At 70.1% G+C, this 43,739-nt stretch carries 42 protein-coding genes, 1 tRNA gene, 1 other RNA gene and 1 pseudogene; 32 read left to right on the forward strand and 13 right to left on the reverse strand.

Annotation, left to right across the window (positions count from 1 at the left end; genetic code table 11):
* From VEA62_RS13615 to VEA62_RS13625, 3 genes are all read left to right on the forward strand, one after another.
* A partial coding sequence (locus VEA62_RS13615; protein WP_324822759.1) for a glycine C-acetyltransferase occupies positions 1-938 on the forward strand: 938 nt, incomplete at its 5' end.
* A gap of 8 nt (positions 939-946) precedes the next feature.
* Positions 947-1,987, forward strand: coding sequence for an L-threonine 3-dehydrogenase (gene tdh / locus VEA62_RS13620; protein ID WP_349255666.1), 1,041 nt, complete (start codon positions 947-949; stop codon positions 1,985-1,987).
* Between the two features lie 13 nt (positions 1,988-2,000).
* On the forward strand, positions 2,001-2,453 hold the full coding sequence (locus VEA62_RS13625; protein ID WP_324822763.1) for an opioid growth factor receptor-related protein: 453 nt from the start codon (positions 2,001-2,003) through the stop codon (positions 2,451-2,453).
* Here VEA62_RS13625 and VEA62_RS13630 read toward each other — a convergent pair whose 3' ends face one another.
* The 3 genes from VEA62_RS13630 to VEA62_RS13640 form a co-directional block, all read right to left on the reverse strand.
* Positions 2,454-2,843 (reverse strand): hypothetical protein, encoded by a 390-nt coding sequence (locus VEA62_RS13630; protein WP_324822765.1) that lies wholly within the window; start codon positions 2,841-2,843, stop codon positions 2,454-2,456. It abuts the gene before it with no gap.
* A 95-nt stretch (positions 2,844-2,938) separates the two neighbouring features.
* The gene (locus VEA62_RS13635) at positions 2,939-3,493 is read right to left on the reverse strand and encodes a thermonuclease family protein (RefSeq protein WP_324822767.1); all 555 of its coding nucleotides are present in this window, start codon (positions 3,491-3,493) and stop codon (positions 2,939-2,941) included.
* Positions 3,494-3,640: 147 nt separating this feature from the next.
* Positions 3,641-4,645: a DNA topoisomerase IB gene (locus tag VEA62_RS13640; RefSeq protein WP_324822768.1), complete on the reverse strand. Its 1,005-nt coding sequence runs from the start codon at positions 4,643-4,645 to the stop codon at positions 3,641-3,643.
* 160 nt (positions 4,646-4,805) lie between these two features.
* Between VEA62_RS13640 and rlmJ the strand changes: the two genes are divergently transcribed.
* The 3 genes from rlmJ (at position 4,806) to VEA62_RS13655 (ending at position 8,924) form a co-directional block, all read left to right on the forward strand.
* On the forward strand, positions 4,806-5,642 hold the full coding sequence (gene rlmJ, locus VEA62_RS13645; protein WP_324822770.1) for a 23S rRNA (adenine(2030)-N(6))-methyltransferase RlmJ: 837 nt from the start codon (positions 4,806-4,808) through the stop codon (positions 5,640-5,642).
* A complete protein-coding gene (locus tag VEA62_RS13650; RefSeq protein ID WP_324822772.1) occupies positions 5,639-6,340 on the forward strand; it encodes a glutamine amidotransferase-related protein in 702 nt (233 codons plus the stop codon). The genes rlmJ and VEA62_RS13650 overlap by 4 nt, the downstream gene beginning before the upstream one ends.
* A gap of 76 nt (positions 6,341-6,416) precedes the next feature.
* The gene (locus tag VEA62_RS13655; RefSeq protein ID WP_324822774.1) at positions 6,417-8,924 is read left to right on the forward strand and encodes an ATP-binding protein; all 2,508 of its coding nucleotides are present in this window, start codon (positions 6,417-6,419) and stop codon (positions 8,922-8,924) included.
* A 147-nt stretch (positions 8,925-9,071) separates the two neighbouring features.
* Here VEA62_RS13655 and hemF read toward each other — a convergent pair whose 3' ends face one another.
* Complete coding sequence (gene hemF, locus VEA62_RS13660; RefSeq protein ID WP_324822776.1) at positions 9,072-9,947, reverse strand: oxygen-dependent coproporphyrinogen oxidase; 876 nt, start codon at positions 9,945-9,947, stop codon at positions 9,072-9,074.
* A gap of 585 nt (positions 9,948-10,532) precedes the next feature.
* Between hemF and VEA62_RS13665 the strand changes: the two genes are divergently transcribed.
* Positions 10,533-11,786, forward strand: coding sequence for a dipeptidase (locus VEA62_RS13665; protein ID WP_324822777.1), 1,254 nt, complete (start codon positions 10,533-10,535; stop codon positions 11,784-11,786).
* Between the two features lie 4 nt (positions 11,787-11,790).
* Here the strand turns inward: VEA62_RS13665 and VEA62_RS13670 are convergent, their stop codons facing one another.
* The gene (locus VEA62_RS13670; RefSeq protein WP_324822837.1) at positions 11,791-12,240 is read right to left on the reverse strand and encodes a tRNA (cytidine(34)-2'-O)-methyltransferase; all 450 of its coding nucleotides are present in this window, start codon (positions 12,238-12,240) and stop codon (positions 11,791-11,793) included.
* A gap of 195 nt (positions 12,241-12,435) precedes the next feature.
* On the opposite strand from VEA62_RS13670, the gene petA reads away from it, so the two are divergent.
* From petA to VEA62_RS13715, 9 genes are all read left to right on the forward strand, one after another.
* On the forward strand, positions 12,436-12,972 hold the full coding sequence (gene petA, locus VEA62_RS13675; RefSeq protein ID WP_324822779.1) for a ubiquinol-cytochrome c reductase iron-sulfur subunit: 537 nt from the start codon (positions 12,436-12,438) through the stop codon (positions 12,970-12,972).
* A gap of 17 nt (positions 12,973-12,989) precedes the next feature.
* Positions 12,990-14,318, forward strand: coding sequence for a cytochrome b (locus tag VEA62_RS13680; protein ID WP_324822781.1), 1,329 nt, complete (start codon positions 12,990-12,992; stop codon positions 14,316-14,318).
* Between the two features lie 8 nt (positions 14,319-14,326).
* The gene (locus VEA62_RS13685; protein WP_324822784.1) at positions 14,327-15,202 is read left to right on the forward strand and encodes a cytochrome c1; all 876 of its coding nucleotides are present in this window, start codon (positions 14,327-14,329) and stop codon (positions 15,200-15,202) included.
* A gap of 123 nt (positions 15,203-15,325) precedes the next feature.
* Entirely contained in the window at positions 15,326-15,907 is a 582-nt protein-coding gene (locus tag VEA62_RS13690) for a DUF1579 domain-containing protein (protein ID WP_324822785.1), read from the forward strand.
* 70 nt (positions 15,908-15,977) lie between these two features.
* Positions 15,978-17,639 (forward strand): M28 family metallopeptidase, encoded by a 1,662-nt coding sequence (locus VEA62_RS13695; RefSeq protein ID WP_324822787.1) that lies wholly within the window; start codon positions 15,978-15,980, stop codon positions 17,637-17,639.
* A gap of 111 nt (positions 17,640-17,750) precedes the next feature.
* Positions 17,751-19,385 (forward strand): M28 family peptidase, encoded by a 1,635-nt coding sequence (locus tag VEA62_RS13700; protein WP_324822789.1) that lies wholly within the window; start codon positions 17,751-17,753, stop codon positions 19,383-19,385.
* Positions 19,382-19,771 carry a RidA family protein gene (locus tag VEA62_RS13705; RefSeq protein WP_324822792.1) on the forward strand — a complete coding sequence of 130 codons (390 nt, stop codon included), beginning with the start codon at positions 19,382-19,384 and terminating at the stop codon, positions 19,769-19,771. The genes VEA62_RS13700 and VEA62_RS13705 overlap by 4 nt, the downstream gene beginning before the upstream one ends.
* 42 nt (positions 19,772-19,813) lie before the next feature.
* Positions 19,814-20,242, forward strand: a complete 429-nt coding sequence (locus VEA62_RS13710; RefSeq protein ID WP_324822794.1) for a thiol-disulfide oxidoreductase DCC family protein — start codon at positions 19,814-19,816, stop codon at positions 20,240-20,242.
* A complete protein-coding gene (locus tag VEA62_RS13715; protein ID WP_324822796.1) occupies positions 20,239-21,915 on the forward strand; it encodes a DUF4166 domain-containing protein in 1,677 nt (558 codons plus the stop codon). Before VEA62_RS13710 ends, VEA62_RS13715 begins: the two co-directional genes overlap by 4 nt.
* Here the strand turns inward: VEA62_RS13715 and VEA62_RS13720 are convergent.
* From VEA62_RS13720 to VEA62_RS13740, 5 genes are all read right to left on the reverse strand, one after another.
* On the reverse strand, positions 21,876-23,018 hold the full coding sequence (locus VEA62_RS13720) for a beta-ketoacyl-ACP synthase III (protein WP_324822798.1): 1,143 nt from the start codon (positions 23,016-23,018) through the stop codon (positions 21,876-21,878). The two genes, VEA62_RS13715 and VEA62_RS13720, sit on opposite strands and share 40 nt — an antisense overlap.
* Positions 23,019-23,089: 71 nt before the next feature.
* Positions 23,090-23,947, reverse strand: a complete 858-nt coding sequence (locus VEA62_RS13725; protein WP_324822800.1) for a CoA ester lyase — start codon at positions 23,945-23,947, stop codon at positions 23,090-23,092.
* Positions 23,947-24,621 carry an SDR family NAD(P)-dependent oxidoreductase gene (locus tag VEA62_RS13730; RefSeq protein ID WP_324822802.1) on the reverse strand — a complete coding sequence of 225 codons (675 nt, stop codon included), beginning with the start codon at positions 24,619-24,621 and terminating at the stop codon, positions 23,947-23,949. The genes VEA62_RS13725 and VEA62_RS13730 overlap by 1 nt, the downstream gene beginning before the upstream one ends.
* Positions 24,618-25,544 (reverse strand): ROK family protein, encoded by a 927-nt coding sequence (locus tag VEA62_RS13735; protein WP_324822804.1) that lies wholly within the window; start codon positions 25,542-25,544, stop codon positions 24,618-24,620. Before VEA62_RS13735 ends, VEA62_RS13730 begins: the two co-directional genes overlap by 4 nt.
* Positions 25,545-25,565: 21 nt before the next feature.
* Positions 25,566-26,060 (reverse strand): GAF domain-containing protein, encoded by a 495-nt coding sequence (locus VEA62_RS13740; RefSeq protein WP_324822806.1) that lies wholly within the window; start codon positions 26,058-26,060, stop codon positions 25,566-25,568.
* 266 nt (positions 26,061-26,326) lie between these two features.
* On the opposite strand from VEA62_RS13740, the gene VEA62_RS13745 reads away from it, so the two are divergent.
* From VEA62_RS13745 to VEA62_RS13755, 3 genes are all read left to right on the forward strand, one after another.
* Complete coding sequence (locus VEA62_RS13745; protein WP_324822808.1) at positions 26,327-27,808, forward strand: tetratricopeptide repeat protein; 1,482 nt, start codon at positions 26,327-26,329, stop codon at positions 27,806-27,808.
* A gap of 15 nt (positions 27,809-27,823) precedes the next feature.
* Positions 27,824-29,317, forward strand: a complete 1,494-nt coding sequence (locus VEA62_RS13750; protein ID WP_324822810.1) for a hypothetical protein — start codon at positions 27,824-27,826, stop codon at positions 29,315-29,317.
* 143 nt (positions 29,318-29,460) lie between these two features.
* Complete coding sequence (locus tag VEA62_RS13755; protein WP_324822812.1) at positions 29,461-30,180, forward strand: outer membrane protein; 720 nt, start codon at positions 29,461-29,463, stop codon at positions 30,178-30,180.
* Between the two features lie 51 nt (positions 30,181-30,231).
* Here VEA62_RS13755 and VEA62_RS13760 read toward each other — a convergent pair.
* Positions 30,232-30,304 (reverse strand) — tRNA-Ile (locus tag VEA62_RS13760).
* Between the two features lie 212 nt (positions 30,305-30,516).
* Here VEA62_RS13760 and VEA62_RS13765 point away from each other — a divergent pair.
* Positions 30,517-31,323: an SIMPL domain-containing protein gene (locus VEA62_RS13765; protein WP_324822814.1), complete on the forward strand. Its 807-nt coding sequence runs from the start codon at positions 30,517-30,519 to the stop codon at positions 31,321-31,323.
* Positions 31,324-31,379: 56 nt separating this feature from the next.
* On the opposite strand, the gene VEA62_RS13770 is transcribed toward VEA62_RS13765, so the two are convergent.
* A complete protein-coding gene (locus VEA62_RS13770; RefSeq protein ID WP_324822816.1) occupies positions 31,380-31,649 on the reverse strand; it encodes a hypothetical protein in 270 nt (89 codons plus the stop codon).
* A 44-nt stretch (positions 31,650-31,693) separates the two neighbouring features.
* A complete protein-coding gene (gene panD / locus VEA62_RS13775; protein ID WP_324822839.1) occupies positions 31,694-32,050 on the reverse strand; it encodes an aspartate 1-decarboxylase in 357 nt (118 codons plus the stop codon).
* A gap of 219 nt (positions 32,051-32,269) precedes the next feature.
* Between panD and sppA the strand changes: the two genes are divergently transcribed.
* The 12 genes and pseudogenes from sppA to murD form a co-directional block, all read left to right on the forward strand.
* A complete protein-coding gene (gene sppA, locus VEA62_RS13780; RefSeq protein WP_324822818.1) occupies positions 32,270-34,048 on the forward strand; it encodes a signal peptide peptidase SppA in 1,779 nt (592 codons plus the stop codon).
* A gap of 109 nt (positions 34,049-34,157) precedes the next feature.
* On the forward strand, positions 34,158-34,481 hold the full coding sequence (locus VEA62_RS13785) for a hypothetical protein (RefSeq protein WP_324822820.1): 324 nt from the start codon (positions 34,158-34,160) through the stop codon (positions 34,479-34,481).
* Entirely contained in the window at positions 34,482-35,243 is a 762-nt protein-coding gene (locus tag VEA62_RS13790; RefSeq protein ID WP_324822822.1) for an N-acetylmuramoyl-L-alanine amidase, read from the forward strand. It abuts the gene before it with no gap.
* Between the two features lie 39 nt (positions 35,244-35,282).
* Positions 35,283-35,693, forward strand: an RNA gene (gene rnpB, locus VEA62_RS13795) — RNase P RNA component class A.
* A gap of 318 nt (positions 35,694-36,011) precedes the next feature.
* Positions 36,012-36,497 (forward strand): division/cell wall cluster transcriptional repressor MraZ, encoded by a 486-nt coding sequence (locus tag VEA62_RS13800; protein WP_324777316.1) that lies wholly within the window; start codon positions 36,012-36,014, stop codon positions 36,495-36,497.
* Positions 36,494-37,444, forward strand: a complete 951-nt coding sequence (gene rsmH / locus VEA62_RS13805; protein ID WP_324822824.1) for a 16S rRNA (cytosine(1402)-N(4))-methyltransferase RsmH — start codon at positions 36,494-36,496, stop codon at positions 37,442-37,444. The genes VEA62_RS13800 and rsmH overlap by 4 nt, the downstream gene beginning before the upstream one ends.
* A complete protein-coding gene (ftsL, locus tag VEA62_RS13810; RefSeq protein ID WP_324822826.1) occupies positions 37,441-37,857 on the forward strand; it encodes a cell division protein FtsL in 417 nt (138 codons plus the stop codon). Before rsmH ends, ftsL begins: the two co-directional genes overlap by 4 nt.
* Positions 37,854-39,596 carry a penicillin-binding protein 2 gene (locus tag VEA62_RS13815; RefSeq protein WP_324822828.1) on the forward strand — a complete coding sequence of 581 codons (1,743 nt, stop codon included), beginning with the start codon at positions 37,854-37,856 and terminating at the stop codon, positions 39,594-39,596. Before ftsL ends, VEA62_RS13815 begins: the two co-directional genes overlap by 4 nt.
* On the forward strand, positions 39,593-41,062 hold the full coding sequence (locus tag VEA62_RS13820; RefSeq protein WP_324822831.1) for a UDP-N-acetylmuramoyl-L-alanyl-D-glutamate--2,6-diaminopimelate ligase: 1,470 nt from the start codon (positions 39,593-39,595) through the stop codon (positions 41,060-41,062). Before VEA62_RS13815 ends, VEA62_RS13820 begins: the two co-directional genes overlap by 4 nt.
* Positions 41,055-42,449: a UDP-N-acetylmuramoyl-tripeptide--D-alanyl-D-alanine ligase gene (locus VEA62_RS13825; protein WP_324822833.1), complete on the forward strand. Its 1,395-nt coding sequence runs from the start codon at positions 41,055-41,057 to the stop codon at positions 42,447-42,449. Before VEA62_RS13820 ends, VEA62_RS13825 begins: the two co-directional genes overlap by 8 nt.
* Positions 42,449-43,558, forward strand: coding sequence for a phospho-N-acetylmuramoyl-pentapeptide-transferase (mraY, locus tag VEA62_RS13830; protein WP_324822835.1), 1,110 nt, complete (start codon positions 42,449-42,451; stop codon positions 43,556-43,558). Before VEA62_RS13825 ends, mraY begins: the two co-directional genes overlap by 1 nt.
* A gap of 4 nt (positions 43,559-43,562) precedes the next feature.
* Positions 43,563-43,739, forward strand: a pseudogene (murD, locus tag VEA62_RS13835) (UDP-N-acetylmuramoyl-L-alanine--D-glutamate ligase); the annotation flags it as partial.

Consider the following 43,739-nt stretch of genomic DNA (forward strand, 5'->3'; position numbering starts at 1 on the left):
ACATCCACAAGCAGCTGGAACGCGCCATCGCCGAGTACCTGGGCTTCGAGGACGCGATCCTGTTCGCCGCCGCCTTCGACGCCAACGGGGGCGTGTTCGAGCCCCTGTTCGGCGAGGACGACGCCATCGTCTCCGACAGCCTGAACCACGCCTCGATCATTGACGGCGTGCGCCTGTGCAAGGCCAAGCGCTACCGCTTCGCCAACAGCGACATGAACGAGCTGGAGGACCGGCTGAAGGAGGCCAGGGCCGCCGGAGCACGCAACATCATCATCGCCACCGACGGCGCCTTCTCCATGGACGGCTATATCGCCAGGCTGGACGAGATCCGCGCCCTGGCCGACCAGTACGAGGCCCTGATCATGGTGGACGACTGCCACGCCACCGGTTTCCTCGGTCCCAAGGGGCGGGGCTCCTTCGCCCACCACGGCGTCGAGGTCGACATCGTCACCGGCACCTTCGGCAAGGCGCTGGGCGGCGCCATGGGCGGCTTCATCTGCGCGAGGTCGGAAGTCGTCGCCCTGCTCAAGCAGCGCGCCCGGCCCTATCTGTTCTCCAACGCCCTCGCCCCGGCCGTCTGCGGCTCCAGCCTCGAAGCCATCCGCATCGCCGGCGGTTCGGAAGGCGACGCCCTGCGCAAACAGCTGTTCGCCAACGCCGCCCGCTACCGCGCCGCCATGAGCGAGGCCGGCTTCAACCTGCTGCCCGGCGAGCACCCCATCATCCCGGTCATGCTCGGCGATGCGAAACTCGCTCAGGACATGGCCGCCCGCATGCTGGAGCTCGGCGTCTACGTCATCGGCTTCAGCTTCCCCGTGGTGCCGCGCGGCCAGGCCCGCATCCGCACCCAGATGTCGGCGGCCCACACCTTCGAACAGATTGACCAAACGGTCGCGGCGTTCACGACGGCCGGCAAGGAATTGGGAGTAATCGCGTGACCGACACCATGAAGGCCCTGGCCAAGACGAAGCCCGAGGTGGGCCTCGAACTGATCGACGCGCCCATCCCGGTCGCCGGGCCCGAGGACGTGCTCATCAAGGTGCACCGCACCGCCGTCTGCGGCACCGACATCCATATCTGGAACTGGGACGAGTGGAGCCGGAAGAACGTCCCCGTGCCCATGATCACCGGCCATGAATTCGCCGGCGAGATCGTCGCCATCGGCAAGGACGTCGACCGCCGCCTCAAGGTCGGCCAGCGCGTCTCGGCCGAGGGGCACGTCATCGACCTGAATTCCGAAGCCGCCCGGGCCGGCCATTTCCACCTCGACCCGGACACCCGCGGCATCGGCGTCAACCGTCAGGGCGCCTTCGCCGAATACGTCGTGGCCCCGGCCTTCAACGTGATCGAGCTGCCCGACGACGTGCCCTACGAGATAGGCTCGATCCTCGACCCGTTCGGCAACGCCGTGCACACGGCGCAGCAGTTCGACCTGCTGGGCGAGGACGTGCTGGTCACCGGCGCGGGCCCCATCGGCATGATGGCCGCCGCCGTCGCCCGCCACGCCGGCGCCCGCACCGTCGTCCTGACCGACATCAACGACTTCCGCCTCGAGCTGGCGCAGAAGGTCGCGCCCGGCGTTCGGACCGTGAACACCACGAAGGAAGACCTGCACGACGTCATCCATGAACTGGGCATGAAGGTCGGCTTCGACGTGGCGCTTGAGATGTCGGGCTCGCCCATCGCCTTCAAACAGTGTGTCGACACCCTGATCATGGGCGGCGGCATGGCCCTGCTGGGCATTCCGTCGAAGCCGATGGAGACCGATTGGGGCGCCATCATCCTCAAGGCCCTGACCATCAAGGGCGTCTATGGCCGCGAGATGTTCACCACCTGGCGCAAGATGCTGGGCCTGCTCAAGGCCGGCCTCGATCTGACCCCGCTGATCACCCACCAGATGAGCTACCAGAACTATCGCGAAGGCTTCGAGGCCATGCGCTCGGGCCAGTCCGGCAAGGTGGTGCTTGACTGGGACAGGGCGGCGTAAGGGCGAACAGCCGATGACGGTCGGGCCCATCCTGGCCTTTCTGGAAGGCGAGGGGCCGGACGGGCGGGGCCGGACCCTGTTCGACGTGCTCGGCTTCGACGACGCGGCGCTGGAGCTGAACCACGACTTCATCCAGTGGCTGTTCCCGCTGCCGGAGCCGTCGGGGGCCATGCCCGACGCCCCCGTGCTGACCACGGACGACATGCAGGCGATCCACGATTCGATCCTCGCCCAGTGCGCCCTCGCGGCCGCGACCGACCGGATGGAGGCCTTCTATCGCGCCACGCACGGGTGGTTGCGGCCGCACGACCACAACCACCTGCGCATCACCCGCATCATCCGATCGCTGCGGCTGCTGCGCGGCGACGAGGAGGCGGACGCCTTCCGCTCGGCCATATTGTCGATGGTCGAGGCGACGCGGGCGCCGGTCAGCGCCCGCAGCCGCGGTTACTGGACGACCGCCTGATCAGGCGGCCGCCGGTTCCTTCCTCATCGTCGCCATGAAGACGATGATGACGAACAGCAGCATCGATCCGACCAGCATGAACTCCGAGGCGATCATCGCCGGCAGGAACAGCGGCTTCTGCAGCAGCATCAGCGCCAGCGACGGCATCAGGATCAGGAAGCCCAGCACCGACAGGGCGAAATGGACCATCGGCAGCCAGCCGCGTCCCGCCGCCGGGAAGGCCCGGTAGAACAGGCCGAACAGCATCATTGAGGCGAAGCCCAGCAGGTTGATGTGTGCATGCACCGGCCGCAGCACGAAGTCCTGGTTGGCGCCCATCCAGACACCCAGGGTCATGCCGACCAGGGCGGACAGCACGCCGAGGCGCAGAAAGTTGTTTGAAACCGACATTGAAATAGTCCCTCCGACGAACGGCGCCCGTAGAGCGCTGTTCTCCCAATTGAGCAAGTTACATCGGATTCAGACTGGGGGCGCAAGCGCGGCGGTCACCGGGCCGTCCGGGATCGGCTCCGCCACTGTTCGGGCCGGTCGAACGAGCCGTTCCAGGCTCCCAGGGCTGCGGACCGCGCGGCCGTCTCCTCGTCCACATAGTCCGGGCTGTAGCGCCGGTAGGCCAGGGCCAGGCCGCTCGCGACCAGGGCCTCCGCGACATCGACGCCGTCGCGCTCGCAGCGGCTGACCTTGCGGCCATAGCGGTCGGTGTCCAGCACCTCGCAGACCAGCGCGCGGCCTTCCGCCCGTGCCTTCAGTGCGCTCGTGGCGGCGGCTCCGCACGCCCACGGTCCGTGGGGCGCATCGCACATCTGGTTGCGCTCGAAGGCGTCGATGCCGTGCAGCCGGACCCGGATCCCGCCGACGTCCAGGGTGTCGCCGTCGATCACCCGGCCGACGCCTTCCAGCCGGTCGACCGCCCTCGCGGCCGCCGCCTCGGGCCTGTCCGGCTCGGCCTCGGCGTGGGCGGCGTCGCCACCCGGGCGCAGGATCAGCACGACCGCCAGCACCATGACGGAGAGCAGCAGCGCCTCGGTCAGGACGGCCACCCGGCTGCGCCCCCGGGCCGGGCCCCGGCGCCGGTTCTGAAGTCGCGGGCCGCGCACGGCGCGGGGGTATCGACGCAGGGCCACTGTGTCCGCCTGTCGGTGAGTTCCCCGGCAGGGTGGGCGCTCAACCTTTCCCGAAGGTTGCCGTCAGCCTCTCAGAACCTTGGCCAGGGCCCGCTCGAACGTCGCCGCCTCGGCTCCGGGCAGCATCGTGGCGAGGCGGCCCTGCTCGAACAGTTCGAACACCCGCGGATGGACGTAGGAGCTCCGGCACACCGTCGGCGTATTGCCCAGCAGCCCGGCCACAGCCTTGACGCAGACGGTGATCCGCCGCTTCGCCTCGGTCGGCGAGGCCGGCGGCTCCATCTCGCGCAGCGCCCGCGCCGCCGACACCGTCCCCGCCCAGGTGCGGAAGTCCTTGGCCGAAAACTGCTCGCCCATGGCCTCGCGGATGTAGGCGTTCACATCGTCCGAGGTCACCACGCACAGCTCGCCGCCCGCGTCGCGGTATTTGAACAGCTGCTGCCCGGGCAGTTCGCGCAGGCTGCGCACCACGGTGGCCAGCCGGCGGTCCCGCACCCTGACCTCGTGCTCCACCCCGCTCTTGCCCTTGAAGGCGAAGGTCAGGGCCGTCCCGTTCAGGTCCAGATGCCGCTTGTTCAGCGTCGTCAGCCCATAGGAGCGGTTCTGCTTCGCATACTGGGCGTTGCCGACCCGGATCAGCGTCAGCTCCAGCAGCCGCACCGCCGTCGCCAGCACCTTCCCGCGCGAAACCCCGCGCCGGTTCAGGTCGGCCTCCACGCGCCGCCTCAGTTTCGGCAGGGCCCTGGCGAAGTCGGGCAGCCGCTCGAACTTGGTCTCGGCGGCGTGGGCGCTCCAGTCCGGATGGTAGCGGTACTGCTTCCGCCCCTTCACGTCCCGCCCGATGGCCTGGATGTGCCCGGAGGCGCGCGGGCAGATCCAGACGTCGGTCCAGGCCGGCGGGATGGCCAGGGCCCGGATGCGCTCCAGCACCTTCTCGTCCGTGATCCGCCGGCCCCGGGGGTCGTGATAGTGGAAGCCGTCGCCGGCCGCGGTCCGCCGGATGCCCGGGCGCTCGTCGCTGCACCAGGTCAGGCCCTCGGGGATGGCGGCGGCGTCGGCGAGCGTCACGCCAGGGCCTCGGGCGGCGTGCGGTCCTCGTCGGACAGGGCGGGGTCGGTCATCGGCGGCTCTCGGGCGGACTGCGCAAACGACGGCGCGAGCCCGCCGGTTCCTGCGGCTCAGGTCGTGCAGCCTTGACCGCGCGTCCGCGACGGAGGAACAGCGGCCCATGAACTATCGCCACAGCTTCCACGCGGGAAATTTCGCCGACATCGTCAAGCACACCCTGGTGCTGTGGCTGCTGGAGCGTCGCCAGGCGGACGGCCCCGTCACCGTGATCGACACCCACGCCGGCGCGGGGGTCTACGACCTCGCCGGCGACGGGGCCCGCTCGAAGGAGGCCGAGGCCGGCATCGCCCGCCTGATGGCCGCCGCCGACCGCCCGCCGCTGATCGAGGCCCTCGCCCGCGAGGTGGGGCGGTTCAATCCGCACGGCGGCGCCAACCTCTATCCCGGTTCGCCCCTGCTGGTCGCGGGCCGGCTGCGTCGCTCCGACCGCTATCTCGGCTTCGAGCTCAATCCGCCGGTGCTCGAACTGCTGGAGCAGGCGCTGGCGCCCTTTCCGCAGGCCTCGGCCCGCGGCGGCGACGGCTACGACCAGGCCAGGGCCGAGGCGGCCCACGCCCACGGCGCCTTCGTGCTGATCGATCCGCCGTTCGAGCGTCCCGACGACTATCTGCGCGCCGCCGATACCGGGGCGGCCATCGCCCGCGCCGATCCCCGCGCCACGGTCGCCATCTGGACCCCGCTGAAGGATCTGGAGACCTTCGACGGCTTCCTGCGCCGGCTCGACCAGGCGGGGGTCAAGCGGGCCCTGGTCGCCGAGGCCCGGCTGCGCCCGCTGGCCAATCCGATGAAGATGAACGGCTGCGCGTTGGTGGTGCTCAATCCCCCCGCCGGGGCCGAGGCCGCCGCCTCGGAGGTCTGCGGCTGGGTCGCCGGCCGGCTCGGCGAGGCCGGCGCCAGGTCCGAGGTCTGGATGACCGGAGACGGGGCCTCGGCATGACCCGCATCGCCATCCTCGAGACCGGCGCCCCGCCGCCCGCCCTGGCCGCGCGGCACGGCGACTATCCCGCCATGTTCCGCGCCCTGCTCGGCGACGGCCCCGCATTCGAGACCTTCGACGTCCAGGCGGGCGACCTGCCCGACCCCGCCGCCTTCGACGCCGCCGTCATCACCGGCTCCTCGGCCGGCGTGTACGAGCCCCATCCGTGGATCGGCGACCTGCTCGACTGGATCCGCTCGGCCAGGGGCCGCACGGGCCTGATCGGCGTCTGCTTCGGTCATCAGGCCATGGCCCAGGCGCTGGGCGGGCGGGTCGAGAAGTCCGGGCGCGGCTGGGGCGTGGGGCTGCACCGCTATGAGGTCAGGTCGACGGAAGCGTGGATGACGCCGCCGGCGGAGACCATCGCCATTCCGGTCTCGCATCAGGACCAGGTGGTGGAAAGGCCCCCCGGCGCCCGGGTCCTCCTCGACAGCCCCTTCACGCCCTTCGCCGGCCTGGCGTGGGACGACGACGCCATCAGCCTCCAGGGCCACCCGGAATTCACCCCGGCCTACGCCGCCGACCTGACCGGCGGCCGCCGCGACCGCATCGGCGCCACCCTCGTCGACGAGGCTCTCGAAAGCCTCACCCGCCCGAACGACCGGGCGCAGGTCGGCGGCTGGCTGAAGCGGTTCATCGCCGCCCGCGCGGATCGGTAGCGTCGGCCGTACGGCGGTCCGCTAAACCTTGCGAAACAAATGTGTGCGAGGACCGGAGCGTCACGCCGGAAACCTCATGTCGCCTTTTCGCATCCTCGCGGCGAGTTTTATTCTGCTCGTCGCCCTCGCCGGCGCCCCCCGCGGGTTCGCCCAGCCGTCTTCGGCCCCGGGCGGCCAGGCGGATGCGCTGAGCCTCGCGCGGGTCGTCGAGCAGCGCGCGGCCTCCACCGATTTCGCCGCCCTCGAGGCGTTCGGCTCGGCCGCCGCGGAACGGACGGACCGGGAAGGCCTGAACCGGCTCTACCACGTCACCTGGACGATCCTGAACCAGGGCGAGTTCGAACGGGCCGCGGTCTGGAACCGCAGGCTGGCGCAGTCGGCCCGGCGCCAGAATGACGCGCGCTATCTCGACATCGCCCATCTGAACGAGCTCACCGCCCGCTACGACCAGGGCGAGATCGCCGTCGCCGGCGAGATGAAGCGGATGGCCCAGGGCGGGCGGGACTGGTTCGTTCGCGCCCACGCCGCCCGGCTTGCCGCCCTGGCTCTCGTCGACGAGGGCCGCATCGGCGAAGGGCTGGAACTGCTGGCCCAGGCGCAGGCCGACATCCCTGAGGGAGACCCCTTCGCGCCGACCGCCCAGGCCGGCATCTGGGAGGTCGCGGGCATGGCCCTCAAGGATCTCAACGACGTCGAGGGCGCCGCCGACGCCTTCCGCAAATTCGAGATCGACTATTCCAACCCGGCCTATCCGCGCCCGGACTTCGACAGCCTCTACAATCTGACCATGATGGCCGTGAAGATCGGGGACCAGACCCGGGCGGCGGAATACTATGCGGCGCACCACCGGCTGGCCTCGCGCTCCGACCTGCCCACCCTGGCGATCTACGACGCCAGCCTGTGCGCCACCGTCGCCAGCGCCCGCGACGCGCCGCGCGACGTCCTCGCCTGTCTTGAGCCGTATGGCGAGAACCTGGGCGCGGCCGCCTTCCTGGCGCGGGACGTCCTGCCCCTGCGCGCCATCGCCCGCGCCCGCACCGGGCAGACCGCGGCCGCGCGGCGCGACCTCGAGGCGCTGCGGCGGCTCGAGGCGGACGGCGTCGGGATCGAGTTCGACCACGTCGCGGCCGAGGTGCTGTTCGCCGAGGGCCGCAGCGCCGAGGCGTTCAGCCTGCTCCGCTCGCACATGCTGGAGGGCGAACGCGTTGCGGCCCGCAACTTCAGCGCCGGCATCCACCAGGTCACCGGCGACATGCAGCAGCAGCTCGCCGAGCGCCGCAGCCAGCTGGAGACCGCGCGCGCCAACACCAACCTGCAGCGGGCGGTCATCGCCATCGGCGTCGTCTTCCTGCTGTTCGCCGTGGCGACGGTGGTCTGGCTGTCCCGTCAGGCGGACCGGCTGCGCAAGGCGCAGCGGCGGGCGGAGGACGCCAACCGGGCCAAGAGCGAATTCCTCGCCAATATGAGCCACGAAATCCGCACCCCGCTGAATGGCGTGGTGTCCATGGCCGACGCCCTGACGCGGCGCCCGCTCGCGGCCCAGGAACGGGAGATGGTCGAGCTGATCCGCTCGTCGGGCGTGACCCTCGAGCGCCTGCTGTCAGACATCCTCGACAGCGCCAGGATCGAGTCCGGCCAGGTGGCGATCGAGCCGGCGCCCTTCGATCTGGAGCAGGCCGTCGGCGACATCGCGGCCCTGTGGCGGGTCAAAGCCGAGGAGAAGGGCGTGATGCTGGAGGTCGAGTTCGATCCCGCCCTGTCGGGCACGGTCGAGGGCGACGCCATCCGCCTGCGCCAGGTGCTGACCAATCTCGTCAACAACGCCCTCAAATTCACCAGCGAGGGCTCGGTCCGGCTGATCGTCGCGGCGGCCGCGGGCGACCGGGTCGTCTTCCGGGTCAGCGACACCGGCGTCGGCTTCGACAGGGAGCAGCGCAGCCGCATCTTCCGCCGCTTCCAGCAAGCCGACGGGTCGATCACCCGCCGCTATGGCGGCACCGGACTCGGCCTCGCCATCTCGACCGCCCTCGTCGACCTGATGGGCGGCGAACTGGATTGCGAGAGCACGCCGGGGCAGGGCTCCAGCTTCTGGTTCGAGATTCCGCTGCCGCGCATCCAGCGGACCAGGGAGGCCGCCCGGGCTCCGGCCGCGACCGCCGGCGACATGGCGGCGGCGCCGCTGCGCATCCTGCTGGCCGACGATCATCCCGCCAACCGCAAGGTGGTGGAGATCATGCTCGGCGCGACCGAGATGGAGCTGGTCGCCGTCGAGGAGGGCCTCCAGGCGGTCGAGGCCTTCAAGGCGGGCGGCTTCGACCTGGTGCTGATGGACATGCAGATGCCGGTCATGGACGGGCTCAGCGCCACCGCCGCCATCCGCCGGCACGAGGCCGATCACGGCCTGCCGCGCACCCCGATCATCATGCTGACCGCCAACGCCATGGCCGAACACGTCGAGGCGGGCCGCCTCGCCGGCGCCGACGCCCATCTGACCAAGCCGGTGACCATGACCAGCCTGTTCGCCGCCATCGGCGCGGCCCTGGAGCCCCCGACCGACGCCGGGGCCGAGCTGGAGTCGGCTTGACCTTCATCGTCACCCTCGGGCTTGACCCGAGGGCCAGACCATCCGGTGCTCAGTGCAAGAAGGCGCGGGCGCGCTCCAGGGGCCGTCCCTGTCGGACAGCTCGCCCCTGCATCTGGCCCTCGGGTCAAGCCCGAGGGTGACGCGCCCCTACGGCCACTTCACCACGGGCGGCATCGAGCTGAGGATCGACTCGACATTGCCGCCGGTCTTCAGCCCGAACATCGTCCCGCGGTCGTACAGCAGGTTGAACTCGACGTAGCGGCCGCGCCGGACCAGCTGCTCCTCCCGTTCCGTCGCCGTCCACGGCTCGGCCATGCGGCGCGCCACGATCTCCGGATAGACTTTCAGGAAGGCCTCGCCGACGTCGCGCGTGAAGGCGAAGTCGCGGGCCCGGTCGCCGCTGTCCAGATGGTCGTAGAAGATGCCGCCGGTGCCGCGCGGCTCGTTGCGGTGGGGCAGGAAGAAATACTCGTCGCACCACGCTTTGAACTTCGCATGCCAGTCCGGGTCGTGGGCGTCGCAGGCGGCCTTCATGGCGGCGTGGAAGGCGACGGTGTCGGGATGATCCTGGCGCCGGTCGGCGTCCAGCACCGGGGTCAGGTCGCCGCCGCCGCCGAACCAGCCTTTGGTGGTGGCGATGAAGCGGGTGTTCATGTGCACGGCCGGCACGCGCGGGCTGACCGGATGGGCGATCAGGCTGATGCCGGTGGCGAAGAAGCGGGGGTCTTCCGCCGCCCCCGGGACGCCCTTCGCATAGTCGGCCGGAAAGGTCCCGTGCACCGTCGAGACATGGACCCCGACCTTCTCGAACAGCCGTCCGTGCATCATCCCCATGACCCCGCCGCCGCCCTCGGCCCGTTCCCACGGCGTGCGTACGAAGCGGCCCGGCTCGCCGGGAAACAGATCGGCGGGCGCCGCGTCCTCCAGCGCCTCGAAGGCCGCGTGAATGCGGTCGCGAAGAGTCTCGAACCAGGCGCGGGCTTCGGTCTTCTGCTGGGCGAGGGGATCGGCGACGTCGGTCATGGGCGGCTTGTAGGGGGTCCGGCGGGGAGGGTGAAGTGCGGCGGTTTCCCCCGCGACCCTCTCCCGATGGGAGAGGGCTTGAGCGCACGGCGGCGCAGCCGTCGTCCTTGCGCGAAAGGGTGTGGGTCGACCGACTGCATTCGGCGCAAGCCGTGTCGCCGACTGGAGCGGCGGCTTACGCCGACTAAAACAACCGACCCACATCCGACCGGGCTCCGCCCGGCCACCTTCTCCCATCGGGAGAAGGACGACCATGACGCTGTGCTGGCAATCCGCGGAATTATAGTCGGATTGTGCGAAGAACATCCCGCCGCATCAAAGGCTTGAACGATTCTAAACACGATCTTCCATCCGGATAAGCCGGCGGGCGCATAATGCGTCGTTCGCCTGCCCGCCGGTCTTTGACAATCGAATCTCCGCCGCACCGCCCGAGGCGCGTTGATGTAGACTCTGCCGACTCTGCCACACCGAATTTCGGCGCCGACCCTGCCGACTCTGCCGACTCCGCCACACCGTTTTTTTCGAGTCGGTTGACGGTCCGCCGTCCTCTGCCACTGTCCCGCTTCGCTTTCCGAGGAGCCCGTCATGATCCGCGCCGTCCTTCTCTCCACCGCCGCCCTGCTCGTCGCGGCCGCGCCCGCCACGGCCCAGGACGAGGCCGCCGCCCGGCGCATCCTTGAGCGGACCCCGCTGATCGACGGGCACAACGACCTGCCCTGGGCCCTGCGCCAGCAACATGGCAACGACCCCCACGCCGTCGACCTGACCGTCAATCTCGACGCCTCCACCGCCCTGCACACCGACATCCCGCGTCTGCGCGCCGGCGGCGTCGGCGGCCAGTTCTGGTCGGTCTACGTCCCCGCCAGCCTGACCCCGGTCGAGGCGGCCAAGGCGACCTTCGAGCAGATCGACACGGTCAAGCGGATCGTCGCCGCCCATCCCGACGTGTTCGAGCTGGCGACCACCGCCGACGACATCCAGCGCATCCACCGGCGCGGCCGGATCGCCTCCCTGATCGGCATGGAGGGCGGCTACTCCATCGACGATTCGCTGGGCCTGCTGCGCGAATTCCACGACGCCGGCGCCCGCTACATGACCCTGACCCACTCGACCACCACGACCTGGGCCGACAGCGCCACCGACGCGCCGAAATGGGGCGGGCTCAGCCCGTTCGGTGAGGAGGTCGTCCGCGAGATGAATCGCCTCGGCATGATGGTCGACCTCAGCCACGTCTCCGAGGAGACCATGATGGACGCCATGCGGGTCAGCGAGGCGCCGGTGATCTTCTCCCACTCCTCGGCCCGGGCGGTGACCGGCCATCCGCGCAATGTGCCGGACAGCGTGCTGCGGATGATGGCCGAGGACGGCGGCGTGGTCATGGTCACCTTCGTGCCGGGCTTCATCAACGAACAGGTGCGGGCCTGGAGCGCCGCCCGCTCGGCCGAGGACGCCCGGCTCAAGTCCCTCAATCCGGGCGATCCGGCCGCCGTGACCAGCGGCCTCGAGGCCTGGATCGCGGCTCACCCCGCCCCGCGCGCCGGTCTCGCGGACGTCGTCGCCCACATCCAGCATGTCCGCGACGTCGCCGGCGTCGACCACGTCGGCCTCGGCGGCGACTTCGACGGCGTGTCGGCCCTCCCGGACGGCGTCGACGGCGTGGACGCCTACCCCCGCATCCTCGCCGCCCTGATGGCCAATGGCTGGAGCGAGGCCGACATCCGCAAGCTCGCCGGCGAGAACGTCCTGCGCGTCATGCGCCGGGTCGAGGCCGTGGCCGCCGGCAAACGCGCCGAACGGCCCAACCTGGCGAAGCTGCCGGAGGCCGGGGCGCCGGAATAGGCCCTCAGCGGAGGGACGCGGTCTGCCGCAACCCCTCCCACAGCGCGATCCCGGCGCTGACCGACAGGTTGAGCGAGCGCGCCCCGGCCCGGATCGGAATCACCACCCGGGCGTCGGCCTCCGCGTGAACGAAATCCGGCGCCCCGCTGGTCTCGCTGCCGAACAGCAGGGTGTCGTCGGCCTCGAAGCGGAATTCGTCCAGCGGCGTCGCCCCTTTCGTCGTGAACAGAACCAGCCGGCCCGGCCCCCGGTCGCGCCGGAATTCCTCCCAGCCGGAATGCCGGATCATGTGTCCGAGAGGCCCGTAGTCCAGCGCCGCGCGCTTCATCGCCCGGTCGTCGAAACGAAAGCCGGTCGGCTCGATGACATGCAATTCCACCCCGAAACAGGCGCCCAGCCTGATGCAGGCGCCCACGTTCTGCGGAATGGCCGGTTGAAAAAGGGCGAGACGCATTCTAAGGCCCTCATACGCGCGGCCCGGGGGCTTGTCGCGGCTCGATTTGCGAGCGTTTCTCACGAAGCGCCAGCAACTTGCGGCGATGCGCCGCAAAGCCGGGCCGGGCCAGTCCTCCGGGATTTCGCTAAGGAACGACAGCGTTGAAACGGCGCGCCGCAGGGTGACGCCGCCAACCGCTCAGGAGACGAATCGGTGGCTGCAGACCAGGGCGACCTGACCTATCAGGATCCCAATCGTAGAGACTTCATCCACATCGCGGCCGGCGCGGCGGCGGTGGGAGCCGGGGCCATGGCCGCCTGGCCGCTGATCAATTCGATGAATCCGGCCGCCGACACCCTGGCGCTGTCGACCATCGAGTTCGACCTGACCAAGGTTCAGGAAGGCCAGCAGGTCGTCATCAAGTGGCAGGGCAAGCCGGTGTTCGTGCGCTACCGCACCCCGGCCGAGATCGAGCGCGCCCGCGCCGACGACCGCGCGGGCCTCAAGGATCCGCAGACCGACGCCGACCGGGTCAAGCCGGGCCACCAGCAGTATCTCGTCGTCATCGGCTCCTGCACCCACCTGGGCTGCGTGCCGACGTTCGGCGCCGGCGACTACGGCGGCTGGTTCTGCCCCTGCCACGGCTCGCACTACGACACCTCGGGCCGCATCCGCAAAGGACCGGCGCCGAAGAACCTGGTCGTGCCGACCTATGACTATGTGTCCGACACCCGCGTGAAAATCGGCTGAGGACGGGCGAGAAAACGATGAGCGATCACGAATCCACCTACGTCCCCAAGACCGGCGTCGAGAAGTGGCTGGACAGCCGCCTGCCGATCGTCCGCTTCGGCGCCGACTATATGGCGCTGCCGACCCCGAAGAACCTGAACTACTGGTGGACCTTCGGCGGCATCCTGGCCCTCTGCCTCGTCGTGCAGATCGCCACGGGCGTCATTCTGGCGATGCACTATGTGCCGAACACCGAACTGGCCTTCGCCTCGGTGGAGCGCATCATGCGCGACGTCAACGGCGGCGACCTGATCCGCTACACCCACGCCAACGGGGCCTCGATGTTCTTCATCGCGGTCTACCTGCACATGCTGCGTGGCCTCTACTACGGCTCGTACAAGGCCCCGCGCGAGATGATCTGGATCGTCGGTTGCGTGATCTTCTTCCTGATGATCGCCACCGCCTTCCTCGGCTACGTCCTGCCGTGGGGCCAGATGTCCTTCTGGGGCGCCGAGGTGATCACCAATCTGATCGGGGCCATCCCGCTGGTCGGCGAGCCCATCCTGATCTGGCTGCGCGGCGGTCCGGCCATCGACAACGCCACGCTGAACCGCTTCTTCTCGCTGCACTACCTGCTGCCGTTCGTCATCGCCGGCTGCGTGGTGCTGCACCTCTGGGCCCTGCACCACGCCGGCCAGAACAACCCGGTCGGCATCCTGATCCCGAAGGACCGGCTGAAGAAGGACACCGTGCCGTTCCATCCGTACTTCACGGTCAAGGACGGCTTCGCCATCGTGCTGTTCCTGATCCTGTTCGCCGTGTTCGTCTTCTTCATGCCGAACGCCCTGGGCCACGCCGACAACTACATCCCGGCCAACCCGCTGCAGACCCCGGCGCACATCGTGCCCGAGTGGTACATGCTGCCCTTCTACGCCATCCTGCGGGCCATCCCCGACAAGCTGGGCGGGGTGATCGCCATGTTCGGCGCCATCGGCGTGCTGTTCGTCCTGCCGTGGCTGGATACGTCCAAGGTGCGCTCAATGCGCTACCGCCCGGCGATGCGCACCTTCTTCGTCATCTTCGTGCTGGTCGGCATGGGCCTGGGCTGGTGCGGGGCGCAGCTGCCTGACGCGCCGGTGATCCCGGGCATGCCCAGCTTCACCCTCCTCGACGGGGCGCTGAACAGCTATCTGTGGCTGACCCGCCTGCTGACGGCCTACTATTTCCTGTTCTTCCTCGTGCTGATGCCGCTGGTTGGCCTGCGCGAGACGCCGAGGCCGATCCCCGCGACCATCTCCGAACCGGTGCTGCCGGGCGGGGACGCCATGACCGAAGCCGCCCCGGCCTCGCCCGAGAAGAAGGGCTGAGAGCGACCATGACCCTCAAGACTTCGATGCGTTCGATGAAAAAGACCCTGGTCCTGATCGCCGCGGCCGCCGGCCTGGCGCTCGTCGCCGCCCAGCCGGCGCTGGCCTCCGGCGGCGCCGCCCACCCGCGCAGCGGCGGCTTCTCCTTCGAAGGCCCGTTCGGAACCTTCGACCAGGGCCAGCTGCAGCGCGGCTACAAGGTCTATCGCGAGGTCTGCTCGTCCTGCCACAGCATGAGCCTGATGTATTTCCGGACCCTGGCCGAGCCGGGCGGCCCCTTCTATGACGAGCATCAGGCCAATCCGGCCGAGAACCGCTTCGTCAAGGCGCTCGCCGCCGAGGTCCAGGTGCCGGACATCGACAGCGAAACCGGCGAGCCGATCATGCGCGACGCCGTTGCGGCCGACCGTTTCCCCAGTCCCTATCCGAACGCCACGGCCGCGGCCGCGGGCAACGGCGGCGCGGCTCCGCCGGACCTGTCGGTCATGGCCAAGGCGCGCCATGACGGGGCCAACTACATCTACTCGCTGCTGTCGGGCTACCGGGCCGCTCCGGCCGGTCTCGAGATCCGCCCCGGCCAGTACTACAACCCGTATATGGCCGGCGACCTGACGCCGTTCGTCGCCGAAGGCGCCCATGTGCCGGAGGGTGGTTTCATCGCCATGCCGCCGCCGCTGATGGACGGGCAGGTGACCTATGACGACGGTTCGGCCGAGACGGTCGACCAGTACGCCAAGGACGTCGCCGCCTTCATCGCCTGGGCCTCGGATCCGAAACAGGTCCAGCGCAAGCAGTCTGGACTGGGCGTGCTGATCTTCCTGCTGCTGTTCGCCGGCGTGACCTACGTCAGCTACCGCCGCATCTGGAAGGGTGTCGCCCACTAGCGACCCTCCGCCATCGCAGACGGATCAACCCGCCGGGGCCTCAGCGCCGGCGGGTTTTTCATGCGCCTTGCCAAAGAGGAAAAAGCACTTTATTAAGCAAAGTCCATAGAGGGGAGGATGCTCATGGATTGGGGTTCACGGAAGACACTGGCGGCGCTGGCCGCGTGCGTTCTGTTCGCCATACCGCCGGCGGCATCGGCCCAGGCGGTGCAGCCGGCGGGCACGGCGGAACAGCGTCAGGCAATGCAGGCGCTGTCCTGGATGGACGGGGAATGGGTCGGGCAGGCGACCGTCTCCATGGGACCGGGCCAGACGAGCACCCACCCCCACACCGAGCGGATCGGCCCGATGCTGGGCGGGTCGATCAGGGTCATTGAGGGCCGCAGCGTCAACGCCGACGGCTCTGCCGCCTTCAACGCCTTCGCCGTGGTGTCGTGGGACGACGCGACGGACGCCTATGTGATGCGCTCCTACGCCAACGGCCAGGCGGCCGATTTTCCGCTCCAGGCCACCGCCGACGGTTTCCGCTGGACTGCGCCCGGCCGCGGCGGCGAAATGCGCTACGTCACCGTCTTCAAGGACGGCGAATGGGTGGAGACCGGGCATTTCGTCATGCCCGGCCGCGACCCTATGAAGGTGATCGAGCTGCGCCTGCGCCGTCGCGGGGACACCGACTGGCTGGCCGGCGACCCGGTCACGCCCTGATCGCATCGACAGGTGCGGATCGACGCCCTAACGTCCGCAGGGTGTTTTCCGGCTGAGGGTGTTCTCGTCCATGCGTCTCCTGTCGACTGTCGCCGCGCTGGCCGCCGGCGCCCTGATCTCCGCCTGCGCCAGCATGGGGGCCGAGGCGCCCGCGCCTGCCGCCGCCTTCGACTCAGGCCGCCTGTCCGAACATGCGCGGGTGCTGTCGGACGACAGCTTCCAGGGTCGCGGCATCGGCACCCCGGCCGAGGACATGGTGGTCCGCTATCTGAGCGAGCAGTACGCCGCCGCCGGCTTCCAGCCGGGCGGGGAGAACGGCGGCTGGACGCAGGATGTGACGCTGAACCGCTTCACCGCTTCCGGCATTCGCGCCGGCTTCACGGTCGGGGGCGAGACCATTCCGCTCACCCAGGGCCAGCAGATCGTCGTCTCGACCCGCCTGCCAGGCAGCCATGTAGCGCTGGCCGACGCGCCGCTGGTCTTCGTGGGCTACGGCATCAAGGCCCCCGAGCGGAACTGGGATGACTTCAAGGACGTCGATGTGCGCGGCAAGGTCATCGTCGTGCTGGTCAATGACGCCGACTTCGAACAGCCCGAGCTGAACACCTTCAACGGTCGGGCCATGACCTATTATGGCCGCTGGACCTACAAGTACGAGGAGGCGGCCCGGCAGGGCGCCGCCGGCGTCATCATCGTCCATGAAACCGCGCCCGCCTCTTACGGCTGGGCGACGGTGACCAACAGCTGGTCGGGACCGCAGTTCGACATCGTTCGCCAGAATGCGGCGGCAGAGCGGGTCAAGATGGAAAGCTGGATCCAGCGTGACGTCGCCGTCGACCTGTTCCGCCGGGCGGGTCTCGACTTCGACGCCCTCAAGGTACAGGCGCGCAGCCGCGATTTCCGTCCCGTAGAACTGTCCGGCGCGACCTTCAGCGGCGCCTTCGACGTGGCCACCAGCCAGATCACGACCAGGAACGTCATCGCCCGCCTGCCGGGCGCGACACACCCGGACGAGACCATCCTCTACACGGCTCACTGGGACCACATCGGCGTCGGCGAGCCCGACGCCAATGGCGACGCCATCTTCAACGGGGCCGTCGACAACGCCACCGGCACCGCCGGCCTGCTGGAACTGGCGCGTCTCTGGGGCGCGGGGCCGCGTCCGGAACGGTCGATCGTCATGATCAGCTTCACGGCCGAGGAGAGCGGCCTGCTGGGCTCGGAATATTACGCCGCCAACCCCGTCTACCCGCTGGAGAAGACAGTGGCGGGCTTCAACATGGACGCCATGAACGTCTACGGCCGCGTCGCCGATCTGGGGGTGATCGGTTACGGCCAGTCCGAGCTGGACGAGCGGCTCGCCGCCGCAGCGGCCCGCCAGGGTCGGACCGTGGCTCCGGACGCCAACCCCGCCGCGGGCAGCTATTTCCGCAGCGACCACTTCCCGCTGGCCAAGCGCGGCGTGCCTATGGCCTATGCGGAGGGCGGCGGCGAGTTCCGTGACGAGCCGATGGCCGCCCGCAACGCCGCCCGCGACGAATACGGCTCGCGCCGCTATCACCAGGCCGACGACGAATGGTCGCCCGACTGGGATCTGCGCGGTCAGATCGAGGATCTGGAAGTCGCCCTGTGGATCGGCCGCGATCTGGCCAACAGCCGCGACTGGCCGGAGTGGAAGCCCGGTTCGGAGTTCGGGCCCGCGCGGGCGGCGAGCGCGGCCGCGCGCCGCTGATGATCGCGTTCGCGGCACCCGCCACGCGGCTGACATGACGAAAACTTAATGGGCGGTCCGTCGGGGCCGCCCTAGAGTACGCTCCATCAACTCGGGGATGGAGTTTCCCATATGCTTCGCAAGATGATGGGCGGCGTCGCCGTCGCCGCCGTTCTGCTGTCCGCCGGTCTGGCGTCGGCCCAGGACTTCTCCGCGGAGCGGATCAGCAACGATATCCGCACTATAAGCGCGGACGAATTCCAGGGCCGCTATCCCGGCACGGAAGGCGAGCGGATGACCTTGGCCTGGCTGCAGGCCCAGTATGAAGCGATGGGCCTCCAGCCCGGCGGTCCTGACGGCCAGTGGCTGCAGCCGGTGCATCTGAAGCGCTTCACGCCCGTGGCGGGCGCCGCCAGCGCCAGCTGGACCGGCCCGGACGGCGTCAGCCATCCGCTGACGATCGGAACCGACGTCACCGTGCGCGCCATCTCCAATGACGGCCGCGCCTCGATCAGCAACGCGCCGGTGGTCTTCGCCGGTTACGGCATCACCGCCCCCGAGCGGAACTGGGACGACTACGGCGACGTCGACGTGCGCGGCAAGGTCGTGGTCGTCATGGGCGGCGAGCCCGAGGGCGAACTGTTCAACGGCGAGTACAGCACCAACTACGAATCCGGCGCCTACAAGGCCGACGAGGCCTTCCGCCGCGGCGCCGTCGGCATCGTCACCCTCGTGGCCCAGCCGGCTGATTCGCAGATGTGGCGGCGGGCGGCGCAGGGCGCGACCCGCACCCGCACCCTGGCGCCCGGTGCGGCCGACCTCGAGTTCTCCATGGCCGTCAACCACGACGTGGCGCTGCAGTGGGCCGGCGCGGCCGGACTCGACATGAGCCGGCTGTCCGACGTCGGCTCCGGCGCCTTCAAGGCCGTGCCGCTGGACGGCGTCACCCTGTCCGCCGAGACGCAGGAAACCATCGACACCCTGGTCACGCACAACCTGCTGGCCCGGATTCCCGGAACCGAGCGTCCCGACGAGACCATCATCTACTCGGCCCACTGGGATCACGTCGGCGTCGGCGGCGACCACGTCAGCCCTGTCTCGACCACCGAGGACAACATCTTCAACGGCGCCTGGGACAACGCCTCGGGCACCATCGGCGTGCTCGAGATGGCCCGCCAGATCAGCGCCGCCCCGCGGCCGGAACGGTCCATCGTCTTCGCCCACATGGCCGCCGAGGAGATGGGGCTGATGGGCTCCTACGGCTACGCCGCCAATCCGGTCTATCCGCTCGAGACCACCGTGGCCGACATCAACATCGATATGCTGCCCCTGTCCGGCCCGACCCGCGACGTGCCGATCTTCGGCAAGGGCCAGAACGATCTCGAGGACCGGCTGCAGGCCCTGGCCGAGCCGCTGGGCCGCTACGTCTCGGACGACGGCATGCCGGAGCAGGGCTTCTACTACCGCTCCGACCACTTCCCGTTCGCCCGCATGGGGGTGCCGGCGATCATGCCCTGGCATGGCTGGGACTGGGTCGAGGGTGGCCGGGAGGCCGGCGAGGCCGCCTGGCGCGCCAAGTTCGGGGCCGACTATCACAAGCCGTCCGACCAGTGGTCGGCCGACTGGAACCTGACCTCGGCGACCGAGAACCTGACCCTGCTGTATCACCTTGGCCTGGACCTCGCGAACAGCGAGGACTGGCCCGGCTGGAAGCCGACGTCGGAGTTCGCCCAGGTGCGCGCCCGCTCGGACGCCGCCCGCCAGTGAGCGCGACGATACGGCCCCTGACCGGCGACGGCTCGCCGCCGGTCGAGGGCGCGTATCCGCAGGCGGTCGAGGTGACGGGATCCACCCGCTGGCTCTACCTGTCCGGCCAGATTCCCGTCGCGCCGGACGGCTCGCTCGCCACCGGCTTCACCGAACAGTGCGAGCAGGTCTGGGACAATATCGAGACCCAGCTGGCCGCTGCAGGGATGACGCTGGACAATCTGGTCAAGGTCACGACCTTCCTGTCGGACCGGCGTCATGCGCTGGAGAACCGCGAGGTCCGGGTGCGGCGCCTCGCGGGCCGCCAACCGGCTCTGACGGTCATCGTCACCGGCATTTTCGACGAGGCATGGCTGGTCGAGATCGAAGCGGTGGCGGCGGCGTAACGCCGCCTTGCGCGGCGAGGCGACGCGCCGCACCGTCCCCTCATGAGCCGCTGGTCGCCGCAGCCCGCCCCCGATGAGCCCGACGGCCTGATCCTGTTCGACGGGGTCTGCGTGTTCTGTTCGCGCTGGGTGCGGTTCGTGATCGACCGTGACCCGGGGCGGCGCTTCACCTTCACCTCGATCCAGTCGGAACGCGGACGGAAGCTGGCGGAGCGGTTCGGGATCGATCCCGAGGCGCCGCAGACCAATGCGGTGATCTGGAACGGGCGAGCCTGGTTCAAGTCGGACGCCGCATTGACTGTGCTGGGGGCGCTGCCCGGCACGCGCCGGCTGGGGGTCCTGAAGGCGCTTCCGAGGACGATCCGCGACGCGGCGTATGATCTGATCGCGCGCAACCGCTACCGGATATTCGGACGCACGGAGGCCTGCATGGTCCCGTCGGCCGCGGATCGCGAGCGCTTCCTGTCATGATGCGGGTGCTGGTGATCGGCGCCGGCGGGGTGTTCGGTTCGCGTCTCGCCGAGGGTCTGCTGCGCGGCGGCTTCGAGGTGGTCGCCGCGGGGCGGGACAGGAGGCGGGCCGAGGCCGTGGCCGCCCGCCTGAGAAAGGCGGTTCCCGGCGGCCGGGTCGAGGCCGCGGCGCTGGACACCGCCACCCTGACGCCGGACGACCTGAAGGTGATCGGGGCGGCGATCGTGGCCGATGCGGCGGGGCCCTTCCAGGGCGCGGAGCCGAAGACCGCGCGCGCCGCGATCGCCTCTGGTCTTCACTACATCGATCTCGCCGACGGCCGGGATTTCGTGGCGGCGTTCCCGGCGTTGGACAGCGCCGCCAAGGGGGCGGGCGTGGTCGCCCTGACCGGGTGCAGCTCGACCCCCGCCTTGTCCAACGCCGTGCTTGACCGGCTGACGGACGGCTGGCGCGAGGTGATCTCGGTTGAGGCGGCGATCTCGCCCGGCGCGCGAGCCCCGCGCGGCCTGTCGGTGATGCAGGCTATCCTGTCGTGGCTGGGGCGGCCGGTCAGGGTGTTCGAGAGCGGCGTCTGGACCGTGCGCACGGGCTGGAGCGGCCTGTACTGGCGCGATTTCGGCGCGGCGGGGCGGCGGCCGGTGTCGTTGTGCGAAACGCCGGACCTGGATCTGTTCCCCGCCAGGTTTCAGCCCCGCGGGCGGGCCTTTTTCCTGGCCGGGCTGGAGCCGTGGCCGGCGCATCTGGGGGCGTGGGCCCTTGCCCGGCTGGTCCGCCTCCTGCGGTTCGACCCCGTCCCCCTGGCGGGCTTGCTGGTCCGACTGTCGAGGTGGGCGTCGGTCACGGGCTCGGACCGCGGCGCGATGCGGGTCGAGGTTCGCGGCGTGGACGGCGAAGGCCACGCAGCGCGGGCGGTCTGGCGGCTGGTCGCCGAGCCGGGGGAGGGGCCGGTGACGCCCGGCCTGCCGGCGCTGGCGGCGATCCGCGCGATCGCCGCAGGGCGGGTTTCGCCGGGCGCCCGGGCCTGCGCCGGGGTGCTGACGCTGGAGGACATCGAGGCCGGGATGGCGCCCCACGGCCTGGCGACCACGACAGAGGTCCGGCGGGACGCGATCTTCGCCCGCGCCATCGGCCCGGCCTTCGACGCGCTTCCCGCCGCCGTCCGGGCGCTGCACGAGACGCCCGGGCGTTCGCTGTGGCGCGGCCAGGCCATGACCGAGGGGGCGGCGGGCCCGCTGGCGGCGCTGGCCGCGCGCATCGTCGGCTTTCCGGCGGCGCAGTCCGCCTGCCCCGCGGAGGTGGCGATCGACGCGGACGGCGACCGGTCGGTCTGGCGGCGGCGTATCGGCGGCCACGCCTTCGCCAGCGTGCTTTCGCGGCCGCGCGACGGCGGCCGCGTCCGGGAGCGGTTCGGCCCGCTGTCCATGGACCTTCGCCTCGCGCCCGAGGGGGACCGGCTGGTCTATCGCGTCGAGGGCTGGCGGCTGGGGGCGATCCCGCTGCCGCGCGTCCTGGCTCCGTCGACCCGCGCCCACGAGGAGGTCGACGCCGAAGGCCGGTTCGTCTTCGACGTCGAGATTTCAGTGCCGCTGGCCGGGCGGCTGGTGCGCTACCGCGGCTGGCTGCTCCGGGTCGATCAGGCCCGCTTGCGGACGAATACCGTGCCGGCCGAATAGCCCGCCCCGAAGCTGCAGATCAGGCCCGTGTCGCCCGGCTGGAAGCCGTCGTGGTGCAGGTGGAAGGCGATGATCGAGCCGGCCGAAGATGTGTTGGCGTAGTCATCGAGGATGATCACGTTCTCCTCCGGCGTCGGCTCGCGGCCCAGCACCTTGCGGCCGATGAACTGGTTCATGTTGATGTTGGCCTGATGCAGCCACAGCCGCCTTAGCTGGCGCGGGTCGAGGCCCAGTTCGGCGGCGTGGTCGACGATCATCTCCGAGACCATGGGCACCACGTCCTTGAACACCTTGCGGCCCTGCTGGACGAACATCTTGTCGGTCAGGCCGGAGGGCGCGACCGCCTCGGTCTCGCCCGTGGGCAGGGCGGCCTTGTTCAGGAAGCCGAAATTGTTGCGAATGTTGTTCGACAGGACAGTCTTCAGCCGGGTTCCGAGGATCTCCCAACCGTCGACCGCCTGGTCTTCGGACTCGATGATCACGGCGGTGGCGACGTCGCCGAAGATGAAGTGGCTGTCGCGATCCTTGAAGTTCAGATGGGCCGAGCAGATCTCCGGATTGACCATCAGCACGGCCTTGACCGAGCCCGAGGCGATGAAGTCGGCGGCGGTCTTGATGCCGAAGGTGGCGGAGCTGCAGGCCACGTTCATGTCGAAGGCGAAGCCCTGGATGCCCAGCGCCTGCTGCACCTCGATGGCCATGGCCGGATAGGGACGCTGCATGTTGGAGGCGGCGCACAGCACGGCGCCGATCTCGCTGACAGGCTTGCCCCAGGCGGCGATGGCGTCGCGCGCGGCCTTCACCGCCATCTCGGCCAGCACCGACAGTTCGTCGTCGGGACGTTCGGGGATGCGCGGGGCCATGCGGGTCGGGTCGAGCACGCCGGCCTTGTCCATCACAAAGCGCGACCTGATGCCGGACGCCTTCTCGATGAACTCGACGGAGGACGGGGTCAGGGCCTCCAGATCGCCGGCTGCTATGCCCGCCGCGTGCTGTTCGTTGAAGCGCTGGGCCCAGGTGTTGTAGGCCGCGACCAGCTCCTCGTTGGAGATGGACTGTTCCGGGGTGAACAGGCCGGTGGCGGCGATGACGGCTTTCGGCACTCTGGCGTTCCCTCTGGCGGCGTGCGCCTCCGCGCTGCTTCGCGAGGTCGCCCGTCTTGTTTCTGGACGGACTAGATAGGCGCGTCTCGCGGCGGCGTCGAGGCGGCGGCGTGGCGGTCCAGCAGGCGGCGGGCCGCTTCGAGATGCAGGCGCTCCACCATCCGGTAGCCGACCCGGATCGCCCCCTTGCCCTGCGCTTCCGCCGAGGCGAAGGCGGCCACGACCTCGCGCGCCTTCGCGACCTCTTCCGGCGAGGGCGAGAAGGCGGCGTTTGCGGCGGCGATCTGGCTCGGGTGGATCAGGCTCTTGCCGTCGAAGCCGAAGGCGCGGCCCTGGCGGCACTCGAGTTCAAGGCGGCCGGCGTCGTCGGTGGCGTTGACCACCCCGTCTATGGCGAGCAGGCCGTGCCCGCGCGCGGCGGCGACGACCGCCGCCAGCCACGGCTTCAGCGGCTCGCGTTCGGGGCCGATCACGAGGTTCATCCGCTCGCCGAAATCGTTGATGCCGAGCATAAGCGCAGCCAGCGGGGCTCCGGCGCCGGCGATCTGGTCGAGACGCAACACCGACAGCGGGGTTTCGACCATGATCCACAGGGCTACGCCGCCGGGCAGGCGGGCCGCGATCTCGCGCACGGCTTCCGGGCTCTCGATCTTCGGCGCGACGACGAAATCCGGCTCCAGCCCGGACAGGGCCGCGAGGTCATCCGCACCCCAGGCCGTGTCGAGCCCGTTCACGCGGACGCCCAGCCGCGCGCCGAAGCCACCGGCCGCCAGCGCGGCGACAGCCGCCTGTCGCGCGTCGGCCTTGGCGTCCGGAGCGACCGCGTCCTCCAGGTCCAGAATCACGGCATCGCAGTTCAGGCTCCGCGCCTTCTCGATCGCCCGCGGATTGCTGGCCGGCAGGTAGAGGACGGAGCGGACCAGCTGCATCAGACTCGGCCCGTGACGGGGATCAGGGCTCCGGTGATCGCGCGGCTCTCCGGCGAGGCGAGGAACAGCATGACGCGGGCGAGGTCCGCAGGCTGGACCCATTTCGCCGGATCAGCCTCGGGCATGTCCTTGCGGTTCTGACCGGTGTCGAGGATCGACGGCAGGACGGCGTTGACGGTGACCGACGTGGGCTTCAGCTCCTCCGCCAGGCTTTCGGTCAGACGGTGCACGGCGGCCTTGGACGCGGCGTAGGCGCCCATGCCGGCGGCGCTTTTCAGGGCGGCGTTGGCCCCGACGTTGACGATGCGGCCCTCCATCGACTGCTTCAGCCAGGGCAGGGCGGCGCGGCTGGCGTTCAGGGCGGTGGTCAGGTTCAGGGCGAACATACGCGCCCAGGCGGGTTCCGCGTCGTCGACCGTCTGCCAGACGAAGCCGCCGGCGATGTTGAGCAGGGCGTCGAGCCGGCCGAATGCCCCGGCCGCGGCGCCCATGGCCCGCTCCGCCGCCGCGGCGTCGGTCAGGTCGACGCCGCCCAGCTCCAGCACGCCCTCCGGCACGGGCAGGCCCGAGGCGTGGTCGATCACGGCGACGTTCAGGCCGTCGGACAGGGCGGCCTCGACGACGGCGCGGCCCAGAACCCCATGGCCTCCGGTGACGACGATGGTGCGGGTCATTCGGAGGGCTCCTGGTCTGATGAAGCGGACGGAACGGGCCACAGGCGCGCGGCGCCGCGCACGCCTGTGGAATCACCCCAGCGGGCGGGGGCGATCACCCCGCGCCAGGCGTCCGTGAAGGCGTACCGCTCCACGATCGGCGGCAGGGCGGCGTAGATTTCGTCGACGTTGGACAGGCCGCCGCCGAGGATGAAGACATCCGGATCGATCAGATTGACGACCATGGCGAGGGCCCGCCCCAACCGGTCGATGCACAGGTCCAGCGACAGGCGGGCGTCGGTATCGCCCGCGCGGGCGGCCGCCACGATCGCCTCGGCGGTCAGCGATCGGCCGCTGCGCTCGCGATGGTCCCGCTGCAGGCCGGTGCCCGATACCCAGGTCTCCAGGCAACCGTGCAGCCCGCACCAGCAGGCCGGGCCCGGCGCCTCCTCCGCCGAGGGCCAGGGCAGGGAGGTGTGCCCCCATTCCCCGGCCACGCCATTGGCGCCCTCGATGATCGCGCCGTTCACCGCCACTCCGCCGCCGCAGCCGGTGCCGACAATGACGGCGAAGACAACGGGCTTGCCCGCGCCGGCGCCGTCGACCGCTTCCGACAGGGCGAGGCAGTTGGCGTCGTTGGCCAGCCGCACCGGCCGCCCCAGCGCACGCTCCAGATCCTGCGGAAAGGCGCGGCCGTTCAGCCAGGTCGAGTTGGCGTTGCGCATTAGGCCGCTGGTCGGCGACACCGAGCCGGGCGCCGCCACGCCGACCGGTCCGCTCGCGCCGGTCTCGGCCTCCACGGCCGCGATCAGCCGGGCGACGGTCTCGATGGCCGCGTCGTAGCCGCCGGGATTGGGCTCCCGGCGTCGCGTCAGAAAGGCGCCGTCGTCGCCGACGACCGCCGCCTCGATCTTGGTGCCGCCGAAATCTATGCCGATCCGCATCGGACGAGGCTTAGCAGATGATCAGGCGGCGAACACCCGGGCCATCAGCCGCTCCAGCGCCTCCGCATCCACCTGGTCGAAGGCGGCGATTTCCGTGGCGTCGACATCGAGGACCGCGATCAGGCGACCGGAACGGTCATGCACCGGCACGACGATCTCGCTGGCCGAGCGGCTGTCGCAGGCGATATGGCCGGGAAAGGCGTTGACGTCCTCGACGATCTGCGTCGCCCGGTCCCGCGCCGCCGTGCCGCAGACGCCGCGGCCGAAGGCGATGCGCAGGCATCCGAGCGTGCCCTGGTAGGGCCCGACCACCAGCTCGTCGGCCTTGTCGGGGTCGACCACGTAGAAGCCGGTCCAGAAGAAGGTGGGAAAGGCGTCTGCCAGCATGGACGCGACCGTGGCCATTCGCGCCGTCACGTTCGCCTCGCCATCCAGCACCGCGAGGATTTCGTCCTCGACTTCGGCATAGCGGGCGGCCTTGTCGGCGGGGCGATCGTCACGGGCGACGTAGGACATCAGGGGAGGCTCCGGGGGGACTGGCTGGCCATATAGGCGCGGCGGCGGCGGCGCGCGAGTGCCGGTATTCGCCTCTCAGGGGAAATCCCAAGCCGCTGATTCCCGTGGACAACTTTTCGCCAGCCACAAAATGGCCGTGGTGCGGCAACGCTTTGTCGCGAAACGGCGTTAACCTTGACAGACAGTTAACTGGACCGGACTGTCCGGTTGCGCAAAGCTTAACGGGCGAGCCGGGGGACGCCCGCTCCAGTGGGTGCGAGGAGTTCATGGGCCACGGCGAGGCGAACAAGACCGAGCGCGGCCGGTTCGACCGGTCGCGTGGGCCCGTCGCCATTGCGGCGATCGCGGGCGTGCTGGCCCTGACCGCGTTCGGCATGGCGTCGTGCGGGGACCGGGGCGGCGGCATCCGCTTCTGGCAACGCGCCGACGCGAACTCCAACGCCTGTCCCCGTCCGGCCTCCCTGACCGGTTCCGAGTTCAACGCCCAGGAGACGGGTCTGCGCGCCCTGCGCCGCGCCGCCTTCCGCGGAGATTTCTTCGCCCAGCTGGAGCTGGGGTCTCGCTACGCCGCCATTCGCGCCACCGACAAGAATATCGAGGACCCGATCGAGAGCGCCACCTGGTACGCCATGGCGCTGGCCAACGACGAGGGCTACGCCCCGATCAACCGGGTCGACCGCGGCGGCTTCGGCGGCTGGCGGCCGCTCTCGAAATACGACGACTGCCGCGCCTTCGAGCGGCACACGGCGTACCAGCGGCTGGACCGCCAACTCGGCCAGATGACCCGTGAAGAGCAGGAGGCGGTGCGCGACCGCGTCGTCTACATCCTGTCGACCCAGGACGCCGAGGGTTTCCGCACCCTGGCCCGGCTGCATGACGGCCTCTACGGACCGTTCGGCGAGCCAGAAGACAACCGCGAGGCCCGCGAGGCGTGGGGACGCGGCGGCGGCGGGCCCGAGCGCGACCGGCGCCGGCGGGGCTATCTGGCGGCGACCAGCCTCTTCCCGCGCAACGACGTGGACGCCTATCTGTACAACTATCTCGCCGTGCAGACCGGCGACGTGGGCGCCTACGTCCTGATGAAGGACTTCGAGAAGTCCGCGCCAAGCCGCGACCAGTACAGCCGCTTCGTCGAGGCCAAGGCCCGGCAGTGGACCCCGCCCTTCGAATTCTATCCGAACGAGGCGCCGGCCTCGGGCGTGCCCTTCTCGGACGAGAGCCGGCCGCGCGGCGATGCCTATGAATACGCCCTGAGCCGGATGGGAACCGAGCTGCCGTTCGTCCACGTCGGGCGGGCCCTGCGCTACCTCGGCATCACCGACACCGTGCCGGCCCGGCCAGAGGACCTGTCCAAGCGCCAGATCGAGACCCTGGAAGCCATGCTCGGTCATCCCATGGAGAGCCGGCTGTCCTGGCTGGAGCGGGTTCGCGCCATCCAGTTGGCCGCCGTCAACGGCTCATCCGAGGCTCAACTGGTGCTGGCGGTGATGTACGCCGAGGGTATCGGTCTGCCCGCCGACTACGCCCGCGCCTTCAAATGGTTCGACGAGGCGGCGCGCCAGGGCAGCCCCGAGGCCAAGTTCGCCATGTCGAGCTATTTCGCCCTCGGCGTCTCCGGCGTGGCGGACCAGGACAAGGCCCAGGCCGTGGCCTTGCGCATCGATTCGGCCCTGTCCGGCTTCGGCCCGTCGGCCGCCCGCCTGCAGGCCGTGCTGGCCCAGGTCTCCCGTTCGCAGCAGCGCCGTTAAGGAGGGCGTGGACCCATGTCGACCCGTTTCCCCTTCGGTCGGATCCGCGGCACGGTCGCGGGGATCGCGGTCATCGCCGCCGTCATCGCGGGCGCCGCCTTGTCCCACGGTCCCGCGGCCCACGCCCAGGTCGCCGCCAGGGTCGAGAGCCAGACGCGGCCCAATTTCGGCCTGCTGCTCGACCCGCCGACCCGCAGCTATCGCAGCCGCGGCTCGCATCACCGGCGCTACGACTACGGTCGGCACCGTCCCGACTATTATCGGGACCACTACCGCCCGGGCGGGGAGGAGATCGTGCTGGTCGACTGCGGCGGCAATCCCGGCACGGGCGCGGTCGAGGATGCGGTGCGCCGTGTCCGGCCCGGCGGCACGCTCGTCATCCGGGCCCGCGCCGGCGCCTGCGTCGGCTGGCTGAACATCGACAAGCCCCTGACCATCATCGGTGAGAGCGGCTTCGACCCGCGCGACTGGGCGCGCACCGGCAACCCGACCCTCCAGGCTCCTGACGGTCTGCCCTGCATCACCGTGGCCCAGGGCGTCCGGGTCGAGATCCGCGACATGGTCTTCGCCTCGCCGCGCGCCGGCGACGCCGCCTGCGTGGTCGGCTACGGCGCCGAGATCGTCATGAACCGCGTCGGTTTCCGCCACGCCGGGGACGAGGCGGCGATCTACGCCGACGGCGGGCTGCTGGACATCCGCAACACCATTATCGAGGCCCAGACCATCGCCCCCGCCGTCGTGGCCGACGGAGCGGTGCTGAACGCGTGGGAAATGGTCGTGACCGGAGCCCAGTCGGGGCTGGAGGTGATACCCGGCCCGGGCCAGACGTCGAGGATCGCCTCGACGACCCTCAAGGGGACCGGGGCGCCGAACGCCTTCGGGCCGCGCTCGATCGGCATCATCGTCCGCTCGGGTCGCGACTACGGCCGTGTCGAGATCGAGAACACCGCCATCGTCGGCTACGTCGAGGGCGTCGCCATAGAAGGCGCCTCGGTCGATATCGCCAACAGCCGGGTCGGCCGCTCCGACAAGGGCGTGGTGCTCTACAACGGCGAGCTCCGCCTGGCGGACAGCCGCATCCGCGCCGCCACCGTCGGCGTCGCCGCCGCCTCCGGCAGCGCGGTGGTCGTCAACAACGTCTTCTCGGGCGTGCGGGAGGTAATCTACGCCGAGGATCGCGCCAACGTGCAGGCCCGCGGCAACCGCGTGTATTCGCAGTACGTCTGCCGGCCGCAGTTCCGCGACCGTTACCGCGGCCGCTATGAGCCCTACTGGCGTCCGGGCGACGGCTGGGAGTGCGCCTTCGGCTCGTATCCGCGCGCCTGGTGGGACGACGAGGACGGCCTGCTGGGCCTCGAGTACCAGGACGACGGCTATTCACTCGACGGCTACGACCGCTACAGCAATGGCGAGGGCTGGTACGACCGCGACGGCCGCTACGTCTACGACGAGCGCTATCGCGGCGAAGACCGCTGGAGCCGGGGCGGAGGCGGCTTCTGGGGCCGCTAGGCCTGCGGCGAGCGTTGCAATAATCACACGATCGGGCGTCAGCGCAGCGGGGTTGATCCCGATCAAAGTTTGGGCGCGGCGGGCTTCCTAACAGCAAGGGGCGGAACGGATTGTTTCGTTTCTACTGCTGAACGGAAGACACGATGAAGAAGATTCTCCTTGCGACGGTGCTCGTTCTTGGCGTCGGGGCGGCTGGAGCCGCCTCGGCCCAGGATTGGACCGGCCCCCACATCGGCGCGAATATCGGCTTGGCCGGCGACAAGTTCACCTATCCCCTTGAGGCCGACGTCCCGCCCCTGACGATCGACGGTGAGGCCAGCCTCACCTCCAGCGGTTTCGTCGGCGGAGCCCAGATCGGCTATGACTGGCAGTTCTCCAACCGCTGGGTGTTCGGTCTGGAAGGCGACCTGAACGTTTCGGACCTGAAGGGCCGTCTCGCTGTCGATGGCGCGGCGGCGGGGGGCATCAGCGGCGCCCTGGAGGCGCAGGTCGGGTCGGAAGTGGAATACTTCGGCACGGCGCGCGCCCGTCTGGGCTACGCCTATGGCGATAAGCTTCTGCCCTATGTCACCGCCGGCGTCGCCTTCGGGGATGTCAACAGTGAGTACGACGCGACGCTCACGTCCGGCGGTTCGACGGTGTTTACCGCCGCTGGCGATGTCTCGTCGAGCCAGACCGGGTGGACGGCGGGAGCCGGCGTTGAATATCGCTTCGCCGAGAACCTGACGCTGAAGTCGGAATACCTCTACGTCGACCTCGGCGACTACAACATCATCACGGCGTCCGGCGGTGGAGCCTCGGCTTCGCTTGACGCCGAGACGACCTTCAACGTCGTTCGGGTCGGTCTGAACTACCGGTTCTGATTGACGGATTGCGGGCGGTCCGGCTCTCGCCGGGCCGCTCCAGTCTGCCGGTAGGCGCGGAGGGACTCGAACCCCCAACCAGACCGTTATGAGCGGTCGGCTCTAACCATTGAGCTACGCGCCCTCCGTGGCCGCGTTCGTGGCCTAGCAGGCGGCGTGGCGGCTTGCCAAGCGCCATGGTCCCGGCGCCGATCTGTCGCCGATGTCATGGCGATGAACGATTCCTGCCAGTGGAGCCTGCACGCCCGTTCAGGCGTTAAAGGCCAAGGTTCAGCCACGGACGCCCGACAGGATCGGCGCCGGATGGATCGTCCCTCGTTCACGGAGACTACTGACATGAACCGCCCTGCCGCCCTCGCCCGCACCGTCGCGCTTCCGGCGCTGTCGAACCGCATCCTGCTGATGAGCGGAGGCATGCTGGCCGCGGCGGCCATCGCCCTCGCCGCCCCGTCGGCCTTCGCCCAGAGCCAGCCGGGCGGCGGCGCCCCGCTGACCATCCAGGCCGTGACCGAGCGCCCGTCGCTGAACCTGTCGGCCTATGGCGAGGTCAAGACCGCGCCGGACATGGCCGCCATCACCTTCGGCGTCGTCACCGAGGCCGCCACCGCCGCTGAGGCCATGAGCCAGAACGCCATGCGGATGAACCAGGTGATGGCCGCCCTGCGCCGCGCCGGCATCGAGGCGCGCGACGTCCAGACCTCGGGCCTGAACCTGTCGGCCCAGTACGACTACGTCCAGAACGAGCCGCCCCGGCTGCGCGGCTATCAGGCCAACAACCGGGTGACGGTGATCATCAACGACCTCGACGCCGTCGGCTCGACCGCCGACGCCGTGGTCGCCGCGGGCGTCAACCAGATCGACGGCATCTCGTTTGGCCTCAAGGATCCGACCTCGGCCGAGAACCAGGCGCGCCAGATCGCCGTGCGCAATCTGCAGGCCAAGGCGGCGCTGTATTCGCAGGCCCTGGGCGTGCCGCTGGGCGGCATCCGTTCGCTGACCGAGGGCGGCGGCTATTCGCCCCAGCCGCCGCAACCGATGTTCGCCCGCGCCGAAATGGCCATGGACGCAGGCTCGACCCCGGTGGCCGCCGGCCAGCTGACCGTGCGGATCGACATCACCGGCGTGTATGATCTGAATCGCTAGGCGGCCGGGTCGGGGCGGCGGGCGATCCGCTCGTTCGCCGCCTCCTGCCCGGGTGCTCAGTCCTCGCTGCGGGCGACCATGAGCAGGACGCCGAGGTTCAGGCCATAGCAGATGCCGACCACCGCCAGCGCCGTGACGGGACCGTCGTCGAAGAGGAACAGCGGCGCGCTCCACGGGAGGCCGAGAATCTTGGCTGGCAGAAAGGTGAGCCCGGATTGACCGAGGATGGCCCCGCCGTTCGGCGTCGCCAGCATCAGGGCCAGCGCCCCGGCGACCGCGTACGCCAGAAGGAGTGGCCAGCGGAGAAGGCGGATGGTGCGGAGCATCGGAAGTCCTCCCGCCGGGAGGAGAGGCCGGACGGCGCCCGGCGTCAAGCCGCGCGCTTGATCTCGTTGCGATCGTCGAGCAGCACCACGGTCGGCGACCACTGGCGGGCTTCCTGTTCGGGCAGTTGGCCGTAGGTCACGACGATAACCTTGTCGTTCTTCTGCACCAGGCGTGCGGCGGCGCCGTTGACGCCGATCACGCGGGAGCCGCGCGGAGCCTCGATGGCGTAGGTGGTGAAGCGCTGGCCGTTGGTGATGTTCAGCACGTCGACCTGCTCGTGCGGGAAGATTCCTGCGGCGTCCAGCAGGTCGGCGTCGATCGCGATCGAGCCTTCGTAGTCGAGGTCGGCCTGGGTCACCGTGGCGCGGTGCAGCTTGGCCTTCATCAGGGTGACCAGCATGGGGAGTGCGGTCCGGATGTGACGCGGGGCGATCGGCCCCCGCTCGCAGGCTGCTGATATAGGGGCAAGCAGGCGCGCCATCAATCATCTCTGTTGCGCCGCAGCACGGATGGTGCGGCGCATTCGCCCGTTACGGGACGTTCATTTGACGGCAAACCCTGCCGCCCTATGGTCGGGGGTGGCCGCGCCCGGCCCGCGCCCCGGACCCTGACCCTCTCCATGAAGCAGTTCTTCCTGACGATGCTCGGCGTCTTCGCCGGTTTGTTCCTGTTCCTCGTCGTGGTGCCGTTCATCCTGATCACCATGGCGATCAGTTCGGCGAGTTCGAAGGCCCCGACGCCCTCGAACACGGTGCTGGAGCTGGACCTGCGCGAGGGGGTGACCGACCAGGCCCCGACCAATCCGTTCGCCGTGTTCGGTGGCGGCGGCCTGTCGACCATGCAGATCGTCGACACCCTCGCCCAGGCCGAGGACGACCACCGGGTCAAGGCGCTGCTGCTCCGCCTGCCGGAAGCCGGCATCACCCCGGCGGCCGCCGACGAGATTCGCCAGGCCGTGCGTCGCTTCCGCCGTTCGGGCAAGGTCGTCATCGCCCATGCCCAAGGCTTCCAGCCGGTCGGGACCGCCGTTTCCAGCTACATGCTCGGGGCCTCGGCCTCGGAGCTGTGGATGCAGAACACCTCCAGCTTCCAGCTGGCGGGATTCTCGACCGAGTCGATCTTCCTCGGCCGCGCCTTCGAGAAATACGGCGTCAACGCCCAGTTCGAGCAGCGCTACGAGTACAAGAACGCCGTCAACGAATTCACCGAGAGCGACTATACGCCGGCTCACCGCGAGGCGATGTCCGCCTGGATGACCTCCATCTACACCTCGGCCCTGGCCAATGCGGCCCAGGACCGGCGTGTGACGCCCCAGGCGCTGCGAGCCGCCATCGAGGCTGGCCCATACTCCTCGGCGCAGGCGCTGCAGCGCCGCCTGATCGACAAGATCGGCCAGGTCGAGGAAGCCGAGGCCGAGGCCAAGCGCCGGGCTGGCCGCGGGGCCGAGATCATGGAGTTCGGGGACTACGCCTCGTCGAAGGGCGAGCGCGCCGGCAGCGGCCGCAACGCCATCGCCATCGTCGGCGGCGAGGGCGCCATCCTGACCGGCACGGGCGGCGCCGATCCCTTCGGCGGCGGCTCGTCGATCATGTCGGACGATCTGGCCGAGGCCATCTACGACGCCATCGAGGACGACTCGGTCAAGGCCATCGTCTTCCGTGTCTCGTCGCCCGGCGGCTCGCCGGACGCCTCGGAACAGATTCTGGCGGCGGTGCGCGCGGCCAAGGCCGCCGGCAAGCCGGTGGTGATCTCGATGGGCGACTACGCCGCCTCCGGTGGTTACTGGATCAGTTCGGAAGCGAACTGGATCGTCGCCCAGCCCTCGACCCTGACCGGCTCGATCGGCGTGTTCGGCGGCAAGCTGGTGCTGGCCGATGCGCTTGGCCGCTTCGGCATCGACATGCGCAATCTGAGTGTCGGCGGCGACTTCGCCGACTCCTTCTCTCCGTCCGAGCCCTTCGAGGCCGCCGACCGCGCCGCCTTCGCGGCCTCGATCGACCGCACCTATGAGGAGTTCATCGCTCGCGTCGCGCGCGGCCGGAACCTGCCCGCCGCCCGGGTCCGCGAGATCGCCCGCGGCCGCGTCTGGACCGGCGCCCAGGCCCGGTCCATCGGCCTCGTCGACCAGCTGGGCGGACTGGAGGAAGCCATCGCCAAGGCCCGCCAGCTGGCCCGCATCCCGGCCGAGGAGTCGGTGCGGTTCAAGCGGTATCCGGAAGCGAAGTCGCCGTTCGCCGCCCTGTCGGAGGCCTTCGGCGTCTCGGGCGAGGCCGCGCGGGTGCTGATCGGCATCGGCGGGGTGCTGAACGACCCGCAGGCCGAGGCCGCCGTCCGTCAGCTCCGGACCGAGCGGGCCCGGACCTCGGGCTCCACCGTCCTGGCCGACCAGCCCTACTGAACAGCGACAATCGGACACTCGCCTGTGAAGCGGCCGGTCATTGACCGTTCACCCCGATGGACCGACATTTGGAGTTCGGCGTTGTTCGCAACGTCCCGGAGGTAAAGCCATGACCCAGTCCGACCGCCTGATCTTCGGCCCCGGTTCGCCCAATGGGCGGGCCGCCAGCGGACTGGTCGCGTCGGTGATGTGGTTGGGCGGTCTGGTCGCGACCTTGGCGGCGATGGCCGTGGGCGCCGTGCTGGCGGTGTTCGCCGCCGCCGCCGTGGCGGTGATCGCCGTGTTCGCGGGCGCCCTGGTGTTCCTCGCCGGCCTGGCCCTGCGCGCGCGTCGCACCCTGTCCGGCCGCCGTCGGCGCGGCGACGACGTCATCGAGGCGCGCAAGGTCGACGGCGCCTGGGTCGCCTACGGCTGGGAGCGTCCGGGCCGCTAGATGCTGGTCGTACGGGAGGCGCCGTCCCCGAATTTCGACAGGCGGCGCGGCCCGCCCGACATGCTGGTCCTCCATTACACCGGCATGCCCGACGCCGAAGGGGCCATCGCGCGGCTGCGCGACGCGGAGGCGAAGGTCTCGGCCCATTACGTCGTCGACGAGGACGGTTCGATCCTGCGGCTGGTGGCCGAAGAGCATCGCGCCTGGCACGCGGGGCGCGGGACATGGCAGGGCGAGACCGACTGCAACGCCGCCTCGATCGGGATCGAGATCGTCAATCCCGGCCACGAGTTCGGCTACCGCGACTTCCCCGAACCCCAGATTGATGCGCTGATCAGCCTGGTCAGCGACATTCGCACGCGCTGGACCATCCCCGACGCCCGCATCATCGGCCACTCGGATCTGGCCCCCGAGCGCAAGCAGGATCCGGGCGAACGCTTCCCGTGGAAGCGGCTCGCCTCCGTCGGCCACGGCCTGTGGTTCGAACCGGCGCCGGAGCGCATCGACGCCCTCGGCGCGCCTCTGGGCGTCGGGGACGAGGGGCTGGGCGTCATCGTCCTGCGCGCCGGTCTCCACCGGCTCGGCTACGGTCTCCAGCCCGGCGGCGACTACGATGAGGCCACCCGCCTGACTGTCGAGGCCTTCCAGCGCCACTGGCGGCCTGGGCAGGTGGACGGCGTCGCCGACGGCGAGACCCGGGCCACGCTGATGGGCGTGCTGCAACTGGCCACCGCCGAGAGCACGACCGGCGTACTGAACTAGAATTTGACCTGGCCGCCCGCCGCGCCCATCTACCGGCCGTCAGACGGCCGGGCGGTCGCGCTTCTCCGCTAGAGCTACGCAGCGCCTGCGCTCCGGAGCCCTGGCGAAGGAGCGAGGAAAGTCCGGGCTCCACGGTGAAGAGGCGGCGGATAACTTCCGCCCGGGGCGACCCGAGGGATAGCGCCACAGAAAGCAAACCTCCGGCCTTGCGAGGCCGGTAAGGGTGAAAGGGTGGGGTAAGAGCCCACCGCGTGCCTGGCAACAGGGACGGCATGGCAAGCCCCGCCTGGAGCAAGACCGAATAGGGACGTCGCGCGGGCTCGCCCGCAGGGTTCACCGCCCGAGGCGTCCGGGTAGGTCGCGAGAACCGGTCAGCAATGGCCGGTCCAGAGGAATGATCGTCGCCGTCCTCGGACGGAACAGAACCCGGCTTACAGGCCGTCTGACCCTTTTTCTTTCGGGGCCTGCCGTTCGCGCCGCGGGCGCTTACTGCTTGCGGCCGGCTGCGCCCCGGCGCGTCGGGCAGGGCGGCGTTAACCTGTTGCGGCGCCACAATAGTCCACAGCCTGTCAATACTTCTGGTGTTCTATGTATGTTCCTGTTTCTACAGCGTTCGAGGCCACGGTCGAGGTTAACTTCCGTCAACTAATCCCATTGAGGCCCATTTGATCCCATGCTATCCCATATCCCTGAGTTGGGGTTCGGCGGGCGCGGGGATGCGCCCATGACGCAGAGGGGCGGATCGAAGGGTCCGAGTTGGGGCAGGGCGTGTTTCTCTCGACCTATGAGAAACAACTGGACGGCAAGCGCCGCCTGCTGATCCCGCAGGAGTTCCGCACGGCCGACAACGGCGCCGAGCACGGCGTCTTCTGCTTCTTCTCGATCGAGTCCGACTGTCTCGAGGCCGGCGGCGACAAGCTGATGGCCGAATACGTCTCGATGATCGAGGAGTTGCCGTTCGGCGACGACGTGCGCACGGCGCTGGAGGAGACCTTCTACGCCGGGCAACGTCCGCTGGCCTACGACGGCGGCGGCCGCATCACCCTGCCGGAACACCTGTGCCAGGACGCCGGCCTGGGCGAGGACGTGGTCATCGTCGGTCTCGGCTCGCGCTTCCAGATCTGGGACCGCGCTCGCTGGAACGCCCGCCGCGACGAGCGCCGGGCGCTGGCTCGTCAGGCCGTGCGCGAGCGCGGCGAGGCCGGGCGCAAGGCCCTGCTGGCCGGCCGCCGCCCGGGCGGGGAGGGTGCATGAGCCCGCATGCCCCCGTCCTGCTCGCCGAGGTGCTCGAAGCGCTCGATCCGAAACCGGGTGACGTGATCATCGACGCCACCTTCGGCGCCGGCGGCTACACCCGCGCCATCCTGGCGACCGGCGCCGCCGTCATCGCGCTCGACCGGGACCCGACCGTCCAGCCCTACGCCGACGCCGTGGCCAACGACTTTCCCGGCAAATTCCGTCTGATCCGCACCCCCTTCTCCGGTCTGGCCCAGGCCTTCGCTGACAGCGGCGAGGCGCGACTGGACGGGGTCGTGTTCGACATCGGCGTGTCGTCGATGCAGCTGGATCAGGCCGAGCGGGGCTTCTCCTTCATGCGCGACGGGCCGCTCGATATGCGGATGGGCGGCGAGGGCGAGACCGCCGCCGACATCGTCAACGGCTGGGATCACGGGCCGCTTGCCCACATCTTCAAGCTTTATGGCGACGAGCGTCAGTCGGGTCGCGTCGCCACTGCCATCCTCCGCCGCCGGGCCGAGAAGCCGTTCACCCGCACCCTCGATCTGGCCGAGGTGGTCGAGAAGGCGCTGGGCGGCCGCCGCGGCGCCCCGATCCATCCGGCCACCCGCGTGTTCCAGGCGCTGCGCATCGCGGTCAACGACGAGCTGGGCGAACTTCGCGCCGGGCTGGAGGCGGCCGAGGCGACCCTGTCTCCGGGCGGCCGGCTGGCGGTGGTCACCTTCCATTCGCTGGAGGACCGCATCGTCAAGGCGTTCCTGACCGAGCGCACCGGCAACGCCCCGGCCGGATCGCGCCACGCGCCCGTCGCCATCGACCCGCGCAAGCCCAGCTTCACCCTGCGCTTCAAGGGTGCGCGCGAGGCCGGCGACGAGGAGCGCGCCGCCAATCCGCGGGCCCGCTCGGCCAGGCTGCGCGCCGCCGTCCGCACCGACGCCCCGGCCTGGGGGAGGATCGCCGCATGAGCGCCCTCCGGACCGTCAGGCGCGTGTTCGACTGGAAGCTCCGCGGCGTCCGCTGGGTCGAGATCATCGGCCTGATGCTGGTCGGGGCGATGATCTTTTCCGTCTATCTGGCCAAGGCCGCCGCGGCGAGCGAGAGCGCCCGCATCGCCAGCCTCGAGCGGCAGATCACGGAGAACGGTCAACGCGTGCGCCTGCTGCGCGCCGAAGCCGCCCGGCTGGAACAGCCCGGCCGGCTCGAGGCCTTGTCGCGGGCGGCCGGGCTCGCCCCGGTCGACGTTCATCGCCAGGCGACGGAAGCGAGCCTGCCCGAACTGGCTCCGGTCCCCGAGCCGGAGCCGGTGGTCATCGTCTCGCCGACTGTTCCTGCCGCCGCTGCGCCCGTCGCCGGTCCCGCTGCGGAGGTCGCGCAATGAGCGTGCACGACGATCCGCACGCCTGGGAGCGCCCCGCCCCCGGGCGGCCAGGCGGTGTGCCCCTGCCGTCGTGGCGCTGGCTGTCCGAAGCCATGTGGCGGATCGAGCATTCCTTTGGCCGCGCCCGGGCCGACGCGCGCCCCGAAGAGGACACCCGGGTTCGCATCTTCGTCATCCTGATGCTGTTCTCGGCGGTGTTCGTCTGCCTTGCGCTGGGCGCCGCCAATGCCGCCCTGCTGGCCCCGAGGGGCGGCGTCGGCTCGATCGGCCATCCGAACGCCGTGTCGCGCGCCGACGTGGTCGACCGCAACGGCGCCTTGCTGGCCACCAATATCGTCCACTACGGCCTCTACATCGATCCGGCCGAGGTCTGGGACCGGCGCGCCGCTGCCGTGCAGATCAAGCGGGCCCTCCCGCGCGTATCGATGGCCAAGCTGAACCGCGTGCTGTCGGGCGACCGGCGGCTGATCGTCATGACCGGCCTCACGCCGGGCGAACGGGCCGCCGTGCATGCCCTGGCCCTGGGCGGCGTCACCTTCGAGCCGGAAGACCGCCGGGTCTATCCGCTGGGCGCCTCGGCCACCCACGTGCTGGGCGTCACCGACACCGGCGGGCAAGGCATCACCGGCGCGGAACTGGCCTTCAACCAGGAGATCCGCGACGCCGGGGCGCGCGGCGAAAGCTTCCCGCTGTCGATCGACCTCCGCGTCCAGGGCGTGCTCGAGAACGAACTGGCCCTCGCCGTCGCCGAGAGCCAGGCCAAGGGCGCGGTCGGCATCATCACCGACGTCCAGACCGGCGAAATCCTCGGCATGGCCAGCTGGCCGACGACCGACAGGCTGAACCGCGCCACCTCGGCCCACTACGAGATGGGCTCGGTGTTCAAGACCTTCACCGTCGCCGCCGGCCTCGACACCGGCCGGGCCGACATGAACACCCTGTTCGACGCTTCCCAGGCCTTCATGATCGGCAACCGCCGCATCACCGACTTCCACGCCACCAACCAGGTGCTGACGCTGGAGGAGGTCTACCTTCACTCGTCCAACATCGGCACCTCGCGTCTCGCGGTCGAGATGGGCCCGGCCACCATGCGGGACTATTTCACCCGCTTCGGCCTGCTCGACGCCGCGCCCATCGAGCTGCACGAGTCGGCCCGCCCCCGCCGCCCGACCAAGTGGGACGACTCGACCCTCGCCTCGCTTTCGTTCGGCTACGGCATCATGATCACGCCGCTGCAGATGTCGGCCGCCATGGGCGCGCTGACCAACGGCGGCCGCTACATTCCCCTGACCCTGCGCAAGGGCGGGCTCCCGGGCGCCGAGGCCCGCCAGGTGGTGAGCCCCCAGACCTCCCTGACCCTTCTCGACCTGCTGCGCCGCAACGTCGTGCGCGGATCGGGCGGCCGGGCCGAGGCGCCGGGGCTGCGCGTCGGCGGCAAGACCGGTTCAGCCAACAAGCTGGTCAATGGCCGCTACGATCCGACCCACGCCGTCGGCACCTTCGCCGCGGTCTTCCCGGCCGACGGCCCGGTCAATGCGCGGCGCTACTCGATCCTGATCCTGATCGACGAGCCGGGGACCTATCCCCGCACCGGCGGTTTCGTGGCGGCCCCGGCCGTGGGCCGGATCGCGGACCGCATCGCGCCCTTCCTGGGCGTGCAGCGTCGCGCTGACCCGTACCGCACCGCGCTCGGCGAGAAGATCCCCGCCTTCGAGGATGTTGAGGGGGATGGGCGATGAGCGCCGTCCAGCCCGCCGCGGTGAAGCTGTCGGACCTGCTCCGCCGGGAGGTGCCGGCCGATCCCGTCATCACGGGCGTCACCGCCGACAGCCGCAAGGTCGCGCCCGGGAGCCTGTTCGTGGCCCTGCCCGGCAGCGCCGCCGACGGCCGCGCCTTTATCCCGCAAGCCCTGTCCCAGGGCGCGGCGGCGGTGCTCGCCCCGGCCGACACCGATGCGGCCCTGGCCCCCGTGCTGGTCACCTCGGGCGATGTGCGGCGCAGCTACGCCATCGCCGCGCGCAGCTTCTATGGCCGCCAGCCCGCCACCTGCGTCGCCATAACCGGCACCAACGGCAAGACCTCGGTGGCCGCCTTCTGCCGCCAGATCTGGGCCTCGCTCGGGCTGTCCGCCGCGAGCATGGGCACGCTCGGAGTTTTGAAACAGACGGGTAACGTTAACCAGGCGTTGACCGGGCCGGGCCTGACCAGCCCCGACGCCGCCGACGCCGCCCGCCTGCTGGCCGAACTGGCCGCCCGGGGGGTGACCCATCTGGCGCTGGAGGCCTCGTCGCACGGCATCGACCAGCGCCGGCTGGACGGCGTCACGCTGAAGGCGGCGGCCTTCACCAACCTGACCCAGGACCACCTCGACTACCATGGCGACATGGAGTCCTATCGCGCCGCCAAGCTGCGCCTGTTCGAGACCCTGCTGCCGCGTGGGCGGACGGCGGTGCTGAACGCCGACTCCGATGCCTACTCCAGCTTCGCCGCGGCCTCGATCATGTCCGGCCTCGGCGTCATGGGCGTGGGCGAGCGCGGCCGGGACCTGACCCTGGTCGGCCGCGTCGCCGTGCCCGAGGGCCAGCGGCTGACGCTGGACGTGCGCGGGACCCTGCACGAGGTGCTGCTGCCGCTGGCCGGCGCCTTCCAGGCCTCGAACGCTCTTGTCGCCGCCGGCCTGTGCATCGCCGCCGGCGAGACGCCCGAGCGGGTGCTGGCCGGCCTCGAGAAGATCACCGGTGCGCAGGGCCGGCTGCAGCGTATCCCGGGCCCGGGCCGGGGCGAGGTCTATGTCGACTACGCCCATACGCCCGACGGGCTGGAGACGGTGCTGAAGGCGCTGCGTCCGCATGCGACAGGCCGGCTGATCGTGGTGTTCGGAGCCGGCGGAGACCGTGATCGCGCCAAGCGGCCGATAATGGGCGAGATCGCCGGGCGGCTGGCCGACGTGGCCATCGTCACCGACGACAACCCGCGCTCCGAAGACCCGGCCGCCATCCGGCGCGCCGTGCGTGAGGGCTGCCCTGACGCGCAGGAGATCGGCGACCGCCGGGCCGCCATCCGCCACGCCATCGCACAGATGCGTGACGGGGATGTGGTGGTCGTCGCCGGAAAAGGGCATGAGCAGGGACAGATCGTCGGCGGTGTGACACACCCGTTCGACGACGCCACCGAAGCCGCCGAAGCCCTGCGTATCCATGCCTGAGACCGCTCCCCTCTGGACCTCCGCCGAGATCGAGGCCGCTACCGGCGGCAGGCTGGCCGGCGCGCCCTTCGAGGTCGCGGGGATCACCTACAACAGTCGCGAGATCGTGCCCGGCGACCTGTTCCTGGCGCTGAAGGGCGCGCGCGACGGGCACGAGTTCGCCGCCTCCGCCTTCGCCGCCGGCGCCGCAGGGGCCATCACCGAACACCCCGTCGAGGGCGGTCCTTCGGTCGTGGTCCCGGACACCCTGCGGGCGCTGGAGGCTCTCGGCGTCGCCGCTCGCGAGCGCTGCCCACGCAGGGGCGCCGTCACCGGTTCCGTCGGCAAGACCAGCGTGACCCAGGCCATAAAGGCCGGGCTGGACCTGGCCGGGCCCGCCCACGCCTCGATCAAGAGCTACAACAACCACATCGGTGTGCCGCTGACCCTCGCGCGGATGCCGCGCTCGACTGCCCGCGCCGTGTTCGAGATCGGCATGAACGCGCCGGGCGAGATCGCGCCCCTGTCGAAGATGGTGCGGCCCCACGCGGCCTGCGTAACCACCGTCGGCCCCGTGCACATCGAGGCCTTTGCCGAAGGGGAGGCGGGCGTGGCGGCCGAAAAGGCCGCCATCTTCGAGGGCTTGGCGCCAGGCGGCGTCGCGGTGCTGAATGGCGACATCGGCTTCGCGGCGGTGCTGGACGCCGCCGCCCGCAAGGCCGGGGCCCGGCGGGTCACCTTCGGCGCCGACCCGGGCCATGACGCCCGTCTGCTGGATTTTCAGCCCGGTCCCGAGGGCGCGCGGGTCAGGGCCGAGCTGTTTGGCAAGCCGCTGGAGTTCACCCTGCGCCAGTCCGGCTTCCACTGGGGCCTGAACAGCCTTTGCGTACTGCTGATGCTGGATGGGCTGGACGTGCCGCTGGAGACGGGCCTCGCCGCCCTGGCTGAGTTCGAACCGCTGGCCGGTCGGGGCCAGACGATGGTCGTCAGGGCGCCGGGCGGTGCCTTCACCCTCATCGACGAGAGCTACAACGCCAACCCGCTGTCGATGGCCGCCGGCTTCCGCAGCCTCGGCGCCAAGCCGGTGGGCGCAGGCGCGCGCCGGATCGTGGTCCTGACCGACATGCTGGAGCTGGGCGACCAGTCCCGCGCCCTGCATGAAGGCCTGGCCGGGCCGATCACGGCCGCCGGGCTCGACCTGGTCCACACCGCCGGACCGGAGATGAAGCGGCTCCACGACGTCCTGCCGCCGGAACGCCGCGGCCTGTGGCGCGAGACCGCCGCCGAACTCGCCGCCGAGGCCGCCGAACTGGTTGCGCCGGGGGACATCGTCATGGTCAAGGGATCGAACGGCTCGAAGGCCTCGCTGGTCGCGAAGGCCCTTGCTGCCCTGGGAGGGGCCGCCTGATGTTTTATTTGCTCTACCTTCACTACGCCGACATCGCGCAGGACTATCCCCTGCTCAATCTGGTCCAGTACCAGACCGTGCGCGTCGCCCTCTCCATGGCTACGGCCATGATCGTGGCCGTAGCCATGGGCAGCCGCTTCATCGCCTGGATGCGGGTCAAGCAGGGCAAGGGCCAGCCGATCCGCTCCGACGGCCCCGTCTCTCACCTGTCCAAGGTCGGCACCCCGACCATGGGCGGGCTGATGATCCTGGCGGGCATCGCCGTGGCCGTGCTGCTATGGGGCGACCTGACCAACCCCTACATCTGGATCGTCAGCTTCGTGACCGCCGCCTTCGGCGTGCTGGGCTTCATCGACGACTACGCCAAGGTGTCGAAACAGACCTCCGCCGGCCTGACCTCGAAGCAGAAGCTGGTCGCCCAGGTGATCGTCTCGGTCATCGCCGGCGTGCTGACCGTCCTGTGGATGACCCAGTCCCCGACCTCGCCCAACCTCGAGACCTCGATCGCCTTCCCCTTCTTCAAGGCCGTCCTGCTCAACGTCGGCTGGTTCTATGTCCTGTTCGCCGCCTTCACCCTGGTCGGCTTCTCCAATGCGGTGAACCTGACCGACGGGCTGGACGGCCTGGCCATCGTGCCGGTGATGATGGCGGCGGCGGCGTTCGGCATCATTAGCTACCTCGTCGGCAACTTCATCTTCTCCGACTATCTCGGCGTCCACCATGTGCCCGGCTCCGGCGAACTGGCCATCTTCTGCGCCGCCATCATCGGCGGCGGCGTCGGATTCCTCTGGTACAACGCCCCGCCGGCCAAGATCTTCATGGGCGACACCGGTTCGCTGGCCCTCGGCGGCGCGCTCGGCGCCATCGCCGTGGCCACCAAGCACGAGCTGGTGCTCGGCATCGTCGGCGGCCTGTTCGTGATCGAGGCGGCCTCGGTGATGATCCAGGTCGCCTACTTCAAGGCCACGAAGAAGCGCATCTTCCTGATGGCGCCGATCCACCACCATTTCGAGAAGATGGGCTGGCCGGAATCGACGGTGGTGATCCGCTTCTGGATCGTCTCGGCCATGCTGGCTCTCGCCGGTCTGGCCACGCTGAAGCTGCGATAGCGCCATGATCCCCGTCCCCGGCTTCGAAGGGCGGCGGATCGCGGTCTTCGGCCTCGGCAGGTCGGGACTGACGGCCGCGCGCGCCCTCAAGGCCGGCGGAGCGTCGCCGGTGCTGTGGGACGACAGCGTCTCCAGCCGCATGCAGGCGGAGGCGGAAGGGTTCGCGGTCGAGGACCTCACC

It is taken from the genome of Brevundimonas sp. (assembly GCF_035627475.1).
Lineage (GTDB): Bacteria > Pseudomonadota > Alphaproteobacteria > Caulobacterales > Caulobacteraceae > Brevundimonas.

Bases quoted from the DNA above. Each gene is read 5' to 3' on its own strand.
- tdh (WP_349255666.1), top strand. From the start codon at position 947: ATGAAGGCCCTGGCCAAGACGAAGCCCGAGGTGGGCCTCGAACTGATC.
- VEA62_RS13625 (WP_324822763.1), top strand. From the start codon at position 2,001: ATGACGGTCGGGCCCATCCTGGCCTTTCTGGAAGGCGAGGGGCCGGAC.
- VEA62_RS13630 (WP_324822765.1), bottom strand. From the start codon at position 2,843: ATGTCGGTTTCAAACAACTTTCTGCGCCTCGGCGTGCTGTCCGCCCTG.
- rlmJ (WP_324822770.1), top strand. From the start codon at position 4,806: ATGAACTATCGCCACAGCTTCCACGCGGGAAATTTCGCCGACATCGTC.
- VEA62_RS13650 (WP_324822772.1), top strand. From the start codon at position 5,639: ATGACCCGCATCGCCATCCTCGAGACCGGCGCCCCGCCGCCCGCCCTG.
- VEA62_RS13655 (WP_324822774.1), top strand. From the start codon at position 6,417: ATGTCGCCTTTTCGCATCCTCGCGGCGAGTTTTATTCTGCTCGTCGCC.
- hemF (WP_324822776.1), bottom strand. From the start codon at position 9,947: ATGACCGACGTCGCCGATCCCCTCGCCCAGCAGAAGACCGAAGCCCGC.
- VEA62_RS13665 (WP_324822777.1), top strand. From the start codon at position 10,533: ATGATCCGCGCCGTCCTTCTCTCCACCGCCGCCCTGCTCGTCGCGGCC.
- VEA62_RS13670 (WP_324822837.1), bottom strand. From the start codon at position 12,240: ATGCGTCTCGCCCTTTTTCAACCGGCCATTCCGCAGAACGTGGGCGCC.
- VEA62_RS13680 (WP_324822781.1), top strand. From the start codon at position 12,990: ATGAGCGATCACGAATCCACCTACGTCCCCAAGACCGGCGTCGAGAAG.
- VEA62_RS13685 (WP_324822784.1), top strand. From the start codon at position 14,327: ATGACCCTCAAGACTTCGATGCGTTCGATGAAAAAGACCCTGGTCCTG.
- VEA62_RS13690 (WP_324822785.1), top strand. From the start codon at position 15,326: ATGGATTGGGGTTCACGGAAGACACTGGCGGCGCTGGCCGCGTGCGTT.
- VEA62_RS13695 (WP_324822787.1), top strand. From the start codon at position 15,978: ATGCGTCTCCTGTCGACTGTCGCCGCGCTGGCCGCCGGCGCCCTGATC.
- VEA62_RS13700 (WP_324822789.1), top strand. From the start codon at position 17,751: ATGCTTCGCAAGATGATGGGCGGCGTCGCCGTCGCCGCCGTTCTGCTG.
- VEA62_RS13710 (WP_324822794.1), top strand. From the start codon at position 19,814: ATGAGCCGCTGGTCGCCGCAGCCCGCCCCCGATGAGCCCGACGGCCTG.
- VEA62_RS13715 (WP_324822796.1), top strand. From the start codon at position 20,239: ATGATGCGGGTGCTGGTGATCGGCGCCGGCGGGGTGTTCGGTTCGCGT.
- VEA62_RS13725 (WP_324822800.1), bottom strand. From the start codon at position 23,947: ATGCAGCTGGTCCGCTCCGTCCTCTACCTGCCGGCCAGCAATCCGCGG.
- VEA62_RS13730 (WP_324822802.1), bottom strand. From the start codon at position 24,621: ATGACCCGCACCATCGTCGTCACCGGAGGCCATGGGGTTCTGGGCCGC.
- VEA62_RS13735 (WP_324822804.1), bottom strand. From the start codon at position 25,544: ATGCGGATCGGCATAGATTTCGGCGGCACCAAGATCGAGGCGGCGGTC.
- VEA62_RS13740 (WP_324822806.1), bottom strand. From the start codon at position 26,060: ATGTCCTACGTCGCCCGTGACGATCGCCCCGCCGACAAGGCCGCCCGC.
- VEA62_RS13745 (WP_324822808.1), top strand. From the start codon at position 26,327: ATGGGCCACGGCGAGGCGAACAAGACCGAGCGCGGCCGGTTCGACCGG.
- VEA62_RS13750 (WP_324822810.1), top strand. From the start codon at position 27,824: ATGTCGACCCGTTTCCCCTTCGGTCGGATCCGCGGCACGGTCGCGGGG.
- VEA62_RS13755 (WP_324822812.1), top strand. From the start codon at position 29,461: ATGAAGAAGATTCTCCTTGCGACGGTGCTCGTTCTTGGCGTCGGGGCG.
- VEA62_RS13765 (WP_324822814.1), top strand. From the start codon at position 30,517: ATGAACCGCCCTGCCGCCCTCGCCCGCACCGTCGCGCTTCCGGCGCTG.
- VEA62_RS13770 (WP_324822816.1), bottom strand. From the start codon at position 31,649: ATGCTCCGCACCATCCGCCTTCTCCGCTGGCCACTCCTTCTGGCGTAC.
- panD (WP_324822839.1), bottom strand. From the start codon at position 32,050: ATGCTGGTCACCCTGATGAAGGCCAAGCTGCACCGCGCCACGGTGACC.
- sppA (WP_324822818.1), top strand. From the start codon at position 32,270: ATGAAGCAGTTCTTCCTGACGATGCTCGGCGTCTTCGCCGGTTTGTTC.
- VEA62_RS13785 (WP_324822820.1), top strand. From the start codon at position 34,158: ATGACCCAGTCCGACCGCCTGATCTTCGGCCCCGGTTCGCCCAATGGG.
- VEA62_RS13790 (WP_324822822.1), top strand. From the start codon at position 34,482: ATGCTGGTCGTACGGGAGGCGCCGTCCCCGAATTTCGACAGGCGGCGC.
- rsmH (WP_324822824.1), top strand. From the start codon at position 36,494: ATGAGCCCGCATGCCCCCGTCCTGCTCGCCGAGGTGCTCGAAGCGCTC.
- ftsL (WP_324822826.1), top strand. From the start codon at position 37,441: ATGAGCGCCCTCCGGACCGTCAGGCGCGTGTTCGACTGGAAGCTCCGC.
- VEA62_RS13815 (WP_324822828.1), top strand. From the start codon at position 37,854: ATGAGCGTGCACGACGATCCGCACGCCTGGGAGCGCCCCGCCCCCGGG.
- VEA62_RS13820 (WP_324822831.1), top strand. From the start codon at position 39,593: ATGAGCGCCGTCCAGCCCGCCGCGGTGAAGCTGTCGGACCTGCTCCGC.
- VEA62_RS13825 (WP_324822833.1), top strand. From the start codon at position 41,055: ATGCCTGAGACCGCTCCCCTCTGGACCTCCGCCGAGATCGAGGCCGCT.
- mraY (WP_324822835.1), top strand. From the start codon at position 42,449: ATGTTTTATTTGCTCTACCTTCACTACGCCGACATCGCGCAGGACTAT.